This window comes from Streptomyces sp. BV286 (genome assembly GCF_019090165.1).
GTDB lineage: Bacteria > Actinomycetota > Actinomycetes > Streptomycetales > Streptomycetaceae > Streptomyces.
Map to the genome: position 1 here is coordinate 1 of NZ_JAHRIB010000210.1, position 56,967 is coordinate 56,967.

Annotated in this window: 51 protein-coding genes, 4 pseudogenes and 1 riboswitch; of the genes and pseudogenes, 27 read left to right on the top strand and 28 right to left on the bottom strand. The window is 69.5% G+C overall.

The genetic code is table 11. The features are described 5' to 3' along the window. The coding region (locus KUF83_RS39650) for a DUF4232 domain-containing protein (RefSeq protein WP_217457938.1) at positions 1-504 on the top strand (504 nt) is incomplete at its 5' end. Positions 505-999: 495 nt separating this feature from the next. Here KUF83_RS39650 and KUF83_RS39655 read toward each other — a convergent pair. Continuing rightward, positions 1,000-1,449, bottom strand: a complete 450-nt coding sequence (locus KUF83_RS39655; RefSeq protein WP_217459968.1) for a DUF5707 domain-containing protein — start codon at positions 1,447-1,449, stop codon at positions 1,000-1,002. A gap of 286 nt (positions 1,450-1,735) precedes the next feature. On the opposite strand from KUF83_RS39655, the gene KUF83_RS39660 reads away from it, so the two are divergent. Genes KUF83_RS39660 through KUF83_RS39670 form a run of 3 tightly spaced genes read left to right on the top strand, consistent with a single transcriptional unit; the run spans position 1,736 to position 5,168 of the window. Then, entirely contained in the window at positions 1,736-4,123 is a 2,388-nt protein-coding gene (locus tag KUF83_RS39660; protein ID WP_217459969.1) for a histidine kinase, read from the top strand. Further along, entirely contained in the window at positions 4,120-4,800 is a 681-nt protein-coding gene (locus tag KUF83_RS39665; protein WP_217459970.1) for a response regulator transcription factor, read from the top strand. The genes KUF83_RS39660 and KUF83_RS39665 overlap by 4 nt, the downstream gene beginning before the upstream one ends. Positions 4,801-4,844: 44 nt before the next feature. Then, on the top strand, positions 4,845-5,168 hold the full coding sequence (locus tag KUF83_RS39670) for an SCO4225 family membrane protein (protein WP_217459971.1): 324 nt from the start codon (positions 4,845-4,847) through the stop codon (positions 5,166-5,168). 300 nt (positions 5,169-5,468) lie between these two features. Here KUF83_RS39670 and KUF83_RS39675 read toward each other — a convergent pair whose 3' ends face one another. The 5 genes from KUF83_RS39675 to KUF83_RS42435 all read right to left on the bottom strand — a co-directional run bounded on the left by KUF83_RS39675 (position 5,469) and on the right by KUF83_RS42435 (position 10,131). Beyond that, complete coding sequence (locus KUF83_RS39675) at positions 5,469-6,308, bottom strand: bifunctional 5,10-methylenetetrahydrofolate dehydrogenase/5,10-methenyltetrahydrofolate cyclohydrolase (RefSeq protein ID WP_302828607.1); 840 nt, start codon at positions 6,306-6,308, stop codon at positions 5,469-5,471. A gap of 43 nt (positions 6,309-6,351) precedes the next feature. After that, positions 6,352-6,437, bottom strand: a riboswitch (ZMP/ZTP riboswitch). Between the two features lie 417 nt (positions 6,438-6,854). Then, entirely contained in the window at positions 6,855-7,445 is a 591-nt protein-coding gene (locus tag KUF83_RS39680; protein ID WP_217459973.1) for a TetR/AcrR family transcriptional regulator, read from the bottom strand. A 295-nt stretch (positions 7,446-7,740) separates the two neighbouring features. Beyond that, entirely contained in the window at positions 7,741-8,556 is an 816-nt protein-coding gene (locus tag KUF83_RS39685; RefSeq protein WP_217459974.1) for an oxidoreductase, read from the bottom strand. A 129-nt stretch (positions 8,557-8,685) separates the two neighbouring features. Further along, positions 8,686-9,501, bottom strand: a complete 816-nt coding sequence (locus tag KUF83_RS39690) for an oxidoreductase (RefSeq protein WP_217459975.1) — start codon at positions 9,499-9,501, stop codon at positions 8,686-8,688. A gap of 204 nt (positions 9,502-9,705) precedes the next feature. After that, positions 9,706-10,131 carry a transposase gene (locus KUF83_RS42435; RefSeq protein WP_374106250.1) on the bottom strand — a complete coding sequence of 142 codons (426 nt, stop codon included), beginning with the start codon at positions 10,129-10,131 and terminating at the stop codon, positions 9,706-9,708. 404 nt (positions 10,132-10,535) lie between these two features. Here KUF83_RS42435 and KUF83_RS42440 point away from each other — a divergent pair, with 404 nt between their 5' ends. The 4 genes from KUF83_RS42440 to KUF83_RS39715 all read left to right on the top strand — a co-directional run bounded on the left by KUF83_RS42440 (position 10,536) and on the right by KUF83_RS39715 (position 12,447). Next, positions 10,536-11,177 carry a DUF6233 domain-containing protein gene (locus KUF83_RS42440; RefSeq protein ID WP_254645069.1) on the top strand — a complete coding sequence of 214 codons (642 nt, stop codon included), beginning with the start codon at positions 10,536-10,538 and terminating at the stop codon, positions 11,175-11,177. Further along, entirely contained in the window at positions 11,125-11,331 is a 207-nt protein-coding gene (locus KUF83_RS39705; protein ID WP_217459976.1) for a hypothetical protein, read from the top strand. The genes KUF83_RS42440 and KUF83_RS39705 overlap by 53 nt, the downstream gene beginning before the upstream one ends. Beyond that, the gene (locus KUF83_RS39710; RefSeq protein ID WP_217459977.1) at positions 11,328-11,711 is read left to right on the top strand and encodes a hypothetical protein; all 384 of its coding nucleotides are present in this window, start codon (positions 11,328-11,330) and stop codon (positions 11,709-11,711) included. The genes KUF83_RS39705 and KUF83_RS39710 overlap by 4 nt, the downstream gene beginning before the upstream one ends. A gap of 316 nt (positions 11,712-12,027) precedes the next feature. Continuing rightward, positions 12,028-12,447, top strand: coding sequence for an FKBP-type peptidyl-prolyl cis-trans isomerase (locus tag KUF83_RS39715; protein WP_302828608.1), 420 nt, complete (start codon positions 12,028-12,030; stop codon positions 12,445-12,447). 115 nt (positions 12,448-12,562) lie between these two features. On the opposite strand, the gene KUF83_RS39720 is transcribed toward KUF83_RS39715, so the two are convergent. From KUF83_RS39720 to KUF83_RS39735, 4 genes are all read right to left on the bottom strand, one after another. After that, positions 12,563-12,739 (bottom strand): transposase, encoded by a 177-nt coding sequence (locus tag KUF83_RS39720; protein ID WP_217459978.1) that lies wholly within the window; start codon positions 12,737-12,739, stop codon positions 12,563-12,565. A 256-nt stretch (positions 12,740-12,995) separates the two neighbouring features. Then, positions 12,996-13,190: a hypothetical protein gene (locus tag KUF83_RS39725; protein WP_217459979.1), complete on the bottom strand. Its 195-nt coding sequence runs from the start codon at positions 13,188-13,190 to the stop codon at positions 12,996-12,998. 279 nt (positions 13,191-13,469) lie between these two features. Then, positions 13,470-13,643, bottom strand: a complete 174-nt coding sequence (locus tag KUF83_RS39730) for a hypothetical protein (RefSeq protein ID WP_217459980.1) — start codon at positions 13,641-13,643, stop codon at positions 13,470-13,472. Positions 13,644-13,778: 135 nt separating this feature from the next. After that, entirely contained in the window at positions 13,779-14,192 is a 414-nt protein-coding gene (locus KUF83_RS39735) for a DUF6086 family protein (RefSeq protein WP_308403378.1), read from the bottom strand. A 310-nt stretch (positions 14,193-14,502) separates the two neighbouring features. Between KUF83_RS39735 and KUF83_RS39740 the strand changes: the two genes are divergently transcribed. The 3 genes from KUF83_RS39740 to KUF83_RS39745 all read left to right on the top strand — a co-directional run bounded on the left by KUF83_RS39740 (position 14,503) and on the right by KUF83_RS39745 (position 17,167). Then, positions 14,503-16,089: an oxidoreductase gene (locus tag KUF83_RS39740; protein ID WP_217459981.1), complete on the top strand. Its 1,587-nt coding sequence runs from the start codon at positions 14,503-14,505 to the stop codon at positions 16,087-16,089. Between the two features lie 218 nt (positions 16,090-16,307). After that, positions 16,308-16,511 carry a hypothetical protein gene (locus KUF83_RS42445; RefSeq protein ID WP_254645070.1) on the top strand — a complete coding sequence of 68 codons (204 nt, stop codon included), beginning with the start codon at positions 16,308-16,310 and terminating at the stop codon, positions 16,509-16,511. Beyond that, positions 16,493-17,167 (top strand): hypothetical protein, encoded by a 675-nt coding sequence (locus KUF83_RS39745; RefSeq protein ID WP_254645071.1) that lies wholly within the window; start codon positions 16,493-16,495, stop codon positions 17,165-17,167. Before KUF83_RS42445 ends, KUF83_RS39745 begins: the two co-directional genes overlap by 19 nt. Before the next feature lie 65 nt (positions 17,168-17,232). Here KUF83_RS39745 and KUF83_RS39750 read toward each other — a convergent pair whose 3' ends face one another. Together KUF83_RS39750 and KUF83_RS39755 are read right to left on the bottom strand one after the other, a co-directional pair. Next, positions 17,233-17,739: a TetR-like C-terminal domain-containing protein gene (locus tag KUF83_RS39750; RefSeq protein WP_217459982.1), complete on the bottom strand. Its 507-nt coding sequence runs from the start codon at positions 17,737-17,739 to the stop codon at positions 17,233-17,235. Positions 17,740-17,874: 135 nt separating this feature from the next. Further along, the gene (locus KUF83_RS39755; protein WP_217459983.1) at positions 17,875-18,120 is read right to left on the bottom strand and encodes a DUF5133 domain-containing protein; all 246 of its coding nucleotides are present in this window, start codon (positions 18,118-18,120) and stop codon (positions 17,875-17,877) included. A gap of 514 nt (positions 18,121-18,634) precedes the next feature. On the opposite strand from KUF83_RS39755, the gene KUF83_RS39760 reads away from it, so the two are divergent. Together KUF83_RS39760 and KUF83_RS39765 are read left to right on the top strand one after the other, a co-directional pair. Beyond that, entirely contained in the window at positions 18,635-18,991 is a 357-nt protein-coding gene (locus tag KUF83_RS39760; protein ID WP_217459984.1) for a hypothetical protein, read from the top strand. 304 nt (positions 18,992-19,295) lie between these two features. Further along, positions 19,296-20,267, top strand: a pseudogene (locus KUF83_RS39765) (IS110 family transposase). Between the two features lie 9 nt (positions 20,268-20,276). Here KUF83_RS39765 and KUF83_RS39770 read toward each other — a convergent pair. Continuing rightward, the gene (locus tag KUF83_RS39770; protein ID WP_217459985.1) at positions 20,277-20,714 is read right to left on the bottom strand and encodes a VOC family protein; all 438 of its coding nucleotides are present in this window, start codon (positions 20,712-20,714) and stop codon (positions 20,277-20,279) included. Positions 20,715-20,957: 243 nt separating this feature from the next. On the opposite strand from KUF83_RS39770, the pseudogene KUF83_RS39775 reads away from it, so the two are divergent. The 4 genes and pseudogenes from KUF83_RS39775 to KUF83_RS39790 all read left to right on the top strand — a co-directional run bounded on the left by KUF83_RS39775 (position 20,958) and on the right by KUF83_RS39790 (position 24,955). Further along, positions 20,958-22,341, top strand: a pseudogene (locus tag KUF83_RS39775) (IS1380 family transposase). A gap of 174 nt (positions 22,342-22,515) precedes the next feature. Continuing rightward, complete coding sequence (locus tag KUF83_RS39780; RefSeq protein WP_254645072.1) at positions 22,516-23,505, top strand: threonine/serine dehydratase; 990 nt, start codon at positions 22,516-22,518, stop codon at positions 23,503-23,505. Between the two features lie 207 nt (positions 23,506-23,712). Then, a pseudogene (locus tag KUF83_RS39785) lies at positions 23,713-24,043 on the top strand (non-reducing end alpha-L-arabinofuranosidase family hydrolase); the annotation flags it as partial. Positions 24,044-24,349: 306 nt separating this feature from the next. Beyond that, positions 24,350-24,955, top strand: coding sequence for a dihydrofolate reductase family protein (locus tag KUF83_RS39790; RefSeq protein WP_217459986.1), 606 nt, complete (start codon positions 24,350-24,352; stop codon positions 24,953-24,955). Between the two features lie 601 nt (positions 24,956-25,556). Here the strand turns inward: KUF83_RS39790 and KUF83_RS39795 are convergent. Both KUF83_RS39795 and KUF83_RS39800 read right to left on the bottom strand, forming a co-directional pair. Next, complete coding sequence (locus KUF83_RS39795) at positions 25,557-25,847, bottom strand: hypothetical protein (protein ID WP_217459987.1); 291 nt, start codon at positions 25,845-25,847, stop codon at positions 25,557-25,559. Positions 25,848-26,359: 512 nt separating this feature from the next. Next, the gene (locus tag KUF83_RS39800) at positions 26,360-27,220 is read right to left on the bottom strand and encodes an AraC family transcriptional regulator (protein WP_217459988.1); all 861 of its coding nucleotides are present in this window, start codon (positions 27,218-27,220) and stop codon (positions 26,360-26,362) included. 90 nt (positions 27,221-27,310) lie between these two features. On the opposite strand from KUF83_RS39800, the gene KUF83_RS39805 reads away from it, so the two are divergent. Continuing rightward, the gene (locus tag KUF83_RS39805; protein WP_217459989.1) at positions 27,311-28,240 is read left to right on the top strand and encodes an MBL fold metallo-hydrolase; all 930 of its coding nucleotides are present in this window, start codon (positions 27,311-27,313) and stop codon (positions 28,238-28,240) included. Positions 28,241-28,273: 33 nt separating this feature from the next. Here KUF83_RS39805 and KUF83_RS39810 read toward each other — a convergent pair whose 3' ends face one another. The 6 genes and pseudogenes from KUF83_RS39810 to KUF83_RS39835 form a co-directional block, all read right to left on the bottom strand. After that, a complete protein-coding gene (locus KUF83_RS39810; protein WP_217459990.1) occupies positions 28,274-29,194 on the bottom strand; it encodes a MerR family transcriptional regulator in 921 nt (306 codons plus the stop codon). A 149-nt stretch (positions 29,195-29,343) separates the two neighbouring features. Next, positions 29,344-29,991 carry an RNA 2',3'-cyclic phosphodiesterase gene (gene thpR / locus KUF83_RS39815; RefSeq protein ID WP_217459991.1) on the bottom strand — a complete coding sequence of 216 codons (648 nt, stop codon included), beginning with the start codon at positions 29,989-29,991 and terminating at the stop codon, positions 29,344-29,346. A gap of 442 nt (positions 29,992-30,433) precedes the next feature. Next, positions 30,434-31,999 carry a PQQ-dependent sugar dehydrogenase gene (locus KUF83_RS39820; RefSeq protein ID WP_217459992.1) on the bottom strand — a complete coding sequence of 522 codons (1,566 nt, stop codon included), beginning with the start codon at positions 31,997-31,999 and terminating at the stop codon, positions 30,434-30,436. A gap of 161 nt (positions 32,000-32,160) precedes the next feature. Beyond that, positions 32,161-32,832, bottom strand: coding sequence for a lytic polysaccharide monooxygenase auxiliary activity family 9 protein (locus tag KUF83_RS39825; protein WP_217459993.1), 672 nt, complete (start codon positions 32,830-32,832; stop codon positions 32,161-32,163). A 317-nt stretch (positions 32,833-33,149) separates the two neighbouring features. After that, a pseudogene (locus KUF83_RS42745) lies at positions 33,150-33,643 on the bottom strand (hypothetical protein). 311 nt (positions 33,644-33,954) lie between these two features. Continuing rightward, positions 33,955-35,535 (bottom strand): long-chain fatty acid--CoA ligase, encoded by a 1,581-nt coding sequence (locus KUF83_RS39835; RefSeq protein ID WP_217459995.1) that lies wholly within the window; start codon positions 35,533-35,535, stop codon positions 33,955-33,957. A gap of 178 nt (positions 35,536-35,713) precedes the next feature. Between KUF83_RS39835 and hemA the strand changes: the two genes are divergently transcribed. Beyond that, on the top strand, positions 35,714-36,931 hold the full coding sequence (gene hemA / locus KUF83_RS39840; protein ID WP_217459996.1) for a 5-aminolevulinate synthase: 1,218 nt from the start codon (positions 35,714-35,716) through the stop codon (positions 36,929-36,931). A gap of 104 nt (positions 36,932-37,035) precedes the next feature. Here hemA and KUF83_RS39845 read toward each other — a convergent pair whose 3' ends face one another. Both KUF83_RS39845 and KUF83_RS39850 read right to left on the bottom strand, forming a co-directional pair. Beyond that, complete coding sequence (locus KUF83_RS39845) at positions 37,036-38,760, bottom strand: ABC transporter ATP-binding protein (RefSeq protein WP_308403380.1); 1,725 nt, start codon at positions 38,758-38,760, stop codon at positions 37,036-37,038. 12 nt (positions 38,761-38,772) lie between these two features. After that, a complete protein-coding gene (locus KUF83_RS39850) occupies positions 38,773-40,500 on the bottom strand; it encodes an ABC transporter ATP-binding protein (RefSeq protein ID WP_217459997.1) in 1,728 nt (575 codons plus the stop codon). A 411-nt stretch (positions 40,501-40,911) separates the two neighbouring features. Here KUF83_RS39850 and KUF83_RS39855 point away from each other — a divergent pair, with 411 nt between their 5' ends. From KUF83_RS39855 to KUF83_RS39885, 7 genes are read left to right on the top strand one after another with little or no spacing between them, the layout of a single operon-like run. Continuing rightward, positions 40,912-41,934: an NAD(P)-dependent oxidoreductase gene (locus tag KUF83_RS39855; RefSeq protein ID WP_254645074.1), complete on the top strand. Its 1,023-nt coding sequence runs from the start codon at positions 40,912-40,914 to the stop codon at positions 41,932-41,934. Between the two features lie 17 nt (positions 41,935-41,951). After that, on the top strand, positions 41,952-43,922 hold the full coding sequence (gene asnB / locus KUF83_RS39860; RefSeq protein WP_308403381.1) for an asparagine synthase (glutamine-hydrolyzing): 1,971 nt from the start codon (positions 41,952-41,954) through the stop codon (positions 43,920-43,922). Then, positions 43,912-45,123: a Moenomycin biosynthesis protein MoeGT1 gene (locus KUF83_RS39865; protein WP_217459999.1), complete on the top strand. Its 1,212-nt coding sequence runs from the start codon at positions 43,912-43,914 to the stop codon at positions 45,121-45,123. Before asnB ends, KUF83_RS39865 begins: the two co-directional genes overlap by 11 nt. Further along, positions 45,120-46,628: an asparagine synthetase B family protein gene (locus KUF83_RS39870; RefSeq protein ID WP_217460000.1), complete on the top strand. Its 1,509-nt coding sequence runs from the start codon at positions 45,120-45,122 to the stop codon at positions 46,626-46,628. The genes KUF83_RS39865 and KUF83_RS39870 overlap by 4 nt, the downstream gene beginning before the upstream one ends. Before the next feature lie 47 nt (positions 46,629-46,675). Continuing rightward, positions 46,676-48,193, top strand: a complete 1,518-nt coding sequence (locus tag KUF83_RS39875; RefSeq protein ID WP_217460001.1) for a B12-binding domain-containing radical SAM protein — start codon at positions 46,676-46,678, stop codon at positions 48,191-48,193. Then, positions 48,183-49,448 (top strand): hypothetical protein, encoded by a 1,266-nt coding sequence (locus tag KUF83_RS39880; protein WP_217460002.1) that lies wholly within the window; start codon positions 48,183-48,185, stop codon positions 49,446-49,448. The genes KUF83_RS39875 and KUF83_RS39880 overlap by 11 nt, the downstream gene beginning before the upstream one ends. After that, positions 49,448-51,040 (top strand): carbamoyltransferase C-terminal domain-containing protein, encoded by a 1,593-nt coding sequence (locus KUF83_RS39885; RefSeq protein WP_217460003.1) that lies wholly within the window; start codon positions 49,448-49,450, stop codon positions 51,038-51,040. Before KUF83_RS39880 ends, KUF83_RS39885 begins: the two co-directional genes overlap by 1 nt. Before the next feature lie 15 nt (positions 51,041-51,055). On the opposite strand, the gene KUF83_RS39890 is transcribed toward KUF83_RS39885, so the two are convergent. The 5 genes from KUF83_RS39890 to KUF83_RS39905 all read right to left on the bottom strand — a co-directional run bounded on the left by KUF83_RS39890 (position 51,056) and on the right by KUF83_RS39905 (position 55,320). Further along, positions 51,056-51,874 carry a Moenomycin biosynthesis protein MoeN5 gene (locus KUF83_RS39890; RefSeq protein WP_308403382.1) on the bottom strand — a complete coding sequence of 273 codons (819 nt, stop codon included), beginning with the start codon at positions 51,872-51,874 and terminating at the stop codon, positions 51,056-51,058. Then, positions 51,871-52,686, bottom strand: coding sequence for a geranylgeranylglyceryl/heptaprenylglyceryl phosphate synthase (locus tag KUF83_RS39895; protein WP_308403383.1), 816 nt, complete (start codon positions 52,684-52,686; stop codon positions 51,871-51,873). The genes KUF83_RS39890 and KUF83_RS39895 overlap by 4 nt, the downstream gene beginning before the upstream one ends. Before the next feature lie 43 nt (positions 52,687-52,729). Further along, positions 52,730-53,614: a prenyltransferase/squalene oxidase repeat-containing protein gene (locus KUF83_RS42750; RefSeq protein WP_308403384.1), complete on the bottom strand. Its 885-nt coding sequence runs from the start codon at positions 53,612-53,614 to the stop codon at positions 52,730-52,732. A gap of 354 nt (positions 53,615-53,968) precedes the next feature. After that, positions 53,969-54,649: an ABC transporter permease gene (locus KUF83_RS39900; RefSeq protein WP_217460005.1), complete on the bottom strand. Its 681-nt coding sequence runs from the start codon at positions 54,647-54,649 to the stop codon at positions 53,969-53,971. Then, positions 54,646-55,320: an ABC transporter ATP-binding protein gene (locus KUF83_RS39905; protein ID WP_217460006.1), complete on the bottom strand. Its 675-nt coding sequence runs from the start codon at positions 55,318-55,320 to the stop codon at positions 54,646-54,648. The genes KUF83_RS39900 and KUF83_RS39905 overlap by 4 nt, the downstream gene beginning before the upstream one ends. 559 nt (positions 55,321-55,879) lie before the next feature. On the opposite strand from KUF83_RS39905, the gene KUF83_RS39910 reads away from it, so the two are divergent. Further along, on the top strand, positions 55,880-56,947 hold the full coding sequence (locus tag KUF83_RS39910) for a glycosyltransferase family 2 protein (RefSeq protein ID WP_308403386.1): 1,068 nt from the start codon (positions 55,880-55,882) through the stop codon (positions 56,945-56,947). Positions 56,948-56,967 lie beyond the last annotated feature (20 nt).

The following is a 56,967-nucleotide window of genomic DNA, read 5'->3' on the forward strand; positions in this document are numbered from 1 at the left end:
GCCGCCCGCTCCACCCGCCTCGCCCTGGCCGTGGCCGCCGCGGCCGCCCTGGCCGCCACCGCAACCCCGGCCGCCACCGCCGACAGCGCAAACACCGCCACGCGGGCCTGTGCCACCAACGACCTGACCTTCAAGATCACCTCGAAGACACAGGCGGGCGGCTACCTCCTCGTCACCGCCAAGGCCAAGTCCGGCATCACCTGCTCCCTGCAGGGCGTCTTCCCCTCCGCGTCCTTCGGCTCCGCCGCAGACACAGAGCTGCGGCCCGCCGAACACAGCGTCAGCGACGACGTCGTCCTCTCCGGCTCCACCGCCGCCTACGCCGGCATCAACCCCAAGTCCACCAACAACGACAACGGCAGGCTGTTCGACAAGCTCCACCTCTCCGTCGCAGGTGACGTGGACAACTTCGTCACCCTCAACCTCCCCCACACCGTCCAGGTCGACCGCCCCCTCGCCACCAACTGGCACGCCGACCCCGCCGACGCCGTCCCCTACAGCTGACCCCACGACAAACGCCTCCACAGCGCCCGTCGACAACAGCGCCGCCCGCCCCCTGTCCAGGTGGCGGGCGACAGACAACCGACCAAAGAGACTCCGTCCGGCGAAACTCCACTCGCCGGGATGGGGACTCCTCTTCGCCTTGCACGGTGTGCATCTCGGCCGGGCAGCCGCGTACGAGGTCCTGACCGGCATCACCTCACCCGCCAAGGCCGAACCACAATGGATGGCGTGGCCGTTGTCCCTGACAGGCTGGGCCGCCATCCCCGCCATCCCCGCCATCCCCGCCTTCATCGGCGGCACCGTCGGCTACCGGCGCCTGAAAGCCGAGCCGACCACCCTGTCCGCACCTCACCCAGCCCCGCGAAGAAGCGGCCCTCACGGCAGCGCCCACTGCGCCCCCGCCCCGGCTGGACGCTCACTGATCGTGTCGCCGCCGGCTCTTCACCGCGCACCGCCACATCGACGAGGTCCGCCCCGGGGCGTTCGGCCGGCGTGTCAGCGTGTGACGTCGAACGTGGCGGCGCGGGGAACGGACGTCGTGTCCCCGTCCTTGGCCGTCGCCAGTGCCGAGACGTACCAGGTGCCCTTGGCCAGGTCGGCCGCCTCCCGCTTCGTGACCTTCAGTGTGTAGGTGCAGCGGCTGGTCTCGTCCGAGGTGCTCCGGCACTTGGCGCTTTCCACCTCGCGAAGTTGCGCCTCGGTCGGGTCGAGCTTCGAACTCGCGGGCCAGACGACGACCTTGAGGCCCCTGATGCCCGAGTCGTCGCTCACGTCCACGGTGTAGACGAGCGAGCCCTCGCTGCCGTCGGACGGAGCCGTGTAGCGAGCCGAGCCGTGCTCCAGGGTCGGCTCCGTGGGTGCCGAGGCCAGGGCGAGGCCGCCGGCGGCCACTCCGCCGAGGGCGACGGCACCGATGAGCGACGAGAGGAGAATGCGCTTGGACATGGGAGATCCCCTTGAATTCGTTGGAGTCTGGAATGTCGGGCCGGATATGCGGACGATCGCGGAAGAGCCGCTGGTGGAGCCGGTCTTGGAAGTGGTCGTAGCAGCGGTGGCCGACCGCGTTCTCGATGTGATCGACACTAGGGCCGGGAGCATGGCGCCGTCCTCGCGCTGCGGGACGATTGGCGCGTCGAACCACAGGTAGAGACTCTGCAACCCAGGTAAGAGACCGGAATCCCCCTCCAGCCGGAGTCGGGCCGCCCACCTGGGGTCATAGCCTTGATCCGCTATGAATCGAACCGACGACCGGCTGTTCCCGGTCCTGCTGATCTGCGTCCAGGCCGTGGTGTGGCCCGGGGCGCCACTGGTGCGCGGGGCCGTCCCGGCCCCCACCCTGGCCTCCCTTCTCGTGTCGGCCCTGGTCGCCACAGTGGTGACGGCCGCGCTCGCTCTGCGCCGAACTCGCCCGGTGGCCGCCCTCGTCGTGGTCGCCGCCGCCTGCATGCTGGGTACCGGGCCGCTGCCCGCGGAGGCAATGGCGGTGCTGGGGACCGCGGGTGTCGCGCTGGCTCTGTTCAGCGTGGCGAGCGAACGCGACACCTTCACCGCCGTGCTGTGCGTGGTGGCGCTTGCCGTCTACCAACTCCTACTGGGCAACAGGCTGCACGGGCTCAACGACCGCGACGGGCTCGACCTCGTCCTGACCGCTGTGCTGTACGCCGCCGTGTGCGGCGCCGGCCTGCTCGTACGGCGGACCCGTCGCGCCCGGCGAAATGCCGAGCGCAGGCTGCAGCGGGCCGAATCCGAGCGCCATCGGCTGCCGGCGGTTGAACGGCGCCGTATGGAACGGGAGTTGCACGACGTCAGCGCCCACCATCTGACGGCTGTGGTGGTCACGGCGGGTGCGGCCCTCGGGTTGCGCGAGCGCCGTCCCGAACTGGCCGATCAGGCACTGGAGTTCGCGGTCGGGACCGGCCGCGAGGTGACCCGCGCGCTCGGTGCGGTACGAGCGCCGGCGCCCTCCCGCGGGGATGTGCCGCCACCGGAGGAACGGCTGCTCGACCTCGTCGCCGGGTTCCGTCGCCTGGACCAGGAGGTGGACTGCGAGATCGACTCCCTGCCGGACGGCGCCGTCGCGGAGGCGGCGTACGGCATCGTGCGCGAGGCGCTGACCAACGTGGCACGGTATGCCCCCGGTGCGCATACGAGGGTGCTGTGCCGGTACGGCGACACCCGCACCGACGTCGTGGTGACGAGCACGCCCCCGCCTGCCGGTGCGGTGGCGCACGGTGCGGGTCTCGGCGGCGGCCGCGGGCAGGGCTTCCTGCGCTCCCGGGCACGGGAGGCGGGCGGCACGGTGCACAGCGGCCCGACGGCGGAGGGCGGTTGGGAGGTACGGGCGGAACTGCCGGGCCGGACGACCACGGCGGTGGAGCCATCGGCACCGAGGGCCTACCGCGTGGCGCAGGTAGTGGTGGCGGCGGGCCTGGTCCTGCAGCCGCTGCTCCCCGCGCTGGCCGTCAGGGCCGAGGACACGTCGAGCGCGTCACAGGTATCCGCGGGCGCCTTCTTCGCCCTGCTGGCGACGGGCCAGGCGGTGGCCCTGCTGTGGCTACGGAAAGCGCCCCGGACGGCGTTCGGGATGCTGCTGGGGCTGGCGCTGTTGTGGCCGGTGGCGATGGAGGCGGGCAACTACAGCGGGCCTGTCCTCCTCCCGCCCGCGCTGAGCCTGTTCGCCACGTGCGCGGCCCTCGCGATGGAACCGACCCGAACCGCGACGCCACGAAAGGGGCGGGAAGCCGTATCGAAAGGCGGCTTCGCCCAGAGAGTGGTCCCCCATGGGCCGGGGAGCGACCAGCCTCCACCGGCCGGCGGCCACGTCACGACCGTTCTGCTCACAGTGCTGGTGCACGCCGCGACCGCCACCATCGCGGTTCTGGACCGAGGGACGGCTGTTCCCCTCTGGATGGTCATCGCCGCAACCACGGTCGGCGCAGCCCTCGCAGGCACCGCGGCTCACCTGACCAGACGCCTGCGCACCCGGCGCCGGCAAGCCGACCTCCGCGCCCACGACGAACGGCTCGCCGCTTGGACCGAGGAGGCCGTCCGCGACGCCTGGACCGAGCGCCGCCGCATCGCCGCCGGCCTCGAAACCACGGTTCTGGCCCGCACCGCCGACATGGTCACCGAGGCAGAGGCAGGCCGACTCGACGCGACAGCGAGCCGCGCCCGCGAGGCCCTGGCCGCGATGCGCGCCCTGCTCGACACCGTCCGGGAGGGCGAAACAGGGCACGAACTACGGCCGCAGCCCACCCTCCAGGCGCTCGACCTGCTCGCCCACCAACTCCGGGCCACCGGCCGCGACATCGAGATACGGCTGACCGACCGCGTACCGGAACGGCTGCCCACCGCCGTCGACCTGGCCGCCTACCACGCCGCCGAGACGGTACTCACGGCCGGCGGCGAAGAGCCTGCGATGCTCGAATTCGACTCGGACGGCGCTATGTTGACGCTCACGGCCACCGGGGTGCCCCGCGCCGCCGACTCCGCCGTGCGCCAGCGGCTGACCACGCGGGTCGTGACGCTCGGCGGCACCCTGACCACCGGACCGCAGGGGACGGTCAGCCTCCGGCTGCCACTCACCGTCGCACCGGACAACGAGGAGAGACATCAATGAGCCTCAACGTGCTGGTCGTCGACGACCAGGGCATCGTACGGGCGGGCTTCGCCGCCGTGATCGACGCCGAGGAGGACATGACGGTCGTCGGCGAGGCCGCCGACGGCGCCGTCGCGGTGCGCCTCGCCGAAGAACTGGCTCCCGACGTGGTCGTCATGGACGTACGCATGCCTGTGCTCGACGGCATCGCCGCCACCCGCATCATCACCGGACGCCAAAGCGCGCCCCGGGTCCTCGTCCTCACCACCTTCGACCTCGACGCGTACGTCTTCGACGCTCTGCGCGCCGGCGCCTCGGGCTTCCTCCTCAAGGACGTGCACCCCTCCCAACTACTGCAGGGCATCCGCGAGGTGGCGGCCGGCGAGAGCGTACTCGCGCCGTCCGCGACCCGCCGCCTCATCAGCCACTACGCGTCCGGACCACCCGCCGCGGCCCCGGCCGGGAGCGCCCCCGAACTGGACAGCCTGACCAGCAGCCAGCGGGGCGTCCTCACCCTGATCGCGGCCGGACTCACCAACACGGAGATCGCCGAGCAACTCGGCATCACCGTAGGCACCGTGAAGTCCCACGTGAACGCGCTGCTCCGCAAGCTCGGCCTGCGCGACCGCGTACAGGCGACGATCCTCGCGTACGACCTCGGCCTCGCCCGCCCGAACCCGCCCGGCACCCACCTCTGACCACCGCGACCGACCGTCCATACGCAACCACGGAGTCCAACCCCATGACCGGCACCGATACCGATTCCGGCCGACCCCTCCCCCGCCGGCTGCTCGACCACGTCGGCGTCGCCGCCCTCGTCTACCTCGGCGTCTGCGCCTCCCTGCTCGTGTGGGCACTGGTGGTGAGCGCCAGAGAAACCACGGACGCGTCCATGGCCGGCGTCATCCCGTTCCTTGCCACCGCTCCCGCCAGCTTCGCATTCCTCATGTTGCCGGCCAACAGCGTCGTGTTCTTCACCGCCATCGCTGTCGGGGCAGCGGTCAACGCCGCGATCATCAGCTGGTGCACCCGCGCACTGCGCCGCGGCGGTCACCCGGACCGATAGGACTCCGACAAGCCTGTCCGGAGGCTGAGGGCCGGCCGGACCGGGACTAACAACAGGTGGTGCAGACGCCGGTCCAGCACCTCAGCAAGTTCAACTACGGCCGCGAGCACTGCATCGGAGCCATGGCCGCCCGGCCCTATCTCACCCTTGGCTTTGACCGTGAATGCTGGGCTCTGGCACAGATCTTGGGGAGCGGTGGCGGAGCGTCACGGGAGCAGCCTCATCTTGTCGAACAGCTCGCACAGAGTCCGTTTCCAAAGAATTGCCGTTGGGCCAGTGGACGGGCCGCGGGTCCAGGGCTCAGGGGTGCTGGAGTACGAGCTGGTTCGCGGCGGCTGCGACGGTCTGTGCAAGCAGGACGGCGATGGTCATCGGCCCGACGCCGCCGGGCACCGGAGTAATCAGACGAGCGCGGGTGAGGGCGGTGTCGAAGTCGACGTCACCGACGTTGCCGGGGTTGTAACCGGCGTCGATCACCACCGCGCCGGGTTTGATGTCCTCACCACGGATCAGCCGGGGCTGTCCCACAGCCGCGACCAAAACATCCGCTTCCCGGACGATCTCCGACAGGTCCGTCGTACGGGAGTGGCAGTAGGTCAGTGTTGCGTCCCTGGCGAGCAGCAGCATCCCCACCGGCTTGCCGAGGATCGCGCTGCGCCCCACTACGACGGCGTGCTTGCCTGCGAGGTCGACGTTGTACTCCTCCAGCAGTCGCATGATCCCGCCCGGAGTGCACGAGGCGAAGCCTGGAAGCGCGAAGCTCATCGCAGCGAAGGAACGCATCGTGACCCCGTCGACATCCTTCTCCGGGGCAATGGCCTCGAATGCCGCCCGCTCGTCGATATGCGGGCCGCACGGATGTTGGAGCAGGATGCCGTGCACGTCCGGATCGTCGGACAGCTCGGCGAGTGTGTCGATGAGCTCGGCGGTCGTGGTGGTGGCGGGCAGAGCGATGTGTCGGGACTGGATACCGGCCTTTGCGCACCGCGCCCGTTTCATGCGGACATAGGTGACGGATGCGGGGTCCTCGCCCACCAACACCGTTGCCAGGCAGGGACTGGTTCCCGTGCGGCGGGCCATTTCCGCCGCCTTGGCAGCGGTCTCTTCGACGAGGCGTTTGGCGAGGCTGGTGCCGTCCATGAGCTGTGCCGTATGGGACATCGTGGCTCTCCAGGCGTTGCTGACCACTCGCCCAGGCGCACGGCATCGACGTCTCGTCAGACCGCTCCCCGGTGGTGCTCCACCTCAGCGCCAGTCACGGCCTACGCGCCACTGTAGTGGACACTCACGGTCCTCTCGGTCGGTGTTCCCGATGAGAGGCTCGCGGTGCGAGCAGTTCGTGGACCAGGGCGTGTGCGGCCTTCTTGCGCTGGGCCCGTCGGCCGTCAAACGCCGGTCCGACGCGCGCCAAGTCGGCGTTCGACGCCTCAACATCCCCTCGTGTAGACGGCGTTGGTGCATTCAGGCACTCGCGGTGGGAGGCGACGCAGGTTTCCACGGCCCGGCCGATGCCCTGCCATAGGCGGAACCGGTCGGCGACCTGGATCGCGCTGAGGGCTCCGAGCCGTGCGCCCTCGGCGTTGGCACCCGCACGGGCCCGGCAGATGATCGAGTGCCAACTGGAGAAAGCCTGACGGCATCGGGCTGCACCCTCCCATAGTCACAGCCCGCGGGGGGTGCGGTGTGTCAGACGCGCTGCCCGGCGTCGAGCAGGGCGAGGGCGTTGCTTACCCCCTGATCGAGGAGTTCATGGGCGAGTTGGCTATCGGTCAAGGCACGGGCAAGCTGCAGCGTCCCGGCCATCAGGCCGAGGAGGCTGAGCGCTTTCACGCGTGCGGAGGACGGGGCCTCGGGCGCCATGCGGGCGGCGATGCCGTCGATGAGGACCAGCACGCCGTCGGAGTACGCCTGCCTGGTTGCGTCGGTGCAGCGCCCGATCTCGTCGAGCAGAGCAGCGTTGGGGCAGCCGTCACCAAGATTGTCGCGGTGCAGGGGCGACAGGTATGCGCGCACGATCTGCTCCAGTCCGGCTCGGCCAGGGGCAGCCTGCGCGACGACGCTCTCGGCCTGTACCTTCAACTGGTCGGCGATTGCCGTGGCGACGAGGTCGTCCTTGGATTCGAAGTGCGCGTAGAAGGCCCCGTTGGTCAGCCCTGCGTCCTTCATGAGCGTCGAGACGCCGGAGCCGTCGATACCGTCTTGCTTGAACCGGCGGCCCGCAGTCTCGATGATCCGCCGCCTCGTCTCCGACTTGTGCTCTTTTCCGTACCGCACCACAGCACACACTCCTTCGCGGGCCGGAAGGACCGGCTGCCCTTCACCTGTTTCGCCAGTCTATGATATTGCGAACGTACTCCAAAGAGTCGACAGCGGCGGCCGGCTTCTCGTCGTCTGTTTCCCTGTGCCGCTTACCAGAGCGCCGGCTTCGAGCCGGTCACCCCCGCGACGCTGAATCCCTGCGCCAACGAGGCACCGCCACCGCCTTGAGCGCCGTCGCACTCGGCCTGACGGTGGCCTGCCGCTGTTCAGCGTCTGAAGCGGGGTTCCCGCCGACCGCCCGTCCCGCGCGTCCTCAGTTCGGCATCCGGTTGAACCTGCGGATGATGCGGTCGAAGATCCGGGCCGGAAGGACGCGGTGGAGCACGCTGATGCTGGCGGCCGTCGAGCCGGCGGTGCGCCGCAGTTTCGGGTTCTTGTCGGTGGCCGCCGCGACGATCACCTTGGCCACGGTTGCGGGATCGTCGCCGCCGCTGGTGTTTTTCGCCAGCACCTCGTCGAAGGTGCGCCGTCCCGACGCATAGAGCGGCAAGGGGGTGTCGCCCTGCACGCTGTGATCCCCGAACGGAGTGTTGATCGGGCCGGGCTCGACGAGCAGGATCCGGACGCCGTGCTCGCGGACCTCGTGGTCCAGCGACCCGGAATAGCCCTCGATCGCGTGCTTGGTCGAGGTGTAGATGGCCATGAACGGGCTGGGGACGAACCCGCTGAGGGAGGAGACGTTGATGACGCGTCCGCGCCGCTGAGTGCGCATGTGCGGCAGAACCGCCTTGGTCATCCGCATGATGCCGTAGACGTTGACGTCGAAGACGTCCTGCGTCCGGGCGACGGAGAACTCCTCGGCGGCGCCGTTGGCACCGACGCCGGCGTTGTTGACGAGGACGTCGATGTGCCCGAACCGGTCGATCACCTTCTTGACCACGGAGGCGACCGATTCGTCGCTGGTCACGTCGAGGTCGAGGTAGGTCACCCCGGTGGGTGCGGTGACCCGCGCGGTGTTGCGAGCGGTTCCGATCACCTCGAAGCCTGCCGCGGCGAAGGCGCGGGCCGTCTCCTTGCCGATCCCCGATGAGGCACCCGTCACGAGCGCCACCGGTTGGGTTGTCGCCATCACGGTCTCCCTTGGTTTTGAAGTACGTCCGCACGTCTTACGTTCATACGGCTATCTGGTGGTCGTTGGCCGATGGCGCGTGGTCGCGTCCGGTGACTCGATGCAGGGCTAGAGCCCCGCCCCTTCGGCTCAGCCGGCAAGTTTGTTGGCCTTGCGGATCTGGCCGTCGAAGACCCCGGCGGGAAGGATGCGGTGCGCCGCGCTGAGAAGCCGGGCGCTCCGGCCGGCCGTGTACCGCGCCTTCGGCTTGGAGTCGGTGGCGGCCGTGACGATTGTCTTCGCGACGGTGGTGGGATCGTCGCCGTCCTCGTTGACCGCCGACGCCACCTGGTCGGCGATCCGCCGCTGCTCCGCGTAGATGTGCATGGGCAGGTCGGGCTCGACGGTGTTCGCCTCGAACGAGGATTTGGTACCGCCCGGCTGGACGATAAGGGCCCGGACCCCGTGTTCGCGGATCTCGTGGTCCAGGGACTCGGTGTACCCCTCGAGCGCGTGCTTGGACGCCGAGTAGGTGGCCATGTAGGGCGCGGGGAGGAACCCGAGGACGGACGAGATGTTGATGATGCGCCCGCTCCCCTGGGCGCGCATGTGCGGGAGAACGGCCTTGGTCATGCGCATCACACCGAAGACGTTGATGTTGAAGAGACGCTGGGCCTGCGCGAGAGAGTTTTCCTCGGCGGCGCCCGAGGAGCCGATGCCCGCGTTGTTGACCAGGACGTCGATCCGCCCGAACCGCTCGATCACCTCCTCGACCGCAGCAGCGACCGAATCGTCGCTGCCCACGTCGAGGGCGAGGAACGTCACGCCGTCGCGGCGGTCGGCTCCCGACGTCTTCCGGCTCGTCCCCACCGTCTCGAAACCCGCCGTGACGAGCGCAAGGGCGGCCGCCTTTCCGATACCGGCGGACGCACCTGTCACGAGTGCCACCGGCCGAATTGTCGCCATCACGAGCTCCTCTAGTTTTGAAGTATGATCGTATACCTTACGTTCATACGACCATAGAATGGTCATCACTCGATGGCAAGTGGTCGCGTCCGGTGATTCGAGAAGCACCCGAGAAACGTGGGGGTGCAGTACGGGGAGGCCCACGAGCACCAGGCCATCGCCCTCAGCACGACCGGCGCCGCCCGCTAGGAGTTGTCTTCAACGTCACGCCCACGTCAGCAGCGACGCGAGGGTGACGGCTGCCTGGTAGCACTCGGCGGTCTTGTCGTAGCGGGTTGCGATGCCTCGCCACTGCTTCAGACGGTTGAAGCAGCGTTCGACCACGTTGCGCCGTTTGTAGAGGTGTTTGTCGAAGGCTGGCGGGCGTCCGCCTCGATGCCGGTTGCGGATCTGGTCGGCCCGCTCGGGGACGGTGTGGCCGATGCCTCGCCACCTGAACCAGGTCCGAATAGCCCTGGAGCTGTAGCCCTTGTCGCCGAGGACTTGGGTGGGCCGCACCCGGGGGCGTTCTGGGCCTGCGCGGGGCACCCGTATCGCGGGCAGGGCGCGTGGAACGACGGGGCGGGGGTCGATGCCGCGGGCCCGGCAGGCGGCCAGCCGTCCGGCTTTGCCGCCGAGCAGACGCTGCACGGTGGCCGGCGGGACGGCGGGACGGCGGGACGGCGGCGAGCGGATCGACGCAGTGCACGCCGTACTCCCGCAGTGCCGCAGCCTGTTTCGGGCCGATGCCGTGCAGGGACTCCACCGGCAGCGAACCCAGCCAGTTGACGACCTGGTCGCGGTCGACGGCGAGCACACCTCCGGGGGCGGTGATCTGGCCGGAGGCGGTGGCAGCGACCGTGACCGTCGGGCCGATCCCGACCCGTACGTCGGTGCCCAGGCGGGACAGCCTGCGCACCCGCAGCATCTCCCCCAGACGCCGGGCACCGGGCACCGGTGCCGCGATTGTTCGCACTGCAGGTCTGGCATGCCACGTGGCTGCAGCGCATCGACGACATGATCGCCGCCCTCCAGCAGCGGGAAGCCGAGCAAGAATGCGGGCGGCCGAGACGGCCCGCCGAGCCGGAGTGGCTCGTCGCACTCGGCATCAGCGACGGCCGCCACCCATCGAGGTCCATACGGGCAGCCGCTACGCCGCGGGCAAACGACGCCGCCCGATGAACCGTGACGAGGCCCGCCAGCTCCTCACGTCAGGAGTACGGGCGTGCAGCCATTGCCCAGCCCCCGGACGCACACAAGCGGGCTCACCAGCAGAGCTGGCCGCAGGCCATCGCAGGTTCCTCCGTACGGCATGGACCCGAGGCGGACGGAAGGACGAGGGCGGCGCGACTTTCGCCGTCAGGGGCCAGCGGGCACGGACTCGGGGAGCGCGCCCGGTGCGGCCTGAAGCAGGCGCAGCCCCGCGCCGGCGCCGATCCACTCGAACGCTTCTGGCGTTCTACAACAGTGAAGGGGATTCACAGGTCAGGGGCCTGTCACGGCTGTGCGAGCCCGGCGGCCCGGGGCGTGCAGGGCGTGCAGGGCGTGGGGCAGAGGGCGTAGGGGGCGCTGGAAACCGCTTCCACGGCGATCTTCGACGACGGCAGGTACCTCATCCGGTACCGGACGGGGTACCTTGGGTCTATGCCTGCACTCAATGTGGAATTCAGCGAAGAAGAGATGGCGCGGCTGCGTGAACGGGCGGCTCTGACGGGTCGGAGTCTGAAGCAGCACGTGCATGATGTGACGGTGGAGGAGGCTGACAGGCTCGCCTTCGTAGAAGGTGCCGTTGCGGAAGCGGCACGGGTACTGCCCGGCATTGAGGCTCGCTTCCCTGTGGGACAGCGGTGAGCTCGATCATCCGCGTCGATGTCGGCTGGGTCCTGCAGATCCAGTCGGCGATCTCCCCGCTGAACGTGCCCATCGCGGACTGGGGCGCGCTGGGGTTCATGGCCGACCGGCACACCTTCGAGCGCGAGCGCGGCGTCCTGTACTACGAGGAGCCCGCTTCCCGGGCCGCGACCTTCCTGCACACCGCACTGCTGCTGCGTCCCTTCACCGACTACAACCTCGTCATCGGATGGGCCTGCGCCAGCCAGTACATGCACCTCTCCGGCCAGCCTCTCCAGGCCAAGGACGACGAACTGTACGAACTCGCCCAGGCCGTCCGCGCCCAGGAAGCCGACCTGCGTGCCATCGCGCAGCGCTTGGAGTCCTGGCGCAGCGGGTGACTCTGGTTCGCCACGGTTACCGATGTGCTGCTGCCGCCAACGGCGGCCTGTCTGTCCCCACGTAGCTCCCTGCACAGCAGCAAACAGCCAGTACAGCCCACACAATCTCCGGCACCGGACACCCGACTCCACGTAGACCTCGCCCACGGAACAGACCAACCGTTCAGCGCAGGCGAGCAACGCTGGTAGGGGCTGGTCAGGTTCAGGCAGGGGTGGCGTGTGGGCATTGCCGGTAGCGTGATCGTCTGCCGCATGGAGGGTCCATGTGTCCGGCCGGCCCGTGCGAGGGATTCCGGTGGCGAGCGATGGGACCGTGATGAGCGAACTGACGAAGCCCCGAATCGAGGTTCCAGAGGGTGGTGCGCCAGCCGAGCTGACGATCCGGGACCTTGTGATCGGGGATGGAGCCGAGGCACAGCCGGGGCGGGTCGTCCGGGTTCACTATGTGGGTGTGACGTTCGCATCCGGCAGAGAATTCGACTCCTCCTGGGAGGAGGACCGGCCATTCAAGTTCGCCGTGGGCGGTGGCAGGGCCATCAAAGGCTGGGACCGAGGTGTGAGGGGAATGAAGGTCGGCGGCCGACGCCAGATCATCGTTCCCCCGCGTCTCGGCTACGGAAGGCAGTCGCCGTCTCCCTTGATCCCGGCAGGCTCGACGCTGATCTTCGTCGTGGACCTTCTTTCGGTCGTGGGCGGGCCCGCCGGAACGAGCCCGGGCTCGACTGGCTCGGCCTGAGCCCGACGCCTCCGAGGAACACGGGAAACCCCGTCGTTGCCAGGTACTTGTTGCCAAGGGACTCGCGGACCGTCACGAAAGCTCTTGGAACGGACCGAGACCCGTTCAGGTCGGCCTAGAGTCGATGCTCCGAAGCACGTGGCAACGCCCGCCATGCGCAGCCGCTGACCAGGACGTAGACGATCGCGGCAAACACCGCCTCATCATCGATGTTCGCGACCTCGCCGCCCTCCGGACGCACCCGCACCGACGACAGTAACGGCCTCGCCAGCTCCCACAAGCCGTCCGGCACGATCCATCCCCACCGTCAACTCCTCATACCCGGCACAACCGCCAACTGACCATGTATGACACGGTCTTATCGGGAATCCGGGCGGGATTCTCACGGAAGGCAGCTGCGTTTCGGCACGTCGGCGCAGTGCGTGACGGTTCTGCGGGTGTTCACTGCCGCAGGGCCCGAACCGCGTCCAGGTGACGGTCGACCTGTACAAGATCCCACCGCTGCAGGAGCGAGAGGCGATCGGGCCGTCGGCAGGAACAGCTCACCGCTACAGGTCGTCCTCCGCCTCCTGGGCGGGGGGCTCCTGCCACGTCAGGGTGTCCAGCGGCCGCGTCATGAACCGGGTCGGGCGCGGCGCGGGCCTCATCACGGCGGATGCCTCGTCGCTGAAAAGGGCGGCGGGCTTGCCCGACGTGCGGGCGGGCACGGACGTTGCCGTGCGTGACTCGTTCGCGGTGGTCATCTGATCCCCCTGGTTCGTCGCGGGCCATGCCCGCTGAAGGCCGACACACGGCCGACTGCGAAAGCGTACCTAAACCCGCCTCTGCGGCCAGAGGAGTTTCCCTCGAGCCGCTCCCGCACGACAGACTTCTCTCACGCCTGACCGGCCAGGCGGCCCGCCACCCCGAACAGCAGCCATCCCTGCTCACGTCCGCCGCTGACGCTGCACGTGCAATGCTGCCGGACCCGGTGATGACACGCTTCGAAAGTGGCCCTGGCCGCGGTCTCGTGATGCGACCGGTCAGTGGTGACGCTCTTCAAGGATGTTGTTGTCCTCATCGGAGAGCTCGAGGCTGTGCTGCCAGCCGAGCCTGGCGAGGAGCCTCGTCAGGTCATCGATCCACTGAGGGGCGATGACGCCGTTGATCAAGGTCGTCCCGTCGTCGGTCTTGTCGCTGGCTGTAGCTGCCCCCACCGGTCAGCGCGCCTTGCCAAGTTGAGGCGAAGAGGTACTCATCACAGGAATCCAACAGTGGACGCTGCAGGCTCCTAAGGCAGGCCGAATCCCGGTTCTCTCTGACTATGGCCTTGTCTGCAAGCCGGGTGGGGCTCAGGACGCCATGTGTCGGACGAGCTCCCGTGACTTCTGCTGCAGTGCGGCTGTCCACTCCTTCGCATGGGGATCCGAAGCCGTCTTGAGATAGTGCCTCTCGGCGCGCTTGGCCGCCTGCCAGCTCACCTCGATGTTCGCTATCTCAGCCAAGGCCAGCACCGTGGCAACGAACCCTTCGGACATTGTGGCCATGACCGCGTGCCTGGTATTGCTATGCCAGGTGAGCAGGGCGTCGACAAACGTTGCGAAGGCGATGGGGTCGATCTGACACTCATCCGCTTCCATGGGGCCGATGCCGGATGGCAGCCCCACTTCGGCTTGATAGACGGTGACCTGGCTCATGAACAGCCGGGACGCCCCGTTGGACGGGTTCCACAGGGTTCGGTCGCCCACGTCGTAGTACTGGCTCACGTCAGCCTCTCACTGCTGGTCATCGGAGGTCGACATTACGGTCAGTCAGCCCTCCACGGAAAGTGAGCCAGAACCCTGGATCCGACACCGCTTGTCGCTCAGAGCCGAGAACGCCTCGTCTCGCCGCAGGGCGATGTCTGTGAGCTCTGGCAACACCCGGGATCTCACGGCTGGCCTATCGGAGTGCTTGCCTGCACGGTATAGGGACGCTGGTGGGCGGGCGTCGGCAGGCTCATGGCTGCCTCGTCTGCGGGGCCGGGGTTCATCCGGACTTGTCGTGGACGGGCCCGAACCGGAAAGATCGTCGATCATGCGTCTCGACGAACTCAACGCTGGTGAACGCCAGTTGTGGAACTCCTTCGCCCAAGGCGGCGCTGTCGACGTCCGCGACGCCCCGGAATCGGGGGAACCCGCGGTGCGGGCCGAGGTCATTGCGACGCTGCTACTGGGTGCCGGTGGCGATCCCGCCCCGGGCGACCGCCCGGCACTGTGCCTGACCGGCGCCCGCATCACGGGCAGGCTGGATCTGCAATTCGCCGAGATCCCCGTGCCGGTCGTCCTGGACGAATGTCGCTTCGACGAAGTGCCTCTGCTCCGGGGCGCGAGAGTCCGCGAGCTGGCCCTGACCGGATGCGTGCTGCCAGGTCTCGCCGCTGACACAGCCCAGATCGACGGCCGGCTGGTGCTGTCCCGCTGCCACCTGACCGGGCCCCTCGTACTCACCCGTACCCAGATCCACAGCGACCTGGACCTCCGGGACACAGTGATCACCGCAGCCGGGACCGAGGCGATATCCGCTGTCCGCCTCATCGCGGGCGGCGACATTCTGTGCACCAACCTGGTGGTCCGGGGAGCATTCCGCTGCTCCGGCGCCGTCGTCTCCGGCGAGTTCGACCTGGAGGGTGCTTCCTTGCACAACCCCGACGGCCACGCCCTGGACGCCTACCACGTCCAGGTCACCGAGGACTTCACCTTTCACCCGGGCTTCAGCGCCGAAGGGCGGATCATCCTCTCCGGTGCCACGGTCGCGGCGGCGATCGGATTCTGTGGGGCTCGGCTGAACAACGCCGGCGACGTAGCGCTGGAGGCCGTTGACGTCACCGTCGCCCGCAACTTCGACCTCGGCCAGGGGCTCCGCGTAAACGGCGGCATCAGGCTCGACGGCAGCAGCATCGGCACGCAGCTCAGCTTCCGTGATGCCACGCTGGCGAATCCCGGCGGGACCGCCCTGTCCCTGCGGCTGGCTCAGGCCCGGGAAACCGATCTGCGCACCCAGCAGCCGATCGCCGGCACCGTCGACGCGAACAACGCTCATCTGGGCTCCCTGTACGACACCCCCGGCACCTGGCCCGCCGACCTCCGGCTGACCGAGACCACCTACGACGCCCTCGCCACCCCCCTGTCGGCCGCAGAACGGCTTGGCTGGCTCCGGCGCAGCACCGACGCCTACCTCCCTCAGCCGTACGAGCAGCTCGCAGGCGCCTACAGACGGCTCGGACACGAGGACGAAGCGCGCACGGTGCTCCTCGCCAAGCAACGCCATCGCCGGGCCATGCTCCCCCTGCATACCCGCGTCTGGGGTTACATCCAGGACGCGACCGTCGGCTACGGCTACCGGCCACTCCGCGCCGGCCTCTGGCTCACCGCTCTGCTCGCCTGCGGCGCACTCTTCTTCGGGGCCCACCCTCCCGCACCTCTCGAAGTGGAGAAGGCGCCGCCATTCAACGCCGTCGTCTACACGCTCGACCTGCTCGTCCCGATCACCGCCTTCGGACAGGACGTCGCTTTCGCACCACGAGGCACTGGGCAATGGCTCGCCTACGCGCTGACCGCTGCCGGGTGGATCCTGGCCACGACCGTCGCTGCTGGCATCTCACGGGCGATCAACCGCCAGTAGCGAACCAACAGCCACGACGTGACTCGGTATTCACGCTCAGAGCGTTGCCAGTTCTCATGGAGATTTTCGGGCCCGCCCCCGGCAGTCACGGACCTGGCCAGAGAAGACGGAAGAACTCCCTTGAAGGTCAAGTTCCCGCCCGAAAGTAGCAACGACATCGACTCTGGCTACACCGCAGCGCCCGATGGCCGTGACCGCCCACCAAGGAGAGCCCGCCCGTGCAGAAGACCGCCCTTGTCCCCTACGCCCGCCTCCCCCGAGCGCACCATGACCGCCACGTCGTGACCAGTACCGTTGACGTCTTCGGCGCCGCCCACTGGCTGCTTGCCGAACGCGCGCCGCAGCCTCGCGGTGATGTTCTGCCCTTCGACGCGTTGGTCGTTTCCATCGACCGGGCGGCAACGTGGAGCTCACCGAGCTGAGCGCCGTGCGGGCCCGCTGGCCGTACCTGGACCGCCTGCCCGACAGCGGGTTCGTCGTCGCCGCGTCTCGTACCCGCCGCTACGAGGACGCGGACCAGGTCCAGATCTTCGACGCGCTCGGCCGTGAGACCTCGTCCTTCTCTGTCGGAGACGCCATCGAGCATCTGCTCGTGGATGAGGCCGGCCACATCTGGGTCGGGCACTTCGACGAGAACCCGGACGGAATCCACCGCTGGAGCGCCACAGTCCGGCACACCTGGACGTCGGACGGCGCCCCCATCCCCGGTCTCTTCGATTGCTACGCCCTGAACGTGTCGGGAACCGTCGCCTGGGCGTGCCCGTACACCGACTTCCCGCTCGTCGAGATACGCCCTGACCGGCCCGAGCGGCCCGTGAGGGTGTGGACGAACCGGGTACGGGGTGCCCGTGCAGTGGCTGTCCACGGCGAGCGGGTCGCCTTCTACGGTGGCTACGGCAAGGAGCAGGACCGGCTCGCTCACGGCGACCTCACCGACACATCCGTCGAGCCGACGGGCGTCGGCGTGCTCACTCTGCCCGATGGCCAGCCGGGCAGGCGCATACCTAACGGGCACCGTGATCCCCGTCGACGGAGGCATCGCCACAACCGCGTAGGCCGCCCAGGCCGTGCATCGTAAATAGATCTTGGCCTACAGGGGGCGAGCAGACATGGTGCGGCATCGAGAAACCGGCCGGTAGGGCATCAACCGGTGGGGGTACCGCTGAGGAGGGGCAGCAGCACCTGGTCCACCGGTCGAGCTATCCCCTCGACGTCGAGAACGGCGTCTAGCAGTTCCTCCTGCAGGACCATCACGCCGGCGGCTGCGGCGATCTCCACCCTGCCCGGCGCCAGCAGGCACTCCACCCTCTCCGCGGTGATCTCGGCACGCTCTTGCGCTCGGCGGAGGCAGGCGGCGATTCCCTCTCGCTGCCCGGCGATGAACCGCTCACGCAGGGTCTCGGCGATCTGCGGATGGAAGGCGGTGGTGGCGGCCAGCACGGCCGAGAAGCGACGCCCCTGGGGCTGCAGACACGCGGAACTGTTGGTCAGCGTGGCGATGAGGTCCTCGCGCAGTGTCCCGGCCGCCGTCGCCTCGGCGCGGACAACTGCCGGGAGCATGAGGCTTTCCAGGGCGTCGGCGACCAGGTCCCCGTGTGAGGACCAGCGGCGGTAGACGGTGGCCTTGGCCACTCCCGCCCGCGCGGACACCGCTCCAGACGTACTCGGCCACGTGGACAAAGCCGAGCACGACCTGCACCGCGATTTGGCACCGGCCGGTCTCGGCCTGGACCAACTCGCAATCCAGCGAGCGGAGCAGCGCCGGGGCCTCAGGCAGCGCCGAGCCTACGCCGCCAGCGTCTCGTCTTCTCGAGTAAGGCTCGTACGGCCCGCTTTGTACTGCTCAAGCAGAGCATCTGCTGCGGGCAGCGCCCGCTCGGCGGTACGGGTTCCGGTCATCACGCACAGCGTGTACGTGGAGTCTTCGAGAGCCCGGCTGGTGCGGCCGGTGGGGCGCACATCGTGTTCGATGCGCGCCTGAGCAAACTGGGCCAGCACCGCACGTAGTTCCTTCTCCGCCGGGCAGATCATGCTGATACCTCTCCCTCAGAGCCTGTCCCGCAGAACGGCTGTCCGCACCGCGGGGAACTGGCTGTACCCATGGCATCTAACGCTGCGCTCACTGCCGGGCAGCGCCAAGCAGACCGTCAAGTGCCCCGTAGCGAAAGGTCTATGCCATCGTGCTCAAGTTCTCTCTGCCCCACCTCTCACAGCAGTGCAATTGCGTCGGCGGCCGAGGTGAGCGCATCGTGCACCCGACAGCCGTCTGCTGGGCGGCCTCGCACTCCCTGCTCAGCGGCCACTACGGGATCGTTGGTCATCACATACCGATGCCCAGGGTGGCCGCAGCTTGCCCGCCGGACCCGCCTCCGACGACGCCGCGTGGAAGGTTCATCGCCCCAGAGTGCACGACGCCGACGCAATACACAGCGCTACCACTCGGGGGACATGACACAGGCTCCGATACCAAGTCGCTCCGCAAGATCGGCAGCGTCACGCCGACGCGGGCATGCCGATCACCACGCGAGTGGTGAAGACTGGAAAGATGCCTCACGACCCCGGCGGACTCCTGTTCGTAGCGCTCGGTCTCGTACTTGTCACCGCTGGCTTCGTCTGGCGGGGACGTGTCCTGCGCCCTCTCTCGGTGAAACGGGCCCAGGCGGCCGTGAGCCGGGACCGTTCCAGAAATCTGCTGCGTTCTGCGGACATGGCGATCGCCGAAGCGCGCCGCCGGGCCGCACGCGGCGAGCCGGCCATCGTCACGGTCGGGGACGTGACCAGGGTGGCGAGCCAGCACTACGGGCACCTCTCCGTGGAGCGCGAAGAGGCAGCAGCCGCCCTCCGCCAGCGCTACGAGGCCGCCAACTGCCGCATGGACTGCATGACCGACGCTTTCAACTGACTGCCTCCTCGCCGAGTACTCGATGCCCGGGGAGCCGAAGCCGTCACCTGATCGGTGGCGACGTTGAAAAAGCTCCCTACGTTGTTCTGCGGGACGTGGTGAGCCCTTCGTATGGTTCATCCACCCAGGGGCGTCGGGGTGTGGCTTTCAAACTTCTGCCACTTGTGGCTTCCATCGATGGGCCGCCCGACGCCCCATGACGACTCGGCTGCCAATTAGGAATTGCGAATGATCGCTACGTAGGGAATCGACAGCGAGGTCGTCCGTGGGAGGCACCAGCAACACCACCGCACAGAGGCACCACATGGCCGCGATCTGGGCTGGCATCGACGCAGGCAAAGCCCACCATCACTGGTCGCGATCGACGAGAGCGGCCGCCGGCTGCTGTCGCGACGCGTCGCTGACGACGAACCCGAACTGCTCGAGCTCCTCGCCGACATCCTGCCCCTGGGGGACGAGGTGACCTGGGGCATCGACCTGGCCGACGGCGGAGCCGCCCTGGCCATCGCGCTCCTGGCCAACCGCGACCAGCCGGTCCACTGCATCTCCGGCCGGGCCATCCACCGCGCTTCCGAGAGCTACCGCGGCGAGGGCAAGACCGACGCGAAGGACCCCGCCGTCATCGCCGACCAGGTCCGCGTCCGCCGCGATCTGCATCCGCTGCGGGCCAGCGACGACACCGTCATCGATCTCAAGATCCTCACCGGCCGCCGCATGGACCTGGTCGCCGACCGCACCCGCACCGTCAACCGCCTCCGTGCCCAGTTCACCGGCATCTCCCCCGGCCTGGAGCGGGCCCTGGACCTCACCAACACCCGGCCCGCTCACCCTGCTGACCAGCTATCAGACCCCCGCGGCTATTCGCCGGATCGGCGTCAAGCGGCTGGAGACCTGACTGCGCAACCGCCACGTCGTCCGCCCCGACCGGCTCGCCGAAACCGCTGTCCAGGCCGCCGAACGGCAGCACACGAGCCTGCCCGGCGAGAAGCTGGCCGGGAACCTGCGCCGCCCGCAGCGATACAACCGCCGCCTCCAACGCGCCTTCTACACCTCGGCGTTGTTCAGTATCCGCCACTGCAAGGAATCCCGGCGCGTCTACGATCGCAAACGTGCTGAGAGCAAGCGTCATACCCAGGCCGTCCTGGCTCTCGCTCGCCGCCGCGTCAACGTCCTCTGGGCCCTTCTGCGCGACGGACGGCGCTACGAGCCAGCTCCGCCGGCAAGGGCTGCCGCACAGGAAGGGACGCGACACGCTGCGCGCGGCCAGTTGGCCTGACCGACCCCGTCAGACCAGGCAAAACTCGTTACCTTCCGGGTCTGCCATCACCACGTGATCCGGCCTGCCCTGCAACTCGTCCTCGCGGACCACGGTCGCGCCCGCAGCTGTCAACCGCTCCACCGCCTCGACCACGCGCGGCCAGCGCATCTCCCACGGGGTTTCACGGCCGCCACCAACTTGCACGTCGATATGCAGCCGGTTCTTCGCCACCTTCGGCTCCGGCACCTTCAGGAAGGACAAGGTGGGGCCCACGCCGTCCGGATCTGAGAGGTACGCCCCGTCATCCCACTCGTCCTCCGGAACCTCATGATGCGAGAACCACTCCTCCCAGCTCCCGAACCCTGCGGGCGCGGGCTTCTCCTCGTAGCCCAATGTCAGCGCCCAGAACGCGGCCAGTTTCGCCGGGTACGCGCAGTCGATCGTCAAGCTCCACTTGGTCGCCATGAGCCCTCCCCAGTCGGATGAACGGACTGTATCGCGCACCTCCGACACCTCCTGCCCGCTACCTCAAGCGTGCGCCGCGGCTTGATGAACGGCATTAGGAATCACTGGCTCGTGGCTTTGGCCTCGCGCCTTCACGAGGCGGGGCGTCCGACGCTTGATCAAATAAGCGGAGAGTGCTCCTGCCCTGCAACGATGGGACTTGTCTAGGGTCCTGTTGGTTGCAGGGAAAGAAGCACTCTCCAGGTGAAGAAGCGTATCGGGTCGTACCCGCGTGTCCGCATCGAGGGCGGCGGCCGGGCGGTGGTCTCGCAGGCCGGGGGCGTGCTGCTGGTCGAGACTGTCCGCAAGGCCGGCTTGGACACCGCGATATCAGCGGCGCCGACGCCGTGGCGGAAAACTCGGGCGGTGCACGATCCGGGCAAGATCCTGCTGAACGTGGCCCTGGCGGTCGCGCTGGGCGGGGACTGCCTAGCGGATGTCGCCACGCTACGGGCCGAGCCGGCCGTGTTCGGGCCGGTGGCCTCCGGCCCGACGGTCTCCCGCCTCATCGACACCCTCGCAGCCTCCTGAGAGAAGGCCCTTGGGGCCATCCGTGCCGCGCGGGATGAAGTCCGCCAGCATGACTGGCGGTTGTCCGGCAGGGAAGCGCCTGATGCGGGCGGGACGGTGACCGTGGACCTCGACGGGGTGCTGGTGATCGCGCACTCGGACAAGGAGGACGCCGCACCCACGTGGAAACGAACCTACGGCCACCACCCGCTGATGGGGTTCGTCGACCACAGGCCAGGCGGCACGGGTGAACCGGTCGCGGCCCTGCTCAGACCAGGCAACGCGGGATCGAACACGGCCACCGAGCACATCACCGCCACCCAACTGGCCTTGGCCCAGCTGCCGAAGAAGTACCGGCGCGGGCGGCGGACCCTGATCCGCACCGACTCCGCGGGCGGCACCCACGACTTCGTCGCCTGGCTCGCTCAGGGGGGGGACGGTAGGGACGGTGGCTGTCCTACTCGGTCGGCATAGTGATCACCGAGGCGATCCGCCAACATGTGCTGAAGGTTCCGGCATCGGCCTGGGCAGCGGCCGTCGAGGCGGACGGCGAGATCCGTGACGGGGCCTGGGCCGCTGAACTCACCGGCGACGTTCTGGACGGCTGCCCCAAGAGCATGCGGCTGATCGTAAGGAAGGAACGACCGCACCCCGGGGCCCAGTTGCGGCTCACGGATGCGGACGGCATGCGGCTGACCTGTTTCGCCACCAACACCCTGGGCCGGCCGATCGCCGGGCTGGAGCTCCGTCACCGGCTGCGGGGCCCGGGCCGAGGACCGCATCCGCGCCGCCCGGTCCACCGGCCTGCGCAAACCTGCCGCTGCACCGCACGGCCCAGTACCGGATCTAGCTGGAGATCGTGCAGATTGCTCTCGACCTGCTGGCCCGGATGCCGATGCTCGCCCTGACCGGCAAGGCCCGTCTCTGGGAGCCCCGCCGACTACGGCTCCGCCTGTTCACCGCGGCCGAACAGCTCGTGACCACCGGCCGTCGGCGAATCCTCCGCCTGGCCCGGCACTGGCCCGGTGACATCTCCGCAGCCCTCGACCGGCTCACCCACCTGCCCGACCCCGGCTGACCAGCGGATTCCCCGTCCCTTCGACAGCAGCTCAACACCCGGAACAGCGGAACCCGGCGCCAGCCCGAGGCGACACTCAGGTTCTTCGGCCTGCACAGCCTCAGCCCACAGCACGAAAACGGTCCGCCGACGGAGTCGGCGGACCGTCACGAAACTCCGACGTTAGGATCTGTCATGACCAAAATGCGTTTGTCTCCTGACGGCATCGAAGAGGCCACTCGGCTCATCGACCCGGCCTTCCTGCGCACACCCCAGTTCCGGGACTCTGCGCTCTCTCGTGCGCTCGGCCGGGACATCGTGGTCAAAGTGGAGACGCTGAATCCGCTCCGTTCCTTCAAGGGCCGGGGAGCGGACCTGTATATGCGGTGGCTGACGGCGGAAAACCATGTCGTCTGCGCCTCCGCCGGGAACTTTGGTCAGGCCGTGGCGTACGCCGGGCGGGCCCGCTCGGTCCCCGTGACGGTGTTCACCGCGCACGACGCCAACCCGAACAAGGTCACCCGGATACGGGAATTGGGTGCCGAGGTCATCCAGTCGGGCGAGGACTTCGACGCAGCCAAGGAGGCAGCCCGCACGTATGCCCGCACCCGCCGGCAATGCATCTTCGTGGAGGACGGCGACGAACCGCTCATCGCCGAGGGCGCCGGTACCATCGCCGTCGAGCTTGCCCCGCTCAGCCTCGACACGCTCCTCGTGCCGGTCGGCAACGGGGCCCTCATCAGCGGCATCGGCTGCTGGACGAAGGCCCGCTCGCCCCGTACCCGGGTCATCGGCGTCTGCGCGGCGGGCGCACCGGCCATGGCCACGAGCTGGCTCACCGGGGAGCCCGAGGCCACCGGGCCGGTGAGCACGATGGCGGACGGGATCGCCGTACGGGTACCCGTGCCGACGGCGGTCGCCTGGATGCGCGAGGTCGTCGACGACGTCCTGCTCGTCGAGGAAGAGGACATCTGCCTCGCCCTGCGGATGGTGCGCGACACCTTGGGGCTCATCCTGGAACCCTCCGGTGCGGTCGGCATTGCCGCCGCCTTGCGGCACGACCTCGGCACCGCCTCGCTGGGCACGATTCTCACCGGGAGTAACTTCTCCGACAGCCTCTTGGAAGAACTCGCCCCGGACCCGGCGCGGGCGGACGGATCCGGTCCCGTCCTCCCCGCCCACTGACCGCCGAGTCGGAGCCCCGGCCGACGCGGCGCCACTCTCAACCTGGCGAGGGAACGACCAAAGCCCGCTGGGTTCAGCCGGACCGCCTACGCACGTCGGGACGGACGTCTCACCACCGACGTGCAAGCGGCTTGCAAGCCCGATGCCGCATTCTCCATACGTGGCCCGATCAGCTGCACCACGCAGCACGCGTCGGACGCACGAAGAACGACGGGAACGAACGGGAGCGCCCTGGGATATGGGCCCAGGGCGAAGGACATGAGCAAAACGATATGCGACGGGGCCAGCGGGGCGTCCCCGGCTACACACAGCACCACGAACTGGTCGGACATGGCGTCCGCGGGCCAGACCGCGGTGGCGCCCACACTGTTCTACCTCGCGCCAAGAACATCTGGGTGCTGGCGTACCAGTGGGGTGACTGGCCTTCATCTACCGTACGTCCAGCGAACCCACCAACCCCAACGGCTGTTCTTCACCGCAGCCGTTGTTCACCGAAAGCATCCCCAACTCCAGCACCGGCCCGATCGACCAGACCCTGAGTCCTTGTGGCGTGATCGCGATAGCGCTCCGTCACGCTCCACGAAAATCCTGCCTGAACCTCGAAAGTGGCCACCACCTGCTCAGGGCGTCCCCGCACGTGCCCGCGGTTCTCCAGCTGTGCAACAGCCTGCCTGGAGCAGGGGCCCGTTCGTCCTCATCCGACTCGGGCCCTCCGAAGCAGTGCCGCTGCGCCGACCTGATCGGCTGCAGCGCCACGGGTTTTCTCGTTTCTCCACAGCGCGGCCGATGAGTTTGTGGCTCTCGGGCAGTCCAAGCTCGTGACACCCTAGGAAAGGACACCGCCATGTCGGAGCTTCTCGTCGACTTCATCACCTCCCTCGACGGCCACGCCTCGGGAGAGGGATGGCCCGGATTCTGGGGCCTCGAGGGCCCGGAGTACCTCGCATGGCTCGGCGCGCAGCCCGAGGCCACCTACCTCATGGGAGCGAACACCTACCGCCTGATGTCGGGCTTCGCCGCAGGCGAGGTCCCCAAGGGCCAAGACGAGTTCAGGCCCGAAGAAGAGGCGTCCGTCGACGAGCTCACCCAAGCGTCCAAGGTGGTGTTCTCCTCCTCACTCGAGGATCCCCTGCCGTGGGCCAACTCCACGCTGGTCCGCGACGACGCTGTCGAGGCGGTCCGCGCCATGAAGTCGAGTGGCTCAGGGCTCCTCAGCACGATCGGCAGCCTCAGCCTGTGCCGGTCCCTGCTACGAGCCGGACTCGTCGACCGCTTCCGGGTCGTGATGTTCCCGGTGATCACCGGGGCCACGGGCGAAGAACGTATCTACGACGGCTATCCGGACGTCGCCCTCGAGATGATCGAGCACCGCACTTTCGACGGCCGCATCCAACTGGTCGAGTACAAGCCTCGCGTGCTCGAACACCCACCGCTCGGCGTCCCTGTGTAACGTCACCCCCGTCCGCCGGTCTGGACGTCCGCCAGGCCGGCGTCGGCGGCTTCGGCCGCTGGGCCCTCACACGCGCTCTTCACTCCCCAATTCCCCACACGCTTCAAGACGCAACGAAGTTGAGGGAGAACGTCCCTGGCCGAATTCAGGGCTCTGTCCGCAGTTCCGTGCACGGGCATATGGCGGGGAGTGAACGTGCCGCAGGTGGCACTCTGGCTGGATGGCACAGAGCTACCGGGAACGCGCGGTAGAGGGATGGATCTGGACCGAGAACGTCCAGCCCGTCTTGGCTCCCTTGGCGCGTTACGCCGACTACGACTTCAATGGTGCCGGCTGACAGGCGGTCGAACTCTGCATTGCGGCCACCGATGATGCGCACCCGGATCGCTGGTACAGCTACCCACTCGTCGGATCGGGCCATCGCCTCGAAGTGCACGTCCCGCAGGCCGTGGGTGGCAGTGAGGCTTCTGTCCGCGTGGCAGGAACATCCAACCCTGAGCTGCTGCTGCGGGCGGACACCCTGATGGCGGCCTTTGCCACCAGGCTCGTCGCATGAGGCGTGCATGAGTTGCAGCCCTCATGGCTGGGTGAGAATCCGGGCTCACCGGTCGCCGCTGAAGTGGTCGAGAAGCGCGTCATGGCAGTCGTCCGCACCGACCCGGCTCCGCGAGAAGGCCAGCACGCCGTCGTCGTTGCCTTCCCGCTCGGCCTTGGCCAGCTGCGCCTCGATGTCCGCGATGTACTCGGCGCACTCGGCGCTGACGGGTTTCTCGGGCTCCGGGTCAGGCACCGGAAAGGCGTTCAGTGCGGCGGTGGCAGCGATACCGGCCACGCACACCACCACCCACGCGGCAATCCACGTGCAGCGGCTCATCCGTAACGGCTTGGGCATGTAGGCATCCTACGAGCGTCACGCCGGACCTCTTCCAGATCCCTGGAGACGAGAGCGGCACAGTCGGCTTCATGGAAACGTGGACCTGTGCTCTGCGGGAGCAGACCGCTAGCACGGGAGCGGGTGGATGAGAGCTGTGAGGAACCTTCTCTCTACCCTTACGAACTCCCATCAGAGATCAGGTGCAGGCCGCCGCCCGCTCCGCCAAGGGGATCTCAGCAATGTGGTCGGACAGATAGATCATGGTGGCCTCGGGGTCCATGCCGAACGCGGCCGCGACGAGATCCGGGTGCATGGTGTTGGACAGGTCGAGCAGTCGAGTGCAGCGGATCGAAGATGCCGCCCGCGATCAGGACCGCAGCGGTGAAGGCGAAGGTCAGCGCACGGCCGACCCTCCATAACCTCAACTCCCGCTCGTTCAGGGGTTGTGGCTTTCGACTGATCCTCATGACGCCCAAGACATGGTTCGGAGACTCGCGTCGTGCGCGCAGCCAAACCCTAGAATCGATCACCTAGCTCTGGTCGCGGTGCCGCAGCCGGTAGCGGCCCGGAGAGACGCCGTGCTCCCGCTTGAAGGCGGTGGCGAAGGCGAAGGCGGAGCTGTAGCCGACGTGTTGGGCGATCTGCGCCAGTGCGGTGTCGGAGGTGCGCAGGAGCCGCGCCGCCACGGTGAGCCGCCACCAGGTGACGTAGGTCAGAGGGGGTTCACCGACCAGCGCAGCGAACCGGCGGGAGAACGTCGCTCGCGACAGGTTCGCCTTCCTGCCCAGGGCCTCGACGGTCCAGGGCTTTGCCGGGTCGTCGTGAATGGCGTGCAATGCGTTGCCGATCGCCGGGTCGGCGAGGGCGGCCGGCCAGCCGGTGGTTCCGCGTGCCGACTCGTCCTCGATCCAGGCGCGCAGCACGTAGAGCAGGAGGAGATCGAGCAGGGTGGGCAGGGCGGCGTCCGTGCCCGGCCGGGGGTTCTGCAGCTCGGCGCCGAGCAGGGAGACGGCGGCATTCAGGTCCTGATGTCGTCCGATCTGGGAGGGGCGATGGATGGTCTCCGGCAGGGTGCCCAGCAAAGGGTGCGGCCGGGAGCGGTCCAGCTGGTAGCCGCCGCACAGAAGGGCCGTCGGCCCCTGCGTGCCGGCGTGGCCGGGGTCGGTCAGGGTGTGTCGGGTTCCGTGCGGAGTGAGCACGACGTCCCCCGTGGTGAGGTTCACCGCAGGCCCGTCCTCGGGCACGAGCAGACAGGCCCCCCGCAGGACAACGTGGAAGCCCGCTCCGGCGAAGGGCTCGAAATGCGTGCGCCACACGCCTTCTCTGTCTTCACGGTTGGCGAACGGGCTGCCGGTCCGCATGGCGGCGACGACATCACTGAGGATATCCATACCCGTAACGATAGGCAGTGAGACGTACGCGTATCAGGCGAGCACGATCTCTTATAGACCGTCTCGCCACACGTCCATACGCTCGAGAGCATGGAAACGATAGAGATCGGCAACATCGAGGTCACGCGCATCGTGGAGTGGCAAGGGCCCGTGGCTCCGGTCGGAGTGGTCTTCCCGGACTTCGCCCCCGAGAAGTGGCACGAGCACAGGTCGTGGGTCGCCCCCCACTTCTGGGACACCGAGACCGACGACTACTTGGCCAGCGCGCAGACGTGGGTGGTGCGCAGCGAGGGAAGGACCATTCTGGTCGACACCGGCCTCGGCAACCACAAGGAACGCTCATACATGCCGGCGTGGACCCATCTGGAGACCGACTTCATCGACCGCCTGGCGGCAGCAGGCGTGCGCCCCCAGGACGTGGATGTCGTCGTGAACACCCATGTGCACGCCGACCACGTGGGCTGGAACACCACACTGCGCGACCGTGAGTGGGTGCCGACATTCCCCAACGCCACCTATCTGATTCACCGGGATGACTTCGAGTACTGGAACCCCAGGAATGGCGTACCCAAGCGGGGAGGCATCGGCGGGGTCAACGCCGGCGTCGCCAACGGGCCGATGTTCGAGGACAGCATCGATCCCGTTCACCGCGCCGGCCAGACCCTGCTGTGGGAGACCTCTCATCGCATCGACGGCAATCTAATGCTGGAACCCGCCCCTGGGCACACTCCGGGCTCATCGGTGCTTCACCTGCGGTCCGGTAGCGAACGGGCCCTGTTTGTCGGAGACCTGCTCCACACTCCCCTGCAGATCCTCGAGCCGCACGTCGATACGTGCCTGAGCGAGGATCAGCAGGCGGCGGCAATCTCCCGTCGGCGCGTCCTTGAGTACGCCGCGGACACCAACGCCCTACTCATCCCTGCGCACTTCACCGGCCCGGGAGCCGCTGAGGTCCGCCGTGACGGCTCATCCTTCGCCATCAAGAAGTGGGCACCGTTCAGCGCGCCCCCTTGGAATTGATCATCTAGACAGCGAGCGGCGGCCCGCGCCACATCAAGGCCGAGGTCGGAGCTGATCCTCAGCGTGCAGGGCCCGTGCCAGCCACTTCAGCTCCTCAGTCGCGTCGGGCGACGCCTTCTGCCCACGCACCCGCGCCACAAGCCATCGGTAGCGCTCAGCTCCGGCCTCAATCCCGGCTTCCAGACTGCGCAGCACAGCAGCCCGGTCAACTTCACCAAACGAATCGGACAACAACTTGGCCGCTATCGCTCCCTCCGGTGAGGCCCCGTCCTTCCTGGCCTCCGCGACAATCGAGACGATCTGCCTCGCCCACCAGATGGACGCACCGGGTGGCCGCTCCCGCCCGGGTACGGGTGTGTTGAGTTCCATCCAGGCGCGCAAGCGGATGCGAAACTCAGGATCGCGAACAAGTTCTGCCAGTTCGATCCAGGCGTCCACCTGGGCAGGCGTGGGATCGTCGGGCAACTCGACGTCATAGGTGCGCATGCGGTCGCGCAGGCCCTGGTCATGGATACCGCCGAAAACCTCCTCCTTGAACTCGTCGAGTGTCTGCTTACGCTCAGCAGCGGAAAGCCTCGCCAAACGGTTCATCAATGTTGTCTCCTCAACGGTCGCACCCCGTCTGGCCACGGTGGACAGGACGGCCCGGCTCACCTTGAGTGAACGAATTTGCGCATCGAGCGCGGCCACGTGCGCGTCAGCAACCTCGGCGACCGTGGTGCGGCCACTCACCACGCGGACCACGTCATCGAGACCGAACCCCAGCTTCCGCAGGGTCCGCACCAGGTCGACCCGGGCCACGGCCTCGGCGTCGTACAGCCGGTATCCGCCCGCGGAACGGGCCACAGGCGGCACAGCCCCCTTGTCCGACCAGAAGCGCAAGGTACGCACCGCAAGCTTGGTGCGGCGCGCGAGCTGGCCAATGGTGAGCACGTCGGGGTTCTCCTCGTCCATGCGGAGATCCTGAACCCTCCACCGGCAGGAGACGCAAGCGTGACCGGCAAGGATGCGGCATGCACCCCGTTACGTAGTCTATGTACGGGTCATCCCGAGCCCGCGCAGGAAAGGCATCCCTGGCACCAGGCTCGCCTCGCCGCGTAGCCCTAGAACGAGGCGCTGTTTCTCGGATCTCCTGACGTGAGGTGTGGCGGTTTCGGGTCGGGATGCCATGACCCAGTGACCAGGGTCCATGCGTCGATGTCCTGATAGCGCCGCGGGCCTGGGTGGCCGCTTACCGTGCTGCCGACCAGGTGGAGACGTTCGGTCTGCCACGGGCGTCCGGTGAAGCCGTCGAGGCAGGCGGCCGCCGCCGTGACGGACGCGTTGTCGTAGCGGCGAGCGCGGGCCAGCGTGAGATGGGGACGCAGCGGACGTTCGACGAAGGTGACGTCGCAGTCCCTGATCCTCGCCCGTACTGCCTCGCCCAGCTCGTGCAGTTGGTCGAGATCGCCCTCGATGCCGCTCCACAGCACCCGCTCGTCGAAGTGCCCGCCCCCGAGGAGTACCAGTTCGAGAGAGGGGCGGGCAGCCGCCAGGTCGGCGAGGGGCGAACGAAGCCGCTGTACGGCCTGCACCGGCAGCTCACCCAGGAACGCCAGGGTGATGTGCCAGTCCTCGATGCGGTTCCAGCGCAGCTCGGGATAGGCGGCGTAGGCCGGGCTCAGCGCGTGCGCCAGCTCGTTCTTCGCACGGTCGGGCGGCGCGAGGGCGATGAACGCGTGCTGGGTGGCGGTCTGGGGCGGCTCGGTCACGGATGTCTTCTTACCTCATGAGTTCGCGGGGCCGAAGCCTGACTCCCCGCTGCGCACCCGTGGTCGCCATCCCCGTGACAGCCAGTGGTCCAGTGTGGGTCGACCTCGTCCTCGCGTATACCCGGGGCGCGGACGCGTTGGGTGCGGGGTGAGGAAGCCACCGACCGCGATCAGCGAGTCACACAGGAACAGCCAGTGAGCGAAGATGTTCAGCCGCGGGAACGCTACGTCCGGCGCACCGATCTGCAGCGGCATGATCCAGTTCCTGCAGCCCGCGAACCTGCCCGCCGGTGCGCGGTCACCTCCCGTGTCGACAGTGGCAGTTGTGTCAGCCGGGAGGCCGATGGGGCCGGGGTGGTAGCAGGAGTCGCCCCGGTGGGGGCGCCCCCCCGTTTCGGGGGTGCGCCCGATCCCGGGGCACCCCCGTCGCGCGTGCGGCGGCTCAGGGGGCGACGGCGCAGGCGTCCCCGTTGAGGGTGAACCATGGCGGTGGTGAGGCGTCGCCGGTGTGCTCGGCGAGATAGCCGAGGGTGACGCTCGCGCCTGCGGCGATCGTGGCGTTGTGCCCGGCGTCGGCAGCCGCGATCGTGTTGCTGCCCTGGACCAGGTCGGTGTTCCAGTCGGAGACGACGGTCTGCCCGAGGGCCAGCGGGAACTCGAGCGTCCAGCCGTTCACCGGGGCGTCGCCCGTGTTGGTGAGGGTGAGGTCGACCGTCGTGCCGGTGCCCCAGGCGCGTACAGTCCGCTCCACTCTGCAGGTCGGCTCCTCGCGCGCGAACGACACCCTGTGCAGGCCGCCCGGCAGGTCGTTGACCACGTAGAACTCTCCCTCCGCCGTCGTCCCGATCGACGTCACCTGGGTGGGCATCTCCCCGATCTCGGCCTGTTCGTAGCCGCCCGTGCCGTCCGGGCGCAGTGCCCATACCGTGGAGGAGCAGTAGTCGGTGGCGATGTACGTGCCGCCCACCAGACCGGCGTACTCCCGGCCGCGGTACACATGACCGCCGATGACCGAGCAGCCGCCGGTGTACGGGGAGTAGGTGAAGACCGGCTCGGTGTACTCCTCACCGGGTGGACAGGTGCCGCCGGCGAACCTCTCCAGTCCCTCGTAACAGGACCAGCCGAGATTCGCGCCCCCTCGGCCGGGTGCCAGGTGGTCGACCTCCTCCCACCGGCCCTGGCCGACGTCGCCGATCCACAGCGAGCCGTCGGCGCTGTCGAAGGAGAACCGCCAAGGGTTGCGCAGGCCGTACAGCCAGATCTCCGCACGGGCGCCGGGGGTGTCCACGAAGGGGTTGTCGTCGGGGACGCAGTAGAGGAGAGGTCCGCAGGCGCGGCTGACGTCGATCCGCAGGATCTTGCCCAGCAGGGTGTCCAGCCGCTGTCCGGCGCGCAGGGGGTCCGCGGAGCCTCCGCCGTCGCCGATGCTCCAGTACAGGTTGCCGTCTGGGCCGAACGCGAGCTGGCCGCCGTTGTGGTTGCTGAACTCGGCGTGCTCCTGGGCGAGTAGGACCTCCAGGCGCTTGTCGTCGAGGCGGTAGCGGGCGAGCGTGACGGCTCCGGCAGGCCGTGCCGTGTACGCCAGGTACATCTCCTGGCTGTCGGCGAAGTCGGGTGCGAGGGCGATGCCGAGCAGCCCGCGTTCGTTGCCCGATTCGTCGACGGACGCGGTGATGTCCAGCAGCGGGGTGCGCTCCAGGCCGGTGTCCGGGTGGTAGGCGCGGACGGTGCCGGACTTCTCGGTGATGAACAGCCGGCCCGAGCCGTCGTCGGGGGCGACGAGCGCGGTGGGCCTGCGCAGTCCGGAAGCGACCTGGGTCGTGGTGGCGCTGAGCGAGGGCAGGGGTGCGGCAGGCGCGTCCTCCTGCGCTCCCGTTCGGTGCGCGGGTGCGTGAGTCGAGGTGGGGGGACCCGCTCCGGGGTCAGGGACCGCGGTGGCGGGCAGGGCGGTGAGAGCGGTCAGCAGGAGGGCCAGCAGAACTGGCCCGGTCCAGCGGCGTCGGGACATGTCGGCTCCATGGACGAGGTCGCTTGCGCGGCGGTGGTGCTGGTGCGGCGTGGCGGCTGCGCGGCCGGACCACGGCCGACGCGACCGGTCCGTGGATTGACGAACGCCGTCCCGCCGGACGGTGTGCCGTGTCCGGCGGGACGCTCCGCCGACCCGCCGGGTCAGCGGAAGTTCACGTCACTGCACAGGAAGTAGGTCTGGTCCATGTGCGACGCCTGCCAGATCGTGTAGACGACATGGCGACCGCTGTACCCGGACGTGCTCACGGGGATCGAGTAGTTCTGGCTGGGCGCGTACCGGCCGGTGCGTGCCACCAGCTGGAGGTCGTTCCAGGTCAGGGGCTGGGTGGTGGGGTTGAAGCCCTGCCGGGTGACGTAGACCAGGAAGTAGTCGGCGCCGTGGCTGGCCTGGTCGTACAGGTTGACGTTGAAGTTGGCGCCGATGTCCGTGGTCTTCCACGGGCCCACGGCGTCCAGCGCGTTGTAGCGGCCGCCTTCGGTCCGCCCGCCGCTGCACAGCTGGCCGTTCGGGACGGCGGCCTGGAAGTTGCCGCCGGAGCCGTTGCGGTACAGGCCGTTCCAGTTCCACATGCCGTTCGGGTCGGCTTGCCAGGCCTGCCAGCACATGGGGTCCTGCTGGGCCATGGCGGGGTTCTGGAAGTCACTGCCCCAGCGCAGCCAGCAGCCGTAGTTGCGGGAGGCCGGGTCGATGACCGAGCCGTGGGCGACGGCCGTTCCGCTCCAGGGAATGACGCTGAGCAGCGCGGCGACGAAGGCGGTCAGAACGAGCGTCAGTCGGCTCCGCATGCGTGGGGCATGCGCATGACAATCCATGATTCTCTTCTCCTCGGTGGGGGGAATGTCTGATTCCGATGCGGATGTTGACGGGATGGGAGCGCTCCCGCGCCTCCAGGCTGCGCGCCTCGAAACGGAGCGGCAACGTTTGTTTGCGCCACTTTGGATCCGTGGGGCGCGATCGTGACTGCAGGAACCTGTGGGACGACGCCGGCGCGCCCTCCTGCAGTGCGGACCTCGACGTCGAGAAACAGTCGCCCCTCTGTGTCCGACCCCAGGCCTTCTGGAACGAGCCGGGCGCGGAACAACGCCGGGTCCAAGGCGGGAGCGGGCATGGCCCGGCGGGGCGTGTGAGGTCAAAGGGGCAGTTCCTGGGTCATGGCCCAGCTGGTGAGCAGGCGCAGGGCGTCCTCGGAGGGCGAGCCGGCGGCGGCCGTGTAGGCCAGGAGCGCGAGGTCTGGGTCCGCGGCGAGTTCCACGGCCTCGAACGACAGGTCGAGAACACCGGCCACTGGATGGCGCAGTTGCTTGGTGCCGCTGCGGTGGAACCGGACTTCGTGTGCCGCCCACCGGGTGCGGAAATCCTCGCTGTGCGTGGAGAGCTACCGACAAGGGCAGACAGTTCGGGGTCATGGGGGTTGCTGCCGGTGGCGGTTCGCAGGATCGCGACCGAGTCGTCGGCGGCACCGTCCCAGTCGACGTACAGATCCCGGGCACGCGCGTCGAGGAAGGCGAAGCGCGCGAGGTTGCCCGAACCGCTCAGCGCATGCGAGAAGAGCGCGCGGCCCAGCCGGTTGGCGGCGAGGATGTCCATGCGGTGGTTCAGGATCCCGGCCGGAGCCTCGGTCATCGCGTCGAGCAAGCGCTGCAGACCGGGACGTACTGTCCGGGTGGTCGTGTGGCGGCGCCTGGCGGGTGCGGCGTTGGCGGCGCCAAAGATCGAACAGGTGGGAAAGCTCGGCCTCGTCCAACCGCAGCACCCGGGCGACCGAGTCGAGCACGCCCTCGGACACACCGCGTAGGGTCCCGCGTTCCAGCTGGTTGTAGTAGGGGAGTCTGAACGAAGCACGTCCTGACTACGCGAGTGAGGTCCCGATCAGCGCGTCCTGACCACGCGAGTGGGGTCCCGGTCAGAAGCCGAACCGTCGTGGGCCGCGTCGGTCAGGGCCGTACCCCGGGTGTTCGTTCGCCCGTCGCCGGTCCGATCAGGGCGACGAGTTCCCGTTTGAGGACCTTCCCACTCGGGCCCAGCGGGAGAGCGGCGGCGAACTCCACGCGGCGCGGGTACTTGTAGGAGGCGATGCGCCGACGGCTCCAGGCGATGACGTCCTCCGCGAGGGACGCGTCCGTCGCGGTACCGGGGCGAGGGACGATCACCGCGCATATCTCCTGGCCGTAGCGGGCGTCGGGGACCCCGATCACCGCAACCTGGGCAACGGACGGGTGGCGGGACAGGATCTCCTCGACCTCGCGCGGGTACACGTTGTACCCGCCGCGCACGATCATGTCCTTCTTGCGGTCGACGATCGTCAGATAGCCTTCGGCGTCCTTCAGTCCGAGATCACCCGAACGGAACCAGCCGTCCACGAGCGCGGCTTCGGTGGCCGCGGGGTCGTCGAGGTAGCCGACCATGACGTTGTGGCCGCGGACCACGATCTCGCCGACCTCGCCCGGCGGGAGCAGGACGATCCGGTCCTCCGTACCGGCCCGCGCTATCTCCGCCTCCACGCCCCGGATCGGCTTGCCCACCGTGCCCGGCCGCCGGGGCCAGGCGCTCTGGTTGTAGGCGACGCAGGGGGACGTCTCGGTCAGGCCGTAGCCCTCGTAGACGGGGCAGCCGAAGGTCGCCTCGAAGTCCTGGAGCACCTGGACCGGCAGTGCCGAGCCCCCGGAGTACGCCCGGGCGAGCGGCGGACGACGGGCGTCCCGGGCCGCGGCCTCCAGTAGCGCGATGTACATCGTCGGTACTCCCATGAGAACCGTGCAGCCCTCGCGCACCATCACGTCGAGTGCCCCGTCCGCTGTGAAGCGGGACATCAGGACGAGGGTCGCGCCGGCGCGGAAGCACGTCCCCATGCCGCAGACCTGGCCGAAGGTGTGGAACAGGGGGAGGCAGCCCAGGACGACGTCGCCGGAGTCCATGGCGAAGGGCGAGAGCATCGTCGTGTCGATGTTCATGACCAGGTTGAGGTGGCTGAGCATGACGCCCTTGGGGCGGCCCGTGGTACCCGAGGTGTACAGGATCAGCGCGATGTCGTCCGGTGCGCAGGGCACCGGGGCCTCGATCGGCACGGCCCGGGCCGCGAGCTCGTCCAGCGCCCTCCCGCTGCCGCCGTCGTCCGCGTCCACGGTCAGCAGCGGCACGTCCGCGCGCTTCGCCGCCCGCTCCCCCTCCCCGAGGAGCGAACCCGCGCACAGCACGGCCCGGGCTCCCGAGTGCCGGAGGATGTACGCGATCTCCTCCGCCTTCAGCAGTGCGTTCACCGGTACGACGGTCGCGCCGAGCGCGAGGGCACCGAAGTAGGCCGCCGGGAAGGCCGGTGTGTTGGGCAGCAGCAGCGCGACCCGGTCACCGGGGCCGATGCCTCGGCCGCGCAGTGCCGCCGCGTACCGCCGCGCGGTCAGCCAGAGGTCGCCGTACGAGATGCGGTGGTGGCCGGCCACCACCGCCGTGTGGTCGGGTCGGCGCTTCGCGGAGTCCGCGAGCACATTCGCCACCGAGAGCGTGGCACCGCCCCTCATCGGTTCGGTCCGCGCATTCCGGAACGGCCGGAAAGAGCCTTGTGAATCCGCGGGAGGGAGATTTCAAATTCGGTCATCGATACTCCGCTTTTCGTGCGAAGACGCACTGTGCAGGGACCGCAAGGCATCCTACGATGAGGCGCGCCGGAGGGAAAGCGACAGAGAGCGAGTATGAGACATGTCCGAGTACATGGATTTCTTCGCACGCCTTGGGCAGGAAACGTCCGAGCGGAAAAGGGAGTTCCTGGAGCTCGGCCGTATCGCGGGCCGGTTCCCGGCGGCCGGTACGGCACACCATGGCGAGATATCGATCTGGTGCAGCAACGACTACTTAGGTATGGGCCAGCACCCGGACGTTCTGGCGGCGATGAAGAACGCCGTCGACGAATGCGGGGCCGGCTCCGGCGGTTCGCGGAACATAGGCGGGACGAACCACTATCACGTCGCGTTGGAGGCGGAACTCGCCGCGCTGCACGGAAAGGAGGACGCGGTGTTGTTCACCTCCGGGTATTCGGCCAACGAGGGCGCGCTCTCCGTGCTCGCCGGGCGCATCGACGACTGTGCCGTGTTCTCCGACCAGTTGAACCACGCGTCCATCATCGACGGTTTGCGGCACAGCGGCGCCGAGAAGTTCATCTACCGGCACAACGACTGCGCGCATCTCGAGAAACTGCTGTCCGGTGTGGATCGGCAGCGGCCCAAACTCGTCGTGACGGAATCCGTGCACTCGATGCGCGGCGATATCGCGCCACTCGCGGAGATCGCCGACATCGCCAAACGGTACGGGGCGGTGACGTTCGTGGACGAGGTGCACGCCGTCGGCATGTACGGCCCGGAGGGTGCCGGCATTGCGGCGCAGGAAGGCCTCGCCCCCGCGTTCACCGTGGTCATGGGGACGCTGGCCAAGGGCTTCGGGATGACCGGCGGCTATGTCGCCGGGCCAACGGTCCTGATGGACGCGGTCCGTACCTTCGCCCGCTCGTTCATCTTCACCACGGCGCTGCCGCCCGCGGTGGCCGCCGGTGCGCTCGCCGCCGTACGGCATCTGCGCGGCTCCCAGCGGGAACGCGAGCGGCTCACGGCCAACGCCACCCTGATGCACGGCCTGTTGCGCGACAGGGGCATCCCCTTCCTGTCCGACCAGACCCACATCGTGTCGGTCCTCGTCGGTGAGGACCGCCTCTGCAAGGAGATGTCGGCGCTGCTGCTCGAGCGGCACGGCGCCTATGTGCAGGCCATCAACGCGCCGAGCGTGCCCACGGGTGAGGAGATCCTCCGGGTCGCCCCATCCGCCGTTCACGAGGCGGCCGACGTCCGGCGGTTCGTCGATGCGCTGGACGGGATCTGGACGGAACTCGGCGCCTCGCGCGAGGACGCCCCGGTGGCGGCCCCCTAGGCGTGCCGGACCCGCGACGCCCGCGTGATCCGCCGGACCGGACCAGGTGTGTTGTCCGGAGGCGTCGGTGAGTTGTCCGGGGGCATCGGTGACGGTCGGCACGTCTAGTCCGCCTGCGACGAGATGCGGCGCATCTCCGCGGACTCGGCCAGCACCTCCTCCCAGGTCCCCGCCGCCTCCACGCGGCCGTCCTTGAGGACCACCACCCGGGCCGCCGCGCGCAGCAGCGCGGGCCGGTGCGACACCGCGAGGACGGTGACCGAGCCGTCCAGCAGCCGGCTCCACAGGAGCTGCTCGGTCGCGGGGTCCAGGGCGCTGGAGACGTCGTCCAGGATCAGGAGTTCGGGGTGTCGGGCCAGCATCCGGGCGATCGCCGTCCGCTGGAGCTGGCCTCCGGACAGCCTGAGGCCCCGTGGGCCCACGACGGTGTCGGCACCGTCCTGCATGGCCGCCACGTCGGGGGCCAGGACCGCGGTGTGCGCGACGTCCTCGAAGATCCTCCCGTCGTCGTCACCGAGGCCCAGTAGGACGTTGTCCCGCAGCGATCCGCTGAACAGGCGCGGGTCCTGGGGGGTGTAGCCGCAGCGCGGAGGCACCAGGAAGTTCGCGGGGTCGACGATCGGTTCCCCGTTCCACAGCACGGTGCCCCGCTCGTGCGGCAGCAGTCCGAGGACGGCCCGTATCAGTGTCGACTTGCCCGAGCCGACGCCGCCGGTGACCACGGTGACGCAGTGGCGTACGACGGTCAGGTCGACGTCCTCGATGCCGCGCTCCGAGCCGGGGTACCGGGCGGTCAGCCCGCGGACGGTCAACTCCCGTAGCTCGGGTGCCTGTTCAGGCACGGACGCCGCTTCCTCGGCCGTCGTCCGGGGCTGTCGTCCGAGGAAGTCCGCGATCCGGCCGAGCGCCACCGAGACCCGCTGCAGTCGCACGGAGAGGATCCCGATCGAGGCCAGCGCCTCGGCGAGGATCTGCAGATAGAAGGTGAACAGTGCCAGGTCGCCGACGCTGAACGTCCCGCTGTGTGCCCGGCCCGCCGTCAACAGCAGTACGACGCCGATGCCGAGGGGGGCGGCGTTGCCGATCACGGTCCGCTGCACGCCCGCGAACAGTTCCTCGCGCACTGCCGCCTTCGCCCGGGCCTCGTTCAACCGGTCGATGTGCGCCGCCACATGGTCCTCGGCGGCCGCCGCCTGTACCGCCTTCACGGCCCCGACCGCCTCCCGCAGGGCGCCCGCGACCTCGGCCGACGCGCCACGGGTGGCGCGCCGGTAGCGGAGGAAGCGGCCGTGGACCGCCGCCGTGACCAGCGCGACCAGGAGCAGCAGTGCCAGCAGCGCGCTCGTGACCACCGCGTCGATCCGCATCATGACGGTGACGGAGGCGAAGACGAACAGCCAGTGCGCGAGGTTGGTGGGCGCCCAGGCCACGAAGAAGCCCGTCTCGTCGACGTCCTCGCCCACCACCCGCAGCCCCTCCCCCGAGGTGGTACGGGCCGCGGCTCCCCGTCCTCGCAGGGCGGAGCCCAGCAGTTCCCGCCGCATCCGGATCGTCGTGCCGTACTGGACGCGCGGCTCCAGCCGGTTGATCATCACGCCGAACTGCAGGCACAGCCGTGCCCCCTCGATCGCAGCCACCCAGGCGATGAGCAGCCAGACCCCGCCACCGGCGCCGATCTCGTCGAACAGCCGCTGGAACACCAGCCCGACCGCCAGCGTCCCGGCCCTCAACAGCACCCACAGCCCGGTCAGCGTCCAGTACGCGCCCGCCGAACCGCGCAGCACGGCCCCGAGCCGCCGGAACGTGCCCCGTGCGTCGATGTCGGCCACCCTCCCGCCCCGTCAGCCGGCGCGTAGCAGTTCGTGGAAGCGCGAGGTCGGGTCGGCGGCGAGCGCGGTCTGCTCCCCGTGCTCGACAACCGTCCCCGCGTCGAGGACGAGAATGCGGTCCACGTGGCGCAGCGCGTGCGGCCGGTGCTGGACGACGACGGCGGTCCGCCCTTCGAGCAGCCGCTCCATCGCGGGCATGAGCAGCCGCTCGGTGTGCGGGTCCAGCCGGGCCGTCGGCTCGTCCATCAGGACCACGGCCGGGTCCCGCAGGAACACCCGGGCCAGCGCGAGAAGTTGCTCCTCCCCCGCGGACATCCCCCGCGCTCCGGTGCCCAGCACGGTGTCCAGGCCGTCGGGCAGTTGGCGCCACCAGTCGTTGAGTCCGGCCTCGTCCAGCGCGGCGCACACCCGGCGGTCGTCGACGGAGTGGTCGAAGAAGGTGAGGTTGTCGCGGAGCGTGGCGTGGAAGACCTGCACCTCCTGGGTGACCAGGGCGACCCGGCTGCGCAGTGCCCGGGTGTCGAGTCCGGCCACGTCGTGGCCGCCGACGCTGACGCCGCCGCTGACCGGCTGGTGCAATCCGAACAGCAGCCGTACGACGGTCGACTTGCCGCTTCCGGTACGGCCGACGATGCCGAGCCGTTCTCCTGGGCGCAGCCGGAAGGAGACGTCACGCAGCACCGGTTCACCGGGGTCGTACGAGAAGGACACTCTGTCGAGCCGGGCGCCCAGGGGCCCCGCGGGCAGGTGGCGGGTGCCGGTGGGCCCGGCGTCGTCGTCCTGTCGCAGCAGTTCTTGGAGGCGCTGCACGCCGACCGCGGCCCCTTCCAGGTCGTGGAAGCGGGTGGTGACGGCCAGCAGGGGCCGGCGCAGCAGCATGGCGTACGACAGACAGGCGAAGGCTGTGCCGGTGGAGAGCTGTCCGCGGCCGTGCAGCCACACGCTGACGGCCAGGGCGAGGACCACGCTGACGGTGGACAGGCCCTGGACCGTGGCGGGCCAGCGCACGGAGACCCGCGCCGCGTGGCCGGCCTTCCGGTACAGGTCGGCCTGCCGGGTCTCCAGGGCGTGCAGGGTGTGGGCGGAGGCTCCGTTGGTCCTCAGGTCCTCGGCGCCGGCGAGACGTTCCTCCAGAAAGCCCAGGAGTTCCGCGGACGCGGTCTGGCGGGCGGCGACGAAGGGCATGGCCTTCCCCACGAGCCGGCGCAGCAGCAGAAGGGTTCCGAGGGCGAACGGCGCGAAGACCAGGGCCAGTCGCCAGTCGAGCTGGAAGAGCGCGCCGAGGATTCCGACGACCAGCAGCATCTGGGCGAGGACTTCCAGGAGCAGGGCGGACATCACCGCGGCGAGTCTGGTGACATCGCCGTCGACGCGGTCCACGAGTTCGCCGGGCGGGTACCGCTGGTAGAAGCGGGAGGGCCGGCGCAGACAGTGGGCCACCAGGTCGGCGCGCAGCCGGTTGGTGGTGCGCCAGGCGAGCCGCGCGGCCACGGCGTCGCAGCCGATGGTCACCACGAGCAGTCCGAGGGCCGCCGCCAGGTACCAGGCGGCGACCGCGAGCAGCAGCTCGGAAGGGCTCCGGGACAGCGTGTGGTCGATGAACCGGCGCAGCATCTGGGGTGCCACCAGCTGGAGCCCGATGCCCAGCGGAACGAGCACCGCGAGGAGGAGGACGGACGGCCGTTCCCCGCGCAGATAGCGGAACAGTACGGAGAGCTGCCGTAACGGACTGCCTGCCAACGCGTTCCTCCCCGGGCGCCGGACGGCGGAAGGCCTCAGCATAAAGTCCGTTCCCGGCCGTTGGGAATGACGCGCACACCGGTGAACTCGTCATAGGGAGTCCCTGTGCCGGGGCCGGGAATGAGCCGCCCACATGCGGAATGTGATCCGCCGTTTGCTGTCGGGTTAACGCAGTCCAGGACGCCGTTGCCGCCGATTCCTCTCGCTGTTAGACTCCACGGGTCTTCTGGGCAATTCGCCTTGCACGCCGTCGTGCGTACCACCCATTCTCGGCCATGTTCTGCCGGCACCCGTGTACGTCCGGGTCGGCCGAGTTCGCGCACCCGCAATTGGACCGACGTCCGGAGACAGCACCAGCACGGAGCACCGCCTTGAACGACCGGATGTCAACGGAACCAAGGGGGATTCTCAATGTCGGCTGACGTGCACAACGGGGTCGAATCCGCGGGAAAAGCAGTGGTCACCGGTGCCGCGGGTTTCATCGGATCCCATCTCGTCGAGGCATTGCGGCGCAGCGGCACAAACGTGGTGGGCATCGACCGGAAATCGAGTTGGGCCACCGGTGAAATCCCGCCGTCCGCCGAACTGGGATCCCTCCACGCGATCCGTGCCGACCTCGCCTCCGCGGAACTGTCGACCTGTCTTGAAAATGCAGCCACGGTCTTCCATTTAGCCGCATTGCCGGGTGTGCGCCCGTCCTGGACGCAATTCCCGGAGTATCTCCACTGCAACGTATTGGCCACCCAACGCCTCATGGACGCCTGTGTCCGGGCCTCAGTGCCCCGCGTGGTCATGGCCTCGTCCTCCAGCGTCTACGGCGGCGCGGAGGGCACGATGAGCGAGGGCGACCTCCCTCGCCCGCTGTCCCCCTACGGGGTCACCAAACTCGCCGCGGAACGGCTCGCTCTCGCCTTCGCGGCCCGCCGCGACGCCGCCCTGTCGGTGAGCGCCCTGCGGTTCTTCACCGTCTACGGACCCGGCCAGCGCCCGGACATGTTCATCGGCCGGGTCATCCGCGCCACCCTGGAGGACAAGCCGATCGAGGTCTACGGCGACGGCACCCAGATCCGCGACTTCGTCCACGTGTCGGACATCGTGCGCGCGCTGATGCTCGCCGCGGCGACCCCCGACAAAGGCAGCAGCGTCCTCAACATCGGCACGGGACGCGTCGCGTCGATGAACGAAGTCCTTGCCCTGACCGGCGAGTTGACCGGCAGGACGCCCGACGCGCGGTACGGTCCCGCGCGCATCGGCGACGTACGGGCCACGACGGCCGACATCGGGCGGGCGCGGCACCACCTCGGCTTCACCGCACGGACGGATCTGCGCACCGGGCTGGCCACCCAGATCGAGTGGGCCAGGCAGTCGCTCGGCCGGACCCCACCGCACGAAACCGCCTCGTCCGCCCAGATGGCGCCCACCCACCGGTCGTAGCCGGCATGTGCGGCTTCGTGGGATTCAACGACCTCAGCGGTGGCCAGGAGGCCGCCCGCGCCACGGCGGACCGGATGCTGGCCGCGGTGGCCCACCGCGGCCCCGACGGAAGCAACTGGTACCACCACCGGGGCGTGACCTTCGCGCACTGTGCCCTGACCTTCGTCGACCCCGACCGGGGCCGGCAACCGTTCGTCTCCGCGAGCGGTGCCACCGCGCTCGTCCTCAACGGGGAGATCTACAACCACGAGGAACTCCGCCGCGAACTGCGGGCCGCGGGAGTCCGGTTGCGTACGGCGGGCGACACCGAGGTGCTCGTGGAGCTGTACGAGCGGCACGGCATGAAGGTGCTGGAGCGGGTGCGCGGCATGTACGCCTTCGTGCTGCACGACGCGCGCACCGCCACGACCGTGCTGGCCCGCGACCCGATGGGCAAGAAGCCGCTCTACTACACGCGTGTCCCCGGCGGGATCGCCTTCGCCTCCGAACTCACGGCGCTGCTGCGACATCCCGACGCGCCGCGTACCCCGGACGTCCGGGCCCTCGCCGGCTATCTGACGCTCCAGGCGTTCTGCGCGCCCGGATCGGCCGTGACCGACGTGTACAAGGTCCGCCCCGGCAGCTACCTGGAGCACTCCGGCGGACGGCTGCGCGAAGTGGAGTTCTGGCGGCCCCGGTTGGCGACGGCCACCCTGACGCCGGGCCGAGGGACACCGGGCGGACGGACGCCGAGCGCGCGGGAGGCCGCCGCACGCTTCGAGGAGCTGTTCCGGGCCGCGGTCGCCCGCCGGGTCATGAGTACGGAGCGCCGGCTCGGGGTGCTGCTGAGCGGGGGCCTCGACTCCAGCGCGGTGGCCGCCGTCGCCCAGCAACTCTCCCCGCAGCGATCGGTGTTGACCTTCAGCGCGGGATTCGAACAGCCCGACTTCGACGAGAGCGCGCACGCCCGCTCGGTAGCCCGGCACCTCGGTACCGAGCACCATGTCGTCCGTATCGGCGGACGCGAACTCGCCGACGTGGTGGAGTCGGAGTACGCGCAGGCCGACGAGCCCCTCGCCGATCCCTCCCTGCTGCCCACCCGCATCGTCTGCCGGACGGCTCGGCAGCACGTCCGCGGGGTGCTCACCGGGGACGGCGCCGACGAACTACTCCTCGGCTACCGGTACTTCCAGGCCGAGCGGGCGATCGAGATGCTGCTGCGGCTGATGCCGGCCCCCCGGCTGGAAGCCCTGGTGCGTACCCTCGTCCGCAAACTGCCCGCACGGTCCGGCAATCTGCCCGCCGCCGCGGCCCTCGGCCTGCTGGCACGCGGGCTGCGCGCGGCACCCGAGCACCGCTTCTACCTGTCCACGGCCCCCTTCGGCCCGGCCGAACTGCCCGGCCTGCTGCGCCCGGACGCCCACGCGGCCCTGGCCGGGCACGACCCCTTCGCCGAGGTGTCCCGGCTTCTGGACGGCCAGCCTGGCCTCACCGGCGTGCAGCGCAGCCAACTCGCCGTCGTCGCCCACTTCCTGCGCGACGTGATCCTCACCAAGACCGACCGCGGCGGCATGCGCAGCGCCCTCGAACTACGCTCCCCCTTCCTCGACCTGGACCTCGTCGAGTACGGCAACGCACTGCCCACCGCGCTGAAACTGCGCCGCTTCACCGGTAAGTACCTGTTGCGCCGGGTCGCCGCCGACTGGCTGCCGACGGACATCGTGCGGCGCACCAAGCTCGGCTTCCGCGCCCCGCTGGCCGCCCTGCTGCGGAACGAGTTGCGCCCCCTGCTCCTTGACACCCTCGCCGCATCCGCGCTGGACCGCGGCGGACTGTTCGACGCCCGTGCCGTTCGGCTGCTGACCGACGACCACCTCAGCGGCCGCCGCGACACCTCGCGCAAGCTGTGGGCACTCCTGACCTACCAGCTCTGGTACCAGGCGCTGCCCACGCACACCCCGTCCCCTGCATGCCTCGACCTCACCGAGGAGCCCCACCGTGCGCCCTGACCGTCCGCACATCCAGGTGCTGTCGCCCCGGACCTGGGGGGAGTTCGGCAACTACCTCGCCGCCACCCGGTTCTCCCGGGTGCTGCGCGGCGCCGTCGACGCGGAAGTGACCCTGCTGGAAGCAGAACCGATCCTCCCCTGGCTCGGCGAGGCCGGTGCCGAGATCCGCACGATCTCGCTGGAGAGCCCGGACGCGACCGTCCGCACCCAGCGCTACATGGCCCTGATGGCCCGTCTCCAGGAACGTTTCCCCTCCGGTTTCGAGACCGACCCCACCTCGGAGCAGATCACCGAACTGGCGCCGCTCACCAAGCACTTGCGCTCCACCGCGCCGGACGTGGTGGTCGGCACGAAGGGCTTCGTGGCACGCCTGTGTGTGGCCGCCGTACGGCTGGCGGGACTGCACACCCGCGTGGTCAGCCATGTCACCAACCCAGGGCTCCTCCAGCTGCCGCTGCACCGAAGTCCGCATCCCGACCTGACGCTGGTGGGCTTCTCCTGGGCGAAGGACCACCTCCTCGCGCAGACGGGCGGCGATCCGGACCGGGTGCAGGTGGTGGGACCGCTGGTCGCCCAGCACGATCTGCGCGACTTCATGACCAGCGAGTCCGCCGCTCCGGCGGCCGGCCCCTGGGGCGGGGACGCCGACTCCGACCGCCCCCGGCTGATCGTCTTCTGCAACCGCGGCGGAGACGTCTACCTGGAGCTGGTGCACCACATCGCCGCACACCATCCGGACACCGACCTGGTGTTCGTCGGCTACGACGACCCCGACCTCGCCCGCCGCGCCGCCGCCGGAGCGCAGCGGCTCACACACTGGCGGTTCCACAGCCGGCTCACCCAGGCCGAGTACTTCGACTACATCGACCGCGCGTCCAGGTCGCCGTACGGGCTGCTCGTCTCGAAGGCGGGCCCCAACACCACCCTCGAGGCGGCCTACTTCGGGATCCCGGTGCTCATGCTGGAGTCGGGGCTGCCGATGGAGCGATGGGTGCCGGGGCTGATCCACGACAACCGTCTCGGCCGGGCCTGCGCCACGCCCGACGACCTGTTCCACACCGTCGACGACTGGCTGACCCACCCGTCGGCGATCGAGGAACACAAGAAGGCCGCGATCGGCTTCGCCGAGTCCGTGCTCGACCAGGAGGCGGTGGCCCGCCGGATCGGGGCCGCCGTACGGCCCCTGCTGGAAACCCGGTGAAGCCCCGCATCCGGCTCGTCGCCACGCCCGACGGGGTCCGGGCCGAGGGCGACAAGGAGGCACGGCTCGGACACGCCCTCGGCGGGGATCCCCTGGCCGAGGGGCCGCCGCCCGAGGGTGTCTTCGCCGCCTGGGAGTGGGACGGCGAACGCCTCCTCGTCCGCAACGACCGCTACGGCATGCACCCGCTGTACTACCGCGCCGACGCCGGCTCCCTGACGCTCTCCCCCGATCCGCTCGCCCTGCTCCTGCCCGGCGAGAGTGCCGCACTCGACGACGACGCACTGGCCGTCTTCATCCGGCTGGGCTTCTTCCTCGGTGAGGACACCGCCTTCGCCGCGATCCGCGCGCTGCCCCCCGGCGCCACACTGACCTGGACGCCCGACGGGCCCGAAATCCGTTCGCCCGCACTCCCCGTGCCCGGTCCCGCGGCCCTCACCCAGGCCGATGCCGTGGACGGTTTCGTCGAGTTGTTCCGCGCCGCCGTGGCCCGTCGGCTGCCCGCGGAGCCGTACGTCCTTCCGCTGAGCGGTGGCCGGGACTCCCGGCACATCCTCCTGGAACTCTGCCGTCAGGGCGCCCCACCGCGGCTGTGCGTCAGCGGCGCCAAGTTCCCTCCCGACCCGGGTGCCGACGCCCGCGTCGCCGCCCACCTCGCCGAACGCCTGGGCCTGCCGCACCGCACCGTCGCCCGGCCGCGCTCGCAGTTCCGCGCGGAGCGCACCGCCAACCCGGCACAGGGCATGGGCACCCTGGACGGCGCCTGGACCCTGTCCCTGCTTGCCTTCCTGCGCCGCCACAGCGGCCTCTGGTACGACGGGCTCGGCGGTGGCGAGCTCGCGCAGAACCCCAGCATCGCGCTGATCAGGAAGAACCCGTACGACGTGAGAGACCTGCCGGGGCTCGCGGACCGGCTGCTGGCCGCCGGCCGCACCGGAGCGCACGTCGAACACCTCCTGGGCCCCCGGACCCGCGTCGCGTGGAGCCGGGAACGGGCCCGCGACCGGCTCGTGCGGGAACTGGCCCGGCACGCCGACGCCGCCTTCCCGCTCGGCTCGTTCTTCTTCTGGAACCGGACCCGACGGTCCATCGCCCTCGCCCCTTTCACACTGGGCGACGACCACGCGGTGATCCACACCCCCTACCTCGACCACGCACTCGTCGACCACCTCGCCTCGGTGCCGCACCGCTTCCTGAGCGACGGCACCTTCCACGACCAGGCGCTGCACAAGGCGTTCCCGGAACACGCCGGCCTGGGCTTCGCCTCGGCCGTTCCGCAGCGCCACGGACTGGTCCTGGTCGGGCACCGGCTGGCGTACCTCACCCGGCTGCTCGGCCACACCCTGCACAGCGAACGGGACTGGTGGTCCAGCCGCGACCGGATCCTGCAGCAACTGCTGGCCGCGGGCCGCGGCCCAGGGGCGCCGCAGCGGGTCAGCCGGCTCCAGCCGCTGGCCCTCCACCTGCTCCAGCTGGAGTCCCTCGCGGCCGGGAGAACCGCCTGAGTCCGGACGTCAACACCGCCCGAACGACCCCAGAAGGAGGGGACATCATGCGGAAGACACTGCCCGTCATCAGTACCGGTGCGGCGGCGGGGACCGCGTCGGGCGGCTGCTCGACGGCCGTCGCCAAAGCACCGGACCGCCCGGGCCTGCCGCGCTGGCGCAAGCGCAAACTGCGGATCGCGCTGGTCCGCCACCACGACCTGTGCCTCAACACTCGTCAGATCACCCAGATCCAGAAGCGGGCCGGCGTCCTGCCGCACCTGGGACTGGGCTACATCCACACCGCGCTGAAATCGGCCGGCTTCCACAACGTCATCCAGGTCGACACCCCCGCCCTCGGCCTGGACAGCGAGGGACTGCGCAAACTGCTCGCCGACTTCGAACCGGACCTGGTCGGCGTCAGCACCACCACGCCTGGCCTGCCCGGCGCCGTCGAGGCCTGCCAGGCGGCCAAGAGCACCGGCGCCAAGGTCATCCTCGGCGGCCCGCACAGTGAGGTGTACGCGCACGAGAACCTCTTCCACGACTGCATCGACTACGTCGGTGTCGGCGAAGGCATCACGATCATGCCGGAGCTGGCCGAGGCCATGGAGCAGGGCGACAAACCGGAGGGCATCCGCGGCCTGGTGACCCGCGAACACGACGGCGGCGCCGCGCCCATGGTGAACCTGGAGGAGGTCGGCTGGCCCTCCCGCGACGGCCTGCCGATGAACAGCTACTACTCGATCATGGCTCCCCGGCCGTTCGCGACGATGATCTCCAGCCGGGGCTGCCCCTTCAAGTGCAGCTTCTGCTTCAAGCAGGCCGTCGACAAGAAGTCGATGTACCGCTCCCCCGAGGACGTCGTCGGGGAGATGACGGAGCTCAAGGACCGGTGGGGGGTGAAGGAGATCATGTTCTACGACGACGTGTTCACCCTGCACCGGGGCCGGGTCCGGGAGATCTGCGCGCTGATCGGCGAACAGGGTCTGAAGGTGCGCTGGGAGGCGCCGACCCGCGTGGACCTGGTGCCGGAACCGCTGCTCGAGGCGATGGCCGGGGCCGGCTGCGTACGGCTGCGGTTCGGCATCGAGCACGGCGACTCGGAGATCCTCAAGCGGATGCGCAAGGAGAGCGACATCGAGAAGATCGAACGGGCCGTCACCTCCGCGCACGAGGCGGGCATCAAGGGCTTCGGCTACTTCATCGTCGGCTGGCTCGGCGAGACCCCGGAGCAGTTCCGCGCCACCATCGACCTCGCCTGCCGCATCCCGCTGGACTACGCGAGCTTCTACACCGCGACCCCGCTGCCGGGCACCCCGCTGCACACCGAGTCCGTGGCCGCGGGGCAGATACCCGCCGACTACTGGGACCGGTTCGTGCAGGGCGAGTTCGACGCGCGGATCGGCTACCTGGTGCCCGACGCCCAGCGCCGCGCCCAGGCCGCCTACCGCGCGTTCTTCCTGCGCCGCTCCATGGCGAAGCCGCTGCTGTCCCACATGGCCTCGACCGGCCAGTGGCGCAACACCCTGGACGGTCTGCGCAGCCTGGCCCGGTCGACCTCGAACACCGACCGTGACTTCTGAGACCGCCCGCCCGGCCGCGTCCGTGCGACCGGGCCCTCCCGTACGCCTCAACGTGCCGCTGCCGGCCCGCGGCCGGCGGCGGCACGGCGAACCGTTCCTGACCCACCACGTCCGCAGGACCATGGCCCGCGGCTTCCGCCCGCCACCGTCCTGGTCGGTGGCGGTGCGCTACGTCCTGCCCGACGGACCGTCCGGCGAAGCGCCCCTGCTCTCCCACGCCCGGGCCGCCGCCGACGCCCTGCGTACCGACTCCCCCGCCCTCGCCCTGATCGCCCCGACCTACGTCTCCCGCGGCACCCTCACCGAACAGGCGGAGCGCCTCGACGCCCTGCTCGACCGTGTCGCCGAGCTGGCCGAGGACCACCCGGACGCCCCCGCCGTGCTGTTCGTGGGCATGCAGTGGGCCTCGGCCGAGGAGGAGGACGAGTCGGTACGGCGGCTGCGGGCGCTGCTGCGGCGGGCCCGCGCCCGGCTGCCGCAGGTGCCCGTGTGCGGTCTCTCCCTGCCCGGTCCCGGCAAGCCCCGCACCCTCAACGCCGCGATCGAGGTGGCCGAACTACTCGGCTGTGCGGGCGTCGGCTGGGTCGACGACGACGTGACCCTGGACCCGGGCTGTCTGTCACGGCTGTGGCGGGACTTCCTGGCGGCCGGCTGCCGGGGGGCGGTGGGCGCCACGAAGATCCCGCACACCAAGGAGTTCGCCACCTCGCGCCTGCTGGCCCGCGCCAAGGCCATCGCGGCGCCCGCGACCAACTACCCGCACGGCTGCTGCATCCTGGTGGCCACCGACGTCCTGTCCGGCGGGATGCCCGGCCGCTACGTCTCCGACGACGGCTACGTCTGCTTCCGTCTCCTCGATCCCGCGCTGCCCGATCCACTCGCCCGGCTGCGTCTCGTACCGGACGCGCGCTGCCACTACTACGTCGCCGGGCCCGCGGGCGAGACCCGCCGCAGGATCCGCAGGCTCCTCCTCAACCACCTCGTCGATCTCGCCGACTGGCCCCTGCCCGTGGTCCGGCACTACTTCCGCCACATCCTGTTCGCCGGCCTGTGGCCGCTGACCGGCTTCGACGGCACCGGCGGACGGCGCCTCGGCATCCAGAAGGCGCTGATCAAGTGGCTCTACTTCGCCTGGTTCGCGCGGGTGGGGACGGAGCTGTACCTGCGCGGGCTGACCGGCCGGCCCCTGCGCGCCGTCGAGTGGGCCCCGTACTCGGCCGTCCCCACCCTCACACCCGCTGACCAGGAGCGCTGATGAAGGTACTGTCTCTCCATTCCGCCGGTCACGACACCGGCGTCGGATACTTCGAGGACGGGCGGCTGGTCTTCGCCGTCGAGACCGAACGGCTCACCCGCGTCAAGCACGACCACCGTTCCGACATCGCGCTGCAGCACGTGCTGTCCCAGGAGTGCGTGGACACCGACGGGATCGACCTGGTGGCGGTCAGTACCCCGGTTCGCAGCGCCCTGCTGCAGATTCCGGACCTGGACCGCGCGATGGAACGGATCAACGCCGGCGCTCCTCACCACCGGACCACGTGCGACCTGCTCGGCCGCAGTGTGGACTGCGTGGTCGTCACGCACGAGGTCTCGCACGCCGCGCTCGCCGCCCACTACGCGGGGCACGAGGACGGCACCCTCGTGCTGGTCAACGAGGGCCGCGGACAACTCACCCGCAGCTCCCTGTTCCGGGTCGAGGAGGACCGCCTGGAGTGGATCGCGAAGGACCCGCTGCCCTGGTACGGCAACGGCTTCGGCTGGACCGCGATCGGCCACCTCCTGGGCTTCGGCAAGAGCCCCAGCGTCGCCGGCAAGGTGATGGCGCTCGGCGGGTACGGGCAGCCGGACGCCCGTATACGCGAGCAGTTGCAGGCCGTGGATCCCCAGGTGATGCACGATCTGGAACTGGCCGAGCGGGTACGCGCCGAACTCGCCGAACGCCCCGAGTTCCACCCCGAGTTCGAGACAGCCGCACACGTCGTCGCCACCTTCCAGGAACTGTTCACCGAAGCCGTGCACGCCGTGCTCGACCGGCACGTCACCCGCACCACCACAGGGGTGGGGCCCATCGCCCTCGGCGGCGGCTGTGCGCTGAACATCGTCGCCAACTCGGAGCTGCGCGAGGCCTTCGGCCGCGACATCGCCGTCCCGCCGGCCTGCGGCGACGCGGGGCACCTGGCGGGCGCCGGCATCTACGCCCTCACCTACCTGCTGGGCCAGCGGCCCGAACCACTCAGCGTGTACAGCAACGGCACCGGGGAGCCCGCCGCCGCCGTCCTGGCCACCCTGGACACGTCAGGGCTGAAGGCCGTTCCCTACGACGCCCACGCGGTCGCCCGGCTGCTCGCGGACGGCGGTGTCGTGGCCCTGACGGAGGGGGCGGCCGAGCTCGGGCCGCGGGCGCTCGGGCATCGCTCGCTGCTGGGCAACCCGGCCGCGTCCGGGATGCGCAAGCGGCTGAGCGAGAAGCTCAAGCAGCGGGAGTGGTACCGCCCGCTGGGAGCCGTGATGCGCGACGAGCGTTTCGCCGAGCTCTACCCCGGCGGCCGGCCGTCGCCGTACATGCTCTTCGAATACGAGCTGCCGGAGGGCACCGCCCCGGAGGCCCGGCACATCAACGGGACCTGCCGGATCCAGACCCTGGGCGCCGACCAGCCGCGGCTGCACGGTCTGCTCGCCTCCTTCGAGGCGCAGACCGGTGTCCCGGCCCTGATCAACACCTCACTCAACGGCCCGGGCCGTGCCATCGCCCACACCGCCCGGCACGTGCTGGACGACTTCGCGCACGGCGACGTCGACCTGTTCGTCTTCGACGACGTGATGGCCTACCGGAGCGAGCCCCGGTAGGCCGTCGGCCGACGGTCAGTGCACGAGGTGCCGCGGCAGCAGCCGGTCCAGTACGTCGTCGGTGTACAGGCCGACGACGGGAACCAGCCCCGAGGAGGCCGGCTGCTCCCGCACCGCGTCGAGCGCCTGCGCGCGCAACCGCTCCAGCAGTTCCCCGACGTCCCGTGCGGGCACGGCCCCGGTGCGCATCAGATGACCGAGGTTGCCCTCCCGCTCGCCGTTGCGGTCGTAGTCCGTCAGGTCGTCGGCGATCGTGATGATCGTGCCGAACGCCTCGGCGAACCGCCGCGCGGGGTCGACGGACTTCTCCTCCCGACCGCAGATCGCGGAGAGGGAGCCGTAGCAGCCGAGGAAGGTGGCGCCGTAGGTGCTGGCGTTGGCGCACCACTCGTCGAGGTTCTCCGCGCGGTGGCTCTTGGTGCGTATCTGGCCGGTGCAGACCTTGGTGAAGTCGTGCTCAAGTACGTCGGTCACGGCGCGTGCGTCCGCGGCGAGCGCGCACATCTCGTGCAGCGCCGTCAGGTGCAGGTGCAGGCACAGACAGGCGAGTTCGACGCGGTCGAGCCCGGTGTCGTCGTCCATGAGGTCGTCGAGCAGTTTCATGGCCACGATGTCCATGGCCAGCGCCCGGGCCACCGCGGTGCGCCGCCCCGGTTCGGTGACCCACTCGGTGAGGAAGTGCGGCACCCTCAGGTACAGGCGCAACGCCGCGGTATGGGCCACGAGTTCGGGGGAGCCGCCGTTGCGGGCGACGAAGCCGGTGACGTGGTCGCGGTTCGCCGACTCGGTGACCAGCATGGACGTGGTGTAGGCCTCGGGCAGTACCGCGGTCACGGCCGGTCCGCCGTGATCTCGGCGAGCGTCGACCGCCAGTCGACGTGTTCCAGCGCCCCGGCGAAGCCCACGTAGTCGGCGCCCGCCTCCAGGTACGCGCTGACGTGCTCCCGTCGGCGGACGTTGCCGCTGACGAAGAGGATCTGGTCGGGATGGAGCTGCCGCCTGAAGTGGCTCACCACGTCGACGGGGACCTGGGCGTAGCGGGAGTACAGGTACACCATGTGGAAGCCGAAACTGCGGGTGACCGCTATGTACCGGTCGATCTGTTCGGAGCCCGTGGTGGCCACCGGGACCGTGCCGAGCAGGTCCCCCGTCTTGTGGTCCTCGCCGAAGGTGAGGGCGACGGTGAGCAGGAGTTCGGGCCAGTCCTCGCGGTCGACCCGGCCGGGCAGGTTGACCAGGGTCTCCAGGTAGCTCTTCCACACGTAGTAGTCGTCGCGTGAGCCGAGCAGCGCGGGCAGGATGACGGCGTCGGCGCCGCGGGCCAGCGGAAAGCCGAAACCTTTCCGCGGCGGGAAGTGCAGCAGCACCGGCAGTGAGCTGACCTCTTTGATCGCCGCCACGTACGGGTCCATGCGGGACTCGAACGACTCGTAGTCGGTGCTGGCGAGGATGAGGGCGGGACAGCCGAGGTCGTCGAGGATCTTCGCCTTCTCCACGGCCTCGGCCTGCGACACCTTGAACGGGTCGATGATGTGGACGGGCCCCCGCTCGTGGTCCCGCAGCCGCCCGAGGACAGCTCCTGGTCCCAACAGGGGTGGTACGGCCGGGACTTCCGTGCGCTGGACCAACTGCGGTGACGTGTTCACCAGCGTTCCCCCTCGTTGTCCGGTCGTGGCGCGCTGCGCGCCGTCATGCGCGGTCCGCGCGGCTCGGCGCGGCCGTCGCCGAGGACACCGCCGCGGTGCTCGTCCTGGCCAGCGCGGCCACGACGGACGCGGTGGTGTAGAGCGCTTTCGTGTCCAGGACGACGGAGCCCAGCGCGGCCTTGCCGCGCCGTCCGCGTTCCCAGTGCTCACGTGCGTCGGGGTCGAACTCCATGGGACCGGGCACCCGGCACCATGCGGACGGCCGCCAACTGCCGTCCTTGTCCTGGGAGTCGGTGAGGTAGGAGACCGCCCGGCGGACGACATCTCGGCCCTCGGGCAGTTCGCCGGCCAGCACGGCACGCAGGGCGAAGGCGGTGGCGAACGCGGAGCCCTCCGGTTCCAGCTCGGTACACACGGCACCGTCCGCACCGATCCTGGCGGCGGCCCAGCGGGCGGCCTCCCGCGCCTCGGGACGGTCCCCGTCCGGGCGGCCCGCGGTGAGCGCCTCGGCCGCCAGCGCAGTGGGGTATTCGCGATCCGGCCACCAGTAGGCGGGCCACGATCCGTCGGGCCGCTGGATCTCCCGGAGTCTGGTCAACAGCCGTTCGTGCACGGGCAGTCGGAGCAGGCCGGCGGCGGCCGAGGTGACGCACACGTGACTGGCGTACCAGGCGTCCCAACGGGGCGCCACCCGGTCCAGGAAGGGCGCGGCGAACTGCGGCAGATAACTGGAGATGCCACCGTCCTCCTGAAGGTGCGCCGTGACGAAGCGGTATCCCTCGTCCGCACGGAGGTCGTCCTCGGCTCCCAGCGCCTCGGCCAGTCGCAGTACCCAGGAAGTGATGTCGGCGTCACCGGGAACCTGGGGGCAGTAGCCCCAGCCGTCGGACGGGCCCCGGGCCTCTTTCAGCAGCTCCCAGGCGGACACCGCCGCCAATCGCCCGGGGCCCTCGGGCAATTCCGCGAGCGAGGCACCGACAAAGGCAGTGGCCCAGAACTGGCCTGGGCCACGGACTTCGTAGTCGTTCCACCACCCGTCCGCATCACGTGCGGTCCGGAGGAATTCCGTTGCCCTCGAAAGGGCTTCTTCGGCTGATTCGCCGAGGGGTAATCGCTGTGCACCGTTCACGAATCTCTCCTTTCTGGGGAGAGGCGACGAGCCGGGCCACCGTACCGATGCTTGGACACCGCACCGGCAGGACGATTCCCCAACCCTACACGCGTTCGTATCGGCGAGACAGAGTCACTTTCCCCCGGCTCGCCACACGGACTCGCAACGGATTCACACGAATTGCATGTGGGTACGCCGACGCAATCGCACCGACATGACGCCGCCGCTCGCCAGGACCAGCAGCACGGTCACCACGACGGCATGCGTCGCGCCCGAGACGAGGGAACCGCTGCCGGCGCCGTCGACGGCGTACGTGATGATCTCCCGGGTCGACCAGAAGGGCAGCACCTTGGAGACGTCCTTGGCCGGGTCGATCACCATCTGGGCGCCGATGACGGAGATCAGCAGGAGGGTGCCCTCCAGGTCCCGGGGCACGGCGAGGCCGAGCAGCAGCCCGAGCGGGACCGCCACCAGGGAGGTCAGCGCCAGTTCCAGGGCCACCGCCTGCGGGTTCGCCACGTCCTGGTCCACGATCACGACCGCGGCGTACAGCGCGGAGATCAGCAGCCCGGCGGTGAGGAGGGCGAGCATGCGGCCCAGATACAGATGCCGGGGCCGGAAGCCGGACAGGGTGAGCCGGGGCTCGATCTCCCGGCCGCCGACGGCCGAGAAGAGGGCAGCGGTGCTCACCGCGAACCCCACGCCAAGGCTGGCGAACCGGATGGCCTGGCCGGGCTGGTCGTGCCGGCCGAGGTAGAACACCAGCGGCACGAGGAGGAGCAGACCCAGCACGCCACGCCGGCGCAGCAGTTCACGCAGTGTCATCTCGGCCATGCGCAGGGTCCGGTTCATCGGCCCGCCTCCTGCGTCCTGGGGCTGAGGTCCAGCACGTGGTCGACCTGGTCGAGCTGGTTGAGCATGTGGGTCACGACGACGATCGCCTTGCCCTGGTCGCGCCAGCCCCAGACGTTCTGCCAGAAGTCCACGTAGGACCCCCGGTCGAAGCCCTGGTAGGGCTCGTCGAGCAGCAGGACGTCCGGATCGCCGAGGGCGGAGAGGACGACGTTCAGCTTCTGCCGGGTACCGCCCGACAGGTCCTTGGCCAGGGTGCCGCGGGCGACCGACCAGTCGAGCTTGGAGGCGAGTTCGCGCCCCCGGCGGTCGGCGTCCCGGCCGGCCATGCCCCGGCCCGTGCCGAACAGCGTGAAGTGCTCGCGCGGCGTGAGGAAGCCCATGACGCCGGCGTTCTGCGGGCAGTAGCCGAGGCGCCCGGAGATGGTCACCCGGCCCTCGTCCGGGGCCAGGAGCCCGGCGCAGATCTTGAGCATGCTGGACTTGCCGGCTCCGTTGCTGCCCACGATCGCCGCGACCTCGCCCGCGCGCACGACGAGGTCGACGCCGTCCAGGACGCGGCGGCGGCCGTAGCTCTTCACGATCCCGTGCGCGTGCAGCAGGACGTCACGCCCGGACGACGGCCCGGACGTCCCGCCCACCTGCTGTTCCGCACGTGCGGAATACCTCATGTGTGACACCTTCTTCCTTCCGCCGCCCGCGACGAATGGCGCGGAATGCTGTGCGGTCAGCCTGCCACAGAGCAGCGAGCGGGCCGCACACACCGCCGACACACAGGGTGGAGTGAAAAGAATCGGCCGACCGTTTTCGGCCGTTCCCGGGATGCCGTCCGAGGGTAACTCCGCGCAACGCCAGTGGAATTCGGCCAGGCAACCATCCGATTCCCGCGCGTCTGCCCGATGATTCACCGAACCGGTGCAACCGGAACGCAGGCATTTCGGCCATCGACCCGAAACAGGACGACCGTCTTGTGATCACTTCAAGGCGCCGGTTAGAGTACGCCCCGTCGAAATCAGCACACTTCGCACATTGCGCGGCGCGCACATCGACCGCGCACATCGACAGTGAATTCCCCTTCGTCCCCGGATATCCGACGAAGGGCCGGAACGGGTGGTGCACGGGTCGGCCGGCGAAGGGACGCGGATGCTCGGGGGCACCGGAAGCGGGCGCACGTGGTGGCAACGCGCCGTGGCCCGCGGCTTCGATCCTCTGCCCCCATCAGACACTCCGGTGACCCTGGTCAGGTCGGGAGAGGTCCAGCAGGACCCGGCGGACCCGGAGACCGGACTGCCCTCCGGTGGACTCGGGGTGCTGCTGCCCACGTACGTGGCGCGCTGCGACCTGACGGCCCATGAGACCGCTCTCCGTCATCTTCTCGACGCTCTCGCCGACGTACGCGAGAACCGTCCCGAACTGCCGCTGACGATCTGGCTCGGTATGCAGTACGGCCCCGGTGAGCAGGCGGAGGCCGTCGACCGGCTGCGCAGGCTGACCAGGGCCTCCGCCGTACCCGTCGTCGGATTCGCACTGCCGGGCCGGGGGAAACTCCGGACGGTCAACACGGCGCTCGGGCTGTCCCGGCGGCTCGGCCACACCGGCTGGCTGTGGACCGACGACGACGTCGAGTTCGCCCCCGGCTGTCTCGCCCGGCTCGTCGACCGCTTCCACGAACGCGGTTGCGCCGGCGCGGTCGGCGCCCACCTCGTGGCCCTGCCCCGCACGTCGGCCGCGTCGCGGACGATGGACCGTATTTCCGGCGTCACCGTGCCACCGGGTTCGTACCCCGCGGCGGCCTGCATGCTCGTCGCGGGCGACGTCGTCGCCGACGGCATCCCGGCCCGCCGGCTCGCCGACGACGGCTATGTGCTCTTCGAACTCCTCGACCCCGACGCGGCCGACCCCCTGCACGACCTCGAAGTACTGCCGGACGCCCGGGGCAGCTTCTACCGGGTCACCCGGACCCACGACACGCTGAGCCGGCTGCGCCGCTCCCTCTACAGCCATGTGACCTGCACAGCCGACTATCCGTGGGCGACCGCGCGGACGTACCTCACCGGCACCCTGTTCCACGGCCTGTGGCCGCTCGCCGCCTGGGACGGCAGCGGCGGCCCGGTACGAGGGCTGAAGCGCTGGACCGTCAAGGCCGTACACCTGACCTGGTTCTGCTCGGTCGCCGCGGGCCTCGCCGTACGCGGCGCGGCGGGCCGCCCGCTGCGGCACGTGCCGTGGGGCGACGACGGAGACTTCATGAGCCCGGCCGCCGAGGGGCGGCCCGCGGCGGCACACACCGGACGCTGACACGGGACGGCCGCCCGGCG

Bases quoted from the DNA above. Each gene is read 5' to 3' on its own strand.
- KUF83_RS39655 (WP_217459968.1), bottom strand. From the start codon at position 1,449: ATGTCCAAGCGCATTCTCCTCTCGTCGCTCATCGGTGCCGTCGCCCTC.
- KUF83_RS39660 (WP_217459969.1), top strand. From the start codon at position 1,736: ATGAATCGAACCGACGACCGGCTGTTCCCGGTCCTGCTGATCTGCGTC.
- KUF83_RS39665 (WP_217459970.1), top strand. From the start codon at position 4,120: ATGAGCCTCAACGTGCTGGTCGTCGACGACCAGGGCATCGTACGGGCG.
- KUF83_RS39670 (WP_217459971.1), top strand. From the start codon at position 4,845: ATGACCGGCACCGATACCGATTCCGGCCGACCCCTCCCCCGCCGGCTG.
- KUF83_RS39675 (WP_302828607.1), bottom strand. From the start codon at position 6,308: ATGGACGGCACCAGCCTCGCCAAACGCCTCGTCGAAGAGACCGCTGCC.
- KUF83_RS39685 (WP_217459974.1), bottom strand. From the start codon at position 8,556: ATGGCGACAACCCAACCGGTGGCGCTCGTGACGGGTGCCTCATCGGGG.
- KUF83_RS39690 (WP_217459975.1), bottom strand. From the start codon at position 9,501: ATGGCGACAATTCGGCCGGTGGCACTCGTGACAGGTGCGTCCGCCGGT.
- KUF83_RS42440 (WP_254645069.1), top strand. From the start codon at position 10,536: ATGCGGGCGGCCGAGACGGCCCGCCGAGCCGGAGTGGCTCGTCGCACT.
- KUF83_RS39705 (WP_217459976.1), top strand. From the start codon at position 11,125: ATGCCTGCACTCAATGTGGAATTCAGCGAAGAAGAGATGGCGCGGCTG.
- KUF83_RS39715 (WP_302828608.1), top strand. From the start codon at position 12,028: ATGAGCGAACTGACGAAGCCCCGAATCGAGGTTCCAGAGGGTGGTGCG.
- KUF83_RS39725 (WP_217459979.1), bottom strand. From the start codon at position 13,190: ATGACCACCGCGAACGAGTCACGCACGGCAACGTCCGTGCCCGCCCGC.
- KUF83_RS39740 (WP_217459981.1), top strand. From the start codon at position 14,503: ATGCGTCTCGACGAACTCAACGCTGGTGAACGCCAGTTGTGGAACTCC.
- KUF83_RS39755 (WP_217459983.1), bottom strand. From the start codon at position 18,120: ATGATCTGCCCGGCGGAGAAGGAACTACGTGCGGTGCTGGCCCAGTTT.
- KUF83_RS39760 (WP_217459984.1), top strand. From the start codon at position 18,635: ATGCCTCACGACCCCGGCGGACTCCTGTTCGTAGCGCTCGGTCTCGTA.
- KUF83_RS39770 (WP_217459985.1), bottom strand. From the start codon at position 20,714: ATGGCGACCAAGTGGAGCTTGACGATCGACTGCGCGTACCCGGCGAAA.
- KUF83_RS39780 (WP_254645072.1), top strand. From the start codon at position 22,516: ATGACCAAAATGCGTTTGTCTCCTGACGGCATCGAAGAGGCCACTCGG.
- KUF83_RS39790 (WP_217459986.1), top strand. From the start codon at position 24,350: ATGTCGGAGCTTCTCGTCGACTTCATCACCTCCCTCGACGGCCACGCC.
- KUF83_RS39795 (WP_217459987.1), bottom strand. From the start codon at position 25,847: ATGCCCAAGCCGTTACGGATGAGCCGCTGCACGTGGATTGCCGCGTGG.
- KUF83_RS39800 (WP_217459988.1), bottom strand. From the start codon at position 27,220: ATGGATATCCTCAGTGATGTCGTCGCCGCCATGCGGACCGGCAGCCCG.
- KUF83_RS39805 (WP_217459989.1), top strand. From the start codon at position 27,311: ATGGAAACGATAGAGATCGGCAACATCGAGGTCACGCGCATCGTGGAG.
- KUF83_RS39810 (WP_217459990.1), bottom strand. From the start codon at position 29,194: ATGGACGAGGAGAACCCCGACGTGCTCACCATTGGCCAGCTCGCGCGC.
- KUF83_RS39820 (WP_217459992.1), bottom strand. From the start codon at position 31,999: ATGTCCCGACGCCGCTGGACCGGGCCAGTTCTGCTGGCCCTCCTGCTG.
- KUF83_RS39825 (WP_217459993.1), bottom strand. From the start codon at position 32,832: ATGGATTGTCATGCGCATGCCCCACGCATGCGGAGCCGACTGACGCTC.
- KUF83_RS39835 (WP_217459995.1), bottom strand. From the start codon at position 35,535: ATGAGGGGCGGTGCCACGCTCTCGGTGGCGAATGTGCTCGCGGACTCC.
- hemA (WP_217459996.1), top strand. From the start codon at position 35,714: ATGTCCGAGTACATGGATTTCTTCGCACGCCTTGGGCAGGAAACGTCC.
- KUF83_RS39855 (WP_254645074.1), top strand. From the start codon at position 40,912: ATGTCGGCTGACGTGCACAACGGGGTCGAATCCGCGGGAAAAGCAGTG.
- KUF83_RS39875 (WP_217460001.1), top strand. From the start codon at position 46,676: ATGCGGAAGACACTGCCCGTCATCAGTACCGGTGCGGCGGCGGGGACC.
- KUF83_RS39885 (WP_217460003.1), top strand. From the start codon at position 49,448: ATGAAGGTACTGTCTCTCCATTCCGCCGGTCACGACACCGGCGTCGGA.
- KUF83_RS39900 (WP_217460005.1), bottom strand. From the start codon at position 54,649: ATGAACCGGACCCTGCGCATGGCCGAGATGACACTGCGTGAACTGCTG.
- KUF83_RS39905 (WP_217460006.1), bottom strand. From the start codon at position 55,320: ATGAGGTATTCCGCACGTGCGGAACAGCAGGTGGGCGGGACGTCCGGG.